Genomic DNA, 54,363 nt, shown 5'->3' on the forward strand with positions numbered 1-54,363 from the left:
GAAGGGCAGCGCTGGTGCGCGACCGGGCCACGATGAGCCAGCACTGGGTGAAGGACCTGGAGCGATGGTTCGAACAGGGCGTGGATACACCGGGACTGGTGCTGATTCACGTGCGCGCCAGCCGCATCCACTACTGGGATGGCGAGGACGAGGGCGAAATCGTTATCTGAGCGGAACCGTGCAGGGCCCGGCGCATCGTGTTCCAGGGTCAGCAGTTCGCAGGGTGTGCTGCCGGATCCCCAACATTGGCCAGCTCCGGTGCCAAGGCGTGTTCCACCGCACGCCGCAGCAGTGCCGGCGCGACATAGTGCCGGTGCCCGGCGTCGATCAGTGCCATGTACATGCCGCCGAACGCATTGAAGGTCTGCACGCGGAAGGTCTGCACGCGAGAGCCCAGGCTGATCTCGACATGTCCATCGCTACGCCGCTGCACGCGCACGCTGCTGCGGAAACGCAGGTGCCGATCGTCGGCGCCGAGCAGGACTTCGGCGTCGTTGTCCTGCGTATCGATGTGCGAATCCAGCACCGGAAATCGACCAGCGAACAACCGGCTGTGATCGGTCGACAGCAGTGACGACACCGGGCATCCCAGCGGCGACGTGCGCAACCGCAACGGCGCCACCAGTCGGTTTCGCAGCGCCATCAGATGGCCTACGCCACTGGGCGGATTGCGCAGGAAGCCGTCCAGTACATCGGCCAGCAGTGCCGACGCGGAGCGGTGGACCACCTGCGAGGGTTCCAGGCACAGGGTGGTCAGGTCCTGGTAGTGGCTGTGCGGCAGCGCTGTGGGCAGCAGGCCTTCGGTGGCGGCGGGCCGCGAACGGATGGGATAGGCCGGTGTGGCACGTTCGACGAACCCGTGCAGCGGCCGCATGGGGATGCGGCGCAGCGGGCCGAGCAGGGCACGGGTACGCGCGCAGAGGTGTGCGCACAGGCTGGGAGGCGCCGCCTGCAGCGACAGTTGCAACAGCGGTGCCGCCGCAAGCGAAGTGCCCGAAGGCCAGTGCGATTCCGGAAGCACCTCGGTCAGGCTGGGGATATCGGCGGCATTGCGTTGCACCTGTGCACGCGCCTGCTCGCTCATCGCGCCGGCCAGTTCATTGCTGTGGCAGGACAACGCGAACAGCGCGGGATGTGCAGGATGGTTCGACGCGAACTGGTGCCAGGTGCCGCCGCCGAAGCGCACGGTAAACAGGCAGTCCGGTGGGATGCGGATGCGCCGAAGCGTGCGCGCGAAGGCACCGGGATCTGCTGCCAGCTGCGTGTCGGAGGCGGTGGCGAAACGCAGCTCGGCTCCCGCGCTGCCGGCGATGGCGGTGAACATGCGCGGGCCTGCATGGCGATGAAACGGGTGGCCACCGGCACCGACGGTGAAGCTGTACAGCGAGGAGGCATCCCCGTTCTGCAGGTGCATTCCACCCAGTCGCGCCGAAGGTTCATCCAACGCATCGATGAACGCCGGGTGGTGGCGCTGACGCTGGCCGGCGTCACTCACCAGCGCGTCACCGGCACCGATGCCGAGCTGCGCGATCAGGGTGACTTCGGTCGGACTGCCGCCGTCCTGTGCCGGAAGCTGCACTGCTGGAAACGAACGGCGATCGCGGGTCGAACCAGGCATCGTCATGCTCCTTGGCGGGGCGGATCAGCGGGCGGGGGCCTTGCGACGGGCGCGGGCTTCACGCTTGAGCGGGCCGCCGACCGGGCAGACTTCGGCCGCCCACGAGAACAACGTGTTGGCCAAACGGTCGGGTACCTGCCTGAAGTACACGAACTGGCCGCGTTTCTCGCGTTCGATCAGTCCGGCTTCCTTTAGGATGCGCAGGTGGCTGGACAACGCCGGCTTGCTGAAGTCGAAGCGCTCGGCCAGCTCGCCCGCGCTGAGTTCGCCGGCACTGAGATAGGCCAGGATCTGCCGGCGGGCGGTGGAGGCAAGGGCTTCGAAGATGCGGTCCATGGCGAGCTAATTAACTAATTCGTTAACTGATACTCCTCCCGCCGGTGGCGGCTGTCAAGCCATGACCCATTGCGCGGCACGCCCGGGCTTTGCCATCCTCCCTGCTGTTTTCCGTAGCGTGGAATCCCGATGCGTCCTGCGTTCTGGCTGGCTTTGGCCCTGCTGCCCACCCTGGCGGCGGCGCAACCCGCGCGCACGCCCAAGGCCAAGGCTCCGGCGCAGGATCCCTTCAGCGAGTTGTTCGATACCGCCTGCATGCAGCACATCGGGGCCCCGGCGCGGTTGCAGTCGCTGATGGAATCGAATGGGCTGTCGCCGCTGCAGCCCGCCGAAGCCGCCACGCTGTTGCAGGGGCAATCGGGTGTGGCCTGGATGGTGCCCCTGGCCAGTGGCCGTTATGCGGTGAGCTGGGCTGACGATGGCACGTGCACGGTCTACGCCGAGAAGGCCGACGCGGCGGTCGTGCAGAAGGGATTCGCCCGGTTGGTGCAGGCCGCGCCGATGCCGTTGCAGGTGCGCTCGCTGCCGGGACGTGGGCCGCTGTCGGCCGATCAGGTGGCCATCCAGTACGGCTGGGCCACCCCGGGGCAGGGCAAGCTGCAGGTGCGCTTCCGCCTGGTCACGCGGCAGGCCGCCGATGCCGGCGTGCAGGCGATGGCCTCTGCGACGCCGGGTGAGGCAATGCTGGAGCGGGGCGCGCCCGGGCCCTGACAGGAGCCACGCCTGCGGTTCAGCCTTTCACGCAGCGTGTGATATATCGTTTATCGATAAATCCATCCCGGGGGCGGCGCGTCCACCCCAACACCGGAGGCCGCTTGACCGCTCGTCCCGCCCGCGCCAGACCCGCGCGAGGCCTGTTTGCCCTGGCCCAGGCCGCCGTACAGGCCGTCCGGGCGATGTGCTGGCTGGGCATCCTGGCCGCACTGCTGGCGGTGCCGCTGGTCGCCCACGACCGCCGCTGGCTGCTCGACAGCGTGCATGACGCCGAGGCCGCTGCCGCGCACGGCAATGATCTGTTCCTGCACTTCTGCCTGGGCCTGGGCGCGATCATCGCGCTGCTGGTGCTGTGCCTGCTGTTCCTGCGCCATCTGCTGAGGCTGCTGAAGTCGGCGGCGCGCGAGCGGCCGTTCACCCACGCCAATGCACGGCGCCTGCAGCGCATGGCCTGGCTGATGCTGGCAATGGAACTGCTGTCGATCCTGATCGGTGCCTATTCGGCCTGGATGGGCCCGGATTTCACCTGGATGGAGGTCGGCGGTGGCATGTCGATCACTGGCCTGGTGGCCGTGCTGATGCTGTTCGTGTTGGCGCGCGTCTTCGCCGTGGGCGCAGCGATGCGCGACGACCTCGACGGTGTCATCTGATGGCGATCGTCATCACCCTGGACCGCATGCTGCAGGAACGCGGCATGACCCTGTCCGAGCTGGCCGGGCGCATCGACATCACCCTGGCCAATCTGTCGATCCTGAAGACCGGCAAGGCGCGCGCCATCCGCTTTTCCACCCTTGATGCGATCTGCCGCGAGCTGCAGTGCACGCCCGGCGACCTGCTCGGGCACGACCCGGCGCAGGCACAGGACGCTGACTGAGCGGTCGCTCTTTTCCCTTACCTACTGACGAAACGGACCTGAAATGGAATGGTTGGCTGACCCCTCGATCTGGATGGGCCTTGCAACCCTGGTCGTGCTGGAGATCGTTCTCGGCATCGACAACCTGGTGTTCATCGCGATCCTTGCCGACAAGCTACCGCCGCACCAGCGTGACCGCGCGCGGGTGATCGGCCTGGCGCTGGCCTTGCTGATGCGGCTGGTGCTGCTGGCGGCGTTGGCGTGGATCATGAAACTGACCGAGCCGCTGCTGACGCTGTTCGACCACAGCTTCTCCGGGCGTGACCTGATCCTGTTGGGCGGTGGCCTGTTCCTGCTGTTCAAGGGCACCATGGAGCTGCACGAACGGCTGGAAGGCCGCGAACACCACGAGGATGGCAAGAAGGTCTACGCCAGCTTCGCAATGGTGGTGGCACAGATCGTGGTGCTCGACGCGGTGTTCTCGCTGGACTCGGTGATCACCGCGGTGGGCATGGTCGACAACCTGGGCGTGATGTATGCCGCCGTGACCATCGCGATGGCGCTGATGCTGTTGGCCAGCAAGCCCCTGACGCGCTTCGTCAACAAGCATCCCACGGTGGTGGTGCTGTGCCTGGGCTTCCTGCTGATGATCGGTTTCAGCCTGGTGGCCGAGGGCCTGGGCTACAAGATTCCGAAGGGGTACCTGTACGCGGCGATTGCCTTCTCGATCCTGGTCGAGGCGTTCAACCAGTGGGTGCGTTTCAACCGTGAGCGCAACGAGCGCCGCCAGCCGTTCCGCCAGCGCACCGCCGACGCCGTGCTGCGCATGCTGGGCGCGCGCCCGGCCAATGGCCACGACGACGAAAGCGCGGACGAACACGTCGATGCCGAAGAGCGCCTGCAGCCGGCGGAGCACGAGATGATCCGCAGCGTGCTGGGGCTGGCCGATCGCCCGGTGTCGAGCGTGATGACGGTGCGTGCCGACGTGCAGTGGATCGACCTGGCCCGTGGGCAGGAGGATGTGGTGGCACGCCTGGTGGCGTCGCCGCACACCCGCCTGCTGGTGGGTGATGGCGACCTGGACAGCCTGCGTGGCGTGGTGCAGAGCCGCGACCTGCTGGCCGACCTGCTGCAGGGCAGGCCGCTGCAGCTGGAAGGCAACCTGCGCGAGCCGCAGTACGTGCTGTCCAGTGCCAGCGCGCTGCAGGCGCTGGAACTGATCCGCCAGCACCCGGTGCCGTTGGCGGTGGCGGTGGACGAGTACGGCAGCGTGGAAGGCCTGGTGACCGCCAACGACCTGCTGGCGGCCATTGCCGGTGACCTGGTCGATACCCAGGACGAGCGCTATGGCGTGGTCGCGCAGGGCGAGGACCAATGGGAGGCCGACGGTGCCCTCACCCTGGACGACCTGCAGCGGCTGGCCGGCGTATCGCTGCCGCGCAGTGCCGACTACATGACCATCTCCGGCCTGGTGCTGGAGCGTCTGGGGCGCCTGCCGGACATCGGTGACGCGGTGGAGATTGCGGATGTTCGCATCACCGTACTGGCGATGGAGAAGCGTCGCATCGCCCGCCTGCGGGTGGAGCGCTTGGGGCATCCGTAGCGTCGAGCCATGCGCGATCGGGGTTCTGTAGCGTCGAGGCATGCTCGACGGCTTCCTGGGCAGCCGAGCATGGGCCCGGCTCTACACAACACGACCCGTAGCCGTCACCATGGCGGGCCCGCTTTCTGTCATGGATGGTTGCAGTGCTGAGTACGATCGGTTTGTTGATGGGCCTGTATGTGGCCTGGCGCCTGTTCTGGCCACTGCGCATGCCCATCTGGATGAAGGTCGTGCTGTCGTTGCTGCTGGTGGGCGTTGCCGTGCAGCTGCGCATCGTCGCCATGTTCTGGGGCACGATGGCCTCGCCGGAGATCCCGAAGCTGACCATCGCCGTTCTGGCCACCGGCTCCACGGCGGTACTGCTGCTGGCCTTGATGATGCTGCTACTGGATGCCGGCCTGCTGCTTTCGCGCCTGCTGCGTTGGCCGCGCATCGTATCGGTCCTGCGCGCCTTGAAGCTGCGGCCGTTGGCCGGCCTGCTGGCGCTGCTTGTGAGTGGCTATGGCATCAGCCAGGGCATGGCCGTGCCCCAGCCTCGGCAGATCGAGGTGGCGATCAAGGATCTGCCCGCTGCGTTCGACGGCTATCGCGTGCTGCAGCTGACCGACATCCATGCCAGCCGCCTGCTGGCCGGCGACTGGGTGCGCAGGGTTGTGGACGAGAGCAACGCACTGACACCGGACCTGATCGTGATCACTGGCGATCTGATCGACGGCAGTGTCGAGGCCCGCCGTGACGACGCGCGCCCGCTCGCGGACCTGCGGGCGCCGGACGGCGTCGTCGCCATCACCGGCAACCACGAGTACTACGCGCAGTACCAGGCGTGGATGCAGGCGTTCCGCGCGCTGCACATGCAGGTGCTGGAGAACAGCCACCTGCAGGTGCGGCGCGGCGATGCTGCGCTGACCATCGCCGGCGTCACCGATCCGGTGGCGGCACGCTATGGCCTGCCGCTGCCGGATCTGGAGACCGCGCTGGCCGGTGCCGATCCCTCTGCACCGGTGATCCTGCTCGATCACCGCCCGCGCAATGCGCGCGAGGCGGCCGCGCGCGGCGTGAAGCTGCAATTGTCCGGGCATACCCACGGCGGGCAGATCTTTGGTATGGACCAGCTGGTGAAACGAGCCAACGGTGGATATGTCTCCGGCCGCTACGACGTGGACGGGATGACACTGTACGTGAGCAACGGTGCCGGTCTATGGGCAGGTTTCCCGGCGCGCATCGGCGTGCCGTCGGAGATCACCCTGATCACGCTGCGCCGCGCGCCTTGACCTGAAGTGGGGGGCAGATCCCATTCCCGCAGGTAAAGGCATCTGGCCCCAGCCCCTCAGGCCGCCCGCAGCGGCGGCCGCACATGCGCACTTCGGCGCAGCGCTTGCGCCCGCTTGGCAATCCAGCGCACCACGAAGGCGGTGAACAGCAGCGCCGACGGCACCGCATACCAGAAGTTGCCCGGAACGCGCTTGAAGTACGAGTAGGTAAACACCGCCGCGATGATCCACATGCCGGTGACGTGCAGGCGACGCCAGGCTGTGGGTCCCATGCGCCGGGCGAGCCCCCGGTGCGAGGTGATGGCCAGCGCCAGGATGGCAATGTAGCCCACCGTGCCCGGGAGGTTGGCCAGCGCGGATCGTGCTGGCCAGAACGCCGGGTTGAGGATGCCGAAACTGGTGATCGCGACTGCATGCAACAGGTGCGAGAACGCGAAGGACAGGCCGATGATGCGCCGTTCGCGCAGCAGGAAGCGGGTGAACGGGCCGGGCAGAAGGCTAGCGAACGACGATGCCGTGAACGCTGCCAGGAACAGCAGGAACGATGTGCGGGCAGTGACCCGGATCGCGGCTCGGCTGCCTTCGGCTGCATCGGGATACAGGGCGAAGGCCGCCAGCGCGAAGGCGATCAGGACCACCGCTACGGCCACGAACAGGCGCCAGCCGTGCAGGAAGGACGTGTTGGAAGGAGCCATGATGAGACCTCGAAGTAGGGGGACGGTAGTGCCGGCCGCTGGCCGGTCAGGGAAGGGGTAGTGCCGGCCGCTGGCCTGCCAAGGAACGGGTAGTGCCGGCCGCTGGCCGGCCAAGGAACGGGTAGTGCCGGCCGCTGGCCGGCAACCTCAGAAAGCAGGCAACGCAACCAGCACGCCCGCCGCGCACAGCTCGCCCAGAACAGGCACGCAGGCCATGCGCAATGCGTCCGCTGCCACGCCATGTGTTTCGGACAGCAGCTGCAGTGCTTCATCTACCGACGCGCTGTCGTCACCGAACACCGACAGCAGCGCGTAGGCCAGCGGTGACAGTTCCTCGGTCTGCAGGCTGAAATCGGCGAGGCGCTGGATCACCAGCAGCGTGGGAGCCGTGCTCAACACCGGCTCCAGCGTCCCGTCCTCATGTACTGGCCACTGGTAGCCAAGCACCCGCACCAATGGCGAAACCGCCAGCACATCATTGCCTACGGGAGCGCGCTGCAGCGGCCGCCCGCCGTCACGCGCTTCAATGTGCAGCGACTGTTGCGTGCTCTCGTAGTGCGCCAGTTCCGCTGCCCAGCCCGGCAGCGCCAGCGTGTCCTGCACCGCCAGCCAGGCCGCGAACTCGCCCGCGATCTGCGGGAACAACGGCGTGCGGCAGGCGTGCCTCGCGTAGTAGTGCTCGACGGTGTTGCGCCAGCAGGCATCGCCCAGCTGCGACTTCAGCCGCGGCAGGCTGCCCGCCAGCAGGCTGTCCAGACTGTCAATGCACAGGCGGCGGTAGACCGCCATCCGCCGCGCCTCGATGCCATCGGCTGCGGTCTTTGCAGGGTCGCGCACATGATCGGCCCAGCGCCGTTGCAGGGTCGCCAGCGACTCAGCCATGGGCCACCTCGGGCCAACGTGCCTCGGCCTGCGCCTGGCGGATCTGCCCGACCTCGGCCAGCAATTCGGCAAGCGGTGGGAAGTTGAAATCGCGTTCGAGCAGCGTGGGGCGCACACCCACCCGCGCATAGGCCTCGCGCAACAGTGCCCAGACCACGCCTTTCACCGGCGCACCATGGGTATCGATCTTGAAGCCATCGTCTTCATCGAAGTGGCCCGCTACGTGCAGCGAGGCGACGCGGTGGGCCGGCACGCGGGCCAGGAATTCGAAGGCGTCGTAGCCGTTGTTGCAGGCGTTGACGAAAACGTTGTTGACGTCCAGCAGCAGGTCGCAGTCGGCTTCGGCGAGCACGGCGTTGATGAAGTCGGTCTCGCTCATGTCCGCGCCGGCAACGGCGTAGTAGGAGATGTTCTCCACGGCGATGCGTCGGCCCAGCATGTCCTGCACCTGGGCGATGCGACCGGCGACATGGTGAACGGCCTCGGCGGTGAACGGCAGCGGCAGCAGGTCGTAGACATGGCCGCCGGCGGCGCAGTAGCTCAGGTGTTCGCTGTACAGCTGCACCTGGTGCAGGTCGAGGAAGGCACGGGTCTGTGCCAGCAGGGTGCGGTCCAGCGGATCAGGACCTCCCAGCGACAGCGACAGGCCGTGGCAGGTCAGGGGATGGCGCTCGCTGAGCTGGCGCAGCGCGGCGCCGTGTGCACCGCCGACGCCGATCCAGTTGTCAGGGGAGACTTCGAGGAAGTCGATGGCACCGGCCGGCATTGCCAGCAGTTCGTCGATCAGCCCACGGCGCAGGCCAAAGCCGGCGGCATTGAAGGGCAGGGGCAGGGACATGGCGGATGCTCCAGAGAAAGGGCGCCGCCTTGAAGGCGGCGCCGGTTGGACGTCGATCAATCGGCAACGCGGGAGAACAGGCCCTTCGGCATCGGCTTGCCGTTGGCGGTGTAGACGCTGCGCAGGTAGTCGTGCGCTTCCTGCTCGCTGATGTAACCGTCGTGGTCGGTGTCGATGCGGTCGAACTCGGCGGCGCGCTTGGCGGCCACAGCGTTGAACTCGGCACGCGAGACCTTGCCGTCGTGGTCGCAGTCAGTGCGGGCAAACGAGGCGTCGCCGCACTTGCCTTCGCCACACTGGCCCTCGGCCACCTTGGCCTTGCCGGCGGGCTTGCCGGTGGTGGCCTTGTTGGCCCCGCACTTGCCTTCACCGCACTTGCCTTCGGCGGTGGCGCTCATGGCCACCGCGCTGATCGCCAGCGGTTGGATCGCGGCGGCCTGGCCGGCCATCAGCAGGCCACCGGCCAAGGCAATGCCGATGGCACCGATGCGCGGCAGGCGGGAGGAGGGGGTGTTCCTGGTCGAGATGGACATGGTGATGACTCCTTGGGAAAGCACGCGGGGCGTGCGGGATGGACGCCGCCGAGGAGGCGACGGAAAGCGAAAGGCGCGGGAACAGGGGAATCAGCTCAGGCGGCGTGGCGACGGCGCAGCAGATAGCCCAGCAGCAGCACGCCGCCGAGCAGGGCACCGCCGAAGCCGATGCCGGGCAGCAGCGCGGCAACCGGCAGCAGCAGGGCGATCAGGCTGACGCCCCAGCCCAGGCCGTCATTGCCGACAGCGGCATGCTGTGAGCCGGCCAACAGCCGGTCTACGCTGAGCGCGCCACCGCCGTTGAGGATCAGTGGCAGCAGCATGGTCAGGAACAGCAGCGGCAGCTTGAAGTTGCCGTAGCCCTGGTCGGTGATCGCATAGCCCTGCCAGAGCTCACCCAGGTCGTTCCATTGGTCGGGCCAGTGCACGGCGGCGATGGCAACGATGGTGAGGATCCAGAAGACGTAGGCCACCGAGCGCGTGGCCAGGCCGAGCAGCAGCATCACCGCGCCCACCAGTTCCAGCCAGGTCGCCAGCTGCCAGTTCAGCGATGCGGGCAGGGCGGAGAACGGGAACGGGAAGCGGCCTTCCAGGTCGTCGAACCAGTTCTGGCCGCCCAGCTTCTCGCGGCCGGATTCGAAGAACTCCCAGGCCAGCAGGGTGCGCAACGCTAATGGCGAGAGCCAGCGGCCGACGGCGTCCAGGCGGGGGGTATACACGGAAGAGGCGGTGCTGATCATGGTGGTGTCCTGCGGGCCAGTGGTCGATGGAAGCCATTCCAGGCGGCGCAGGTATCGGCAACGTGTGCCGTTGCCCGGGATTTTGTCAGCGACTGTGGCCGCGGCCGGGGTTTCGTACAGTCAGATACAAAGACGATGCGTTGACGCACATCGGGGCGTTCCGCGCCCGCGTGCGGGGAGCGATATCCACCCGGTAGCGCCCAGCCAGGACCGGCGCCCGAATGTATCCCACTGTAGAAACCCGCCTGCGCCCTACAGTCCGGTACAACTCCGCGCAGCGGAGAAACAGCGGTGATACACCGGCAGGCGGAAATGGCCACTCCCAACACCGGAGTGCCCCCCATGATCCGTACCTCGTTGCTTGCCGCTGCTCTCGCCCTTGCCGCCGCCGCCCCTGCCTTCGCTGCCCAGGCCGATACCGCTGCACCGCCCACCGTCATCCTGGTGCACGGCGCCTTCGCCGATGGCTCCAGCTGGAGCAAGGTCATCAGTACCCTGCATGACTGGAAGCTGCCGGCGGTGGCCGTACAGAATCCGCTCACCTCGTTGGCCGACGACGTCGCCGCCACCCGTCGTGCGATTGCCGCTGCGCCTGGCAAGGTGGTGCTGGTCGGCCACAGCTGGGGTGGCACGGTCATCACCGAAGCGGGCAATGACCCGAAGGTGCAGGCGCTGGTGTACGTGGCGGCGTTCGCACCGGATGCAGGGCAATCTTCGGCGCAACAGGGCGAAGGTTTCCCGGTCGGTCCGGGTCTGGCCCGACTGCAGGAAAGGGACGGCTACCTGACCTTGCCGGCTGATGCCATCGCCCAGGACTTCGCGCCGGACGTGATGAAAAAATCGGCCGCACTGCTGTACAGCACGCAGGTCCCGTTGAAGGCCAGCGCGCTGGGCGAAGTAGTGAACGTTGCGGCGTGGCGCAGCAAGCCGAGCTGGTACGTGCTCAGCCGTGACGATCGCATGCTGTCGCCGCAGCTGCAGGCCGCCACCGCAAAGCGCATTGGCGCGCAGCTGCAATCGATCGGTAGCAGCCATGTGTCGCTGCTTTCGCATCCGGCGCAGGTGGCCGACAGCATCCTGGAAGCGGCGGGGGTGAAGCCGGCGGAACTGCCACTGGCCGAGCAGGGGGGCTGAGCGATGGCCGGCCTGCGTGCGTACGTGCTGCCGTTGCTGATGGGCGTGCTGGGTGGGGCTGCGCTGTTGATGGCCTGGCCCAGCCCGGAGGCCGATGCGCAGCCGGCACAGGCCGTTCCCGCCGCCGGGTTCGACGGTGGCGGGCCCTGGCACAACAGCCCACCGCTCACACTGAAGCAGTTGCGGGGGCAGGTGGTGCTGGTCGAGTTCTGGACCTACACCTGCCGCAACTGCCTCAACGTGGCGCCGCATGTCCACCAGTGGCATGCACGCTACGCGTCGCAGGGCCTGAGGGTGATCGGCGTGCATACGCCGGAGTTCGCCTATGAAGGGTTGCCCGGCAACGTGCGCAAGGCCATCGCACGGTTGGACATCACCTGGCCGGTGGTGCAGGACAACCAGTACCGGATCTGGAACGCCTGGCGCAACCGCTTCTGGCCCGCGCTGTACCTGCTCGACCGTCAGGGGCGGGTGGTCTACCGCCATTACGGCGAGGGCGACTACGCACGTACCGAAAGCGAGATCCAGCGCCTGCTGGCCAACCCCTGAGCCGCGCTACCATGGCCGCGCAGCGCGGCCCTGACCTCCGTCTTCATCGAGAACGCAATGAACCACGTACCGCATATCCTGGTCGTCGACGATGACAGCGAGATCCGCCAGATGCTGGCCGATTACCTGCAGCGCAACGGCCTGCGCGTGAGCCAGGCCGACGGTGGCCGGGCCATGCGCGCGCTGATGGATACCCATGCCGTGGATCTGGTGGTGCTGGACGTGATGATGCCGGGCGAGGACGGCCTGAGCCTGTGCCGCAACCTGCGCGCCGGCAAGCATCGCGCGGTGCCGGTGGTGCTGCTGACCGCCCGCGACGACGAGACCGACCGCATCATCGGCCTGGAAATGGGCGCTGATGACTATGTGACCAAGCCCTTCTCTTCGCGCGAACTGCTGGCACGCATCAATGCGGTGATCCGCCGCACGCAGATGCTGCCGCCGAATCTGCAGGTGAGCGAAGCAGGTCGCCAGCTTGCCTTCGGCGAGTGGCGCCTGGACACCACCGCACGCCATCTGCTGGATGCGCAGGACACCGCGCATCCGCTCAGTGGCGCCGAGTTCCGCCTGTTGCGCGTGTTCCTCGATCACGCCAATCGGGTGCTCAGCCGTGACCAGCTGCTCAGCCTCACCCAGGGCCGCGATGCCGAACTGTTCGACCGCTCGATCGATCTGCTGGTCAGCCGCGTGCGGCAGCGCCTGGGTGACGACGCACGCGAGCCGACCTACATCAAGACCGTGCGCAGCGAAGGCTATGTGTTCAGCGTGCCGGTGCAGTTGCTGGGGCCGGACGAATGAACACCACCGCACACCGCCCACGCTGGCCGCGCACGCTGTCGGCACGGGTGCTGCTGGTGCTGCTGGGTGGATTGGCGCTGGCCCACGCGCTGTCTTTCGGTTTGCTGTTCTTCGAACGCTACCAGTCCACGCGCAGCATGATGCTGCGCAACCTGGACGAAGACGTGGCCGTGAGTGTCGCGCTGCTGGAACACCTGCCCGCAGGCCAGCGCGCAGCCTGGGTGCCGCGGCTGGAGCGGCGCACCTACCGTTACCTGCTGCGCCCGGCCGCCGCAGGACCCGGGCTGCAGACCGATCGTGCACGCCAGGTCACGGCGATCATCGACGACAGCCTGCAGCACCGCTATCCGTTGCAGGCACGCCAGGTGGCTCGCCTGCCGGAGCGGTTCGAGGTGGAACTGCGCCTGCACGACGGCACCCCCTTGACCATCGAAGTCACCCCGTCGGGCCTGCCGCTGGCGCGCTGGCTGCCCGCCGTGTTGCTGGTGCAGCTGGCGCTGCTGCTGGTGTGCGCGTGGCTGGCGGTGCGCCTGGCCATGCGCCCGCTGCAGCAGCTGTCGCATGCGGTGGAGCATCTGCAGCCGGGCAAGGACGGGCCCGAACTGCCTGAAGATGGCCCGGCGGAAGTGGGCGGCGCGGCGGCCGCGCTCAACGCACTGCAGGCACGCATTCGTGGCCATGTCACTGAGCGTCTGCAGATCCTGGCCGCGATCTCGCATGACCTGCAGACCCCCATCACGCGCATGAAGCTTCGGGTGGAGACCCTGCCTGAAGACAGCATCCAGCAGCGGTTGCTGGACGACCTCGACCACCTGGGTCAACTGGTGCGTGAGGGCGTGGCCTATGCGCGCAGCAGCCACGTCGCCAGTGGCGCGCCGGTGTCGATGGACCTGGGCGCGTTCCTGGCCAGTGTGGTCGGCGATTACGAGGACATGGGCAAGCCGGTCAGTGGCGGCGCGCCCGCTGGACTGGTCGTGCAGACCTGGCCGCAGCCGCTGCGCCGGGTGGTCGGCAATCTGGTCGACAACGCGTTGCGTTACGCGGGTGCCGCCGAGGTCGAGGCGGGCCGTGATGACGCCGGCAGAGTGTGGATCAGCATTTCCGACCGTGGCCCTGGCATTCCCGAGGGCCAGCTGCAGGCAGTGCTGGCGCCGTTCCATCGGCTGGAAAGCTCGCGCAACCGCGATACAGGCGGCACTGGCCTGGGCCTGGCCATCGCGGTGCAGCTGGCACAGTCGCTGGGCGGCTCGCTGAGGTTGCACAACCGCGAGGGCGGCGGCCTGCGGGCGGAACTGCAGCTGCCGGGGTAACGGGCGGGGTCGGATCCCTTTGCGGGAGCGAAGGGCGCTGACCCCGATGTGGGATCTGCGACGTTCCTGCACGGCTTCGGGATCGGCGATCATCTGCAGGGAGTGTCGAAACCAGGAAACACGCAATGCAGGGAACGCAGCATTCAATCCGGCGCCCGCGCCACGTCGCGCTGCTGGTCGGTCTACTCGCGCTGGCGGCCTGCCAGCGCACAACGGATGCGCCGACCGGGGCACTCGCAGCGGGCGCACCACTTGCCGCCCCGGCCACCGCAACAGACCTCTCTCCGCTGCTCGATGCCCTGCCGACCTGCGCGCTGGACGGCTGGTACATCGATCAGCAGACCAGGCGCCCGGCCCATCCCTGGTTGGCGACGAACGCGCCGAAGCCCTGCAAGGAGGACGGGGAGAACGAGATCGCCACGTTCTGCGTGCAGGGGCAATGGAAGGGGCTGCCGGTGGAGGAGGTGATCCTGCCGACGATGACCCTCGTCTCGTTCCGTGGCGCGAAGATCGGCCTGCCGCTGGAGAAGGCACGTCCCATCGTCCGCCAGCGCTTCGGGCAGGAATTCCCGGGTGGCGCGGCGTACGAGGCAGGCCGTGAGCCGAAGCTGCTGGCCGATCCCGAGGATGCGCAGCGCTCATGGCTGCTGTGCAGCACGCCGGAACCGGGAGACGATCTGGGCAGCCAGGCAGGCGTCAGCTATTCGGGCATGAACCTGCCCTACGACCACGACGGTTGCAGCTACCGCTACAGCCCGGTGGACTTCTGCGATGCGCGGCACCGCGGAGCCATCGAAGATGCTCTCCAGCACCAGGCGCCCAATTTCAACAAGCACTACCTGCTGGTGCAGGTCGATGATCGACCCGAGTACTTCCAGCGCACGCTGGTGCTGGTCGATACCCGCACGGGCAGGGCGACGCCACTGCCGTTCGATGCCTTCACCGGGCCGGCGGGGAAGGGCGGTGATGCTACCGGCTACGGGACACTGGAAACGGGCGTGGACCAGCCGCAGTTCTGCCTCGATGGTGCGCTGCTGGTCTACCGCGTGTTCGAGGAAGGCCGCTTCTGCTTCGGCTTTGACGGCGAGCGTTTCACCGGCCATGAAACCCAGTACATGCAGGCAGAGGACAGCCGATGACCGGTATTTCACCCCGTCCATGCCACGCTGCGCGGAACCTGCGCAACCGGGATCGAGGCTGTTGAAGGCGAATACGCAATGACCGCGGCGCGGCAGCGCTCGATGTGGGTGGCGGGCCTGTCCACGGTGGTGGAGTGGTACGACTTCACCCTGTACCTGTACTTCGCCACGGTGTTGTCGCGGGTGTTCTTCGGCGGCGGCGAACAGGCGCTGCTGGCCACCCTGGCCGGCTTCGCGGTGTCCTACCTGATGCGTCCGCTGGGCGCGCTGTGCTTTGGTCACCTGGGCGACCGCCTGGGCCGGCGCTGGATGCTGCTGGCATCGATGGCCTTGATGGCGGCGGCGATGCTGGCCACCGCGCTGCTGCCGACAGCGGCCATGGCCGGAACGACGGCGGGCGTGCTGCTGCTGGTACTGCGCTGCGTGATGGCGTTTTCGGTAGGCGGTGAATACACCGGGGTGGTGGCGTACCTGCTGGAAAGCGCACCGGCGCAGCGACGTGGCCTGGTGACCTCGCTGGCGTCCGCAGCCAGCGAGGTGGGTGCGTTGCTGGCGGTGGCGATCTCCGCGGTTACCGTGGCGCTGCTCGCGCCCGCGCAGCTGGACAGTTGGGGCTGGCGTATTCCGTTCTTCGTTGGCGCGGCGCTGGCACTGGTGATCCTGGTCGCACGCTCGGGCATGCACGAGTCGCCGGAGTTCGAGCGGCAGCGCCGCGAGGGCAGCATTCCCGCGACGCCGCTGAAGCATGTGCTGCGCAACCATCCGCTGGCGGTGGCGCGCACCTTCGCGATCTCGGCGCTGGGCTCGATTACTTACTATGTCGGCATTACCTATGTGCCCGCATTTCTGCATGCGCGGGGCCACGATGAGGGCGATGCGCTGTGGCTGTCGACGATTGCGGCCGTGGCGGTGATCGCGATCACGCCCCTGTGCGGCGCATTGTCCGACCGCGTCGGACGACGGCCGGTGCTGTTGGGCCTGACCGTGCTGGCAGCGCTGCTGCCGCTGTCCTTGTTCGCGTGGATGGCGCAGGCGACGCCGCTGGGCATCGCGCTGGCCGCGGTGTTGCTGGCCTGCGTGGCCGGTGGTGTAAGCGCGGTGGCCGCCCCGGCCACGGCCGAGCAGTTCCCCGGCGAAGGCCGGGTCAGCGGGCTGGCACTGGGGGTGACCATGGCCACGGCCGTGTTCGGCGGTGCAACGCCCTGGCTGGCGCAATGGTGGGTGGAACGCAGCGGCTGGGCAGCAGCGCCAGGCGCGATGATCGCGCTGGTGGCGGTGCTGGTGCTGCCGGTGCTGTGGACCCTGCCCGAGACGGTCCCGGGCAGGGCCAAGCGCTAGCGGGTCAGACCTTCAGGGTCTGCTCGATGTCGGCCAGCACGGCGGCCGCATCGACGCCGATGGCAATCGACTGCACCACGTGGCCGTCCCACACGCTGGGGCCGAACGCCAGGCCTTCCGGCTTGGGAATGGTCATGCCGCGGGCGACGCCGTCGGTGGCCACGCGCACGCTGGCGCGCTCGAACCGGAACAGCTCCGGACGGGTCAGCGCGATGCAGGCGCAGCAGTCGTGCACGACCATGCCCTTGTGGCCGGCCTGCAGGTAGAAGTCCACGTAATCCTGCGACAGCGCACGCACCAGTTCGGCATCGGCACCACCGATCGCAGCCAGCTTGTCCAGGCCGTCACGGTCCATTTCCACGCGGGTGGTCACGTCCAGGCCGATGGCGGTGACCGGCCAGCTGGCGGTGAACACCACGTCGGCCGCTTCGGCGTCGCCCCAGATGTTGGCCTCGGCGGCCGGGGTGATGTTGCCGTTGACGTGGAAGGCGCCGCCCATGATCACCACGCCGCGCACCAGGCCGGCGATGTCCGGCGCCTGCTGCAGGGCCAGGGCCAGGTTGGTCATGCGGCCGACCGCGACCAGGGTCACCTCGCCCGGATGGGCGCGGACCAGGTCGATGATCAGCTGGTGGGCCGGGCGCGCATCGGCCGCCACGTCCAGGCTGGCCGGCACCGGGTGGTTGCCCAGGCCGTTGTGGCCATGGATGTGCACCGGCCAGGCTTCCGGGGTGGCTTCCGGCTGCAGCGGGCCGCCGGCACCGCGTGCGACCGGGGCGGCAAAGCCCCAGGCCTGCTTCAGGTACAGCGCATTGTGCGTGGTCGACTCCACCGAGGCATTGCCGAAGGTGGTGGTGACGCCGATCAGGTCGATCTGGGCGTGCTTGTGCAGGTACAGCAGGGCCAGGGCGTCGTCGACGCCCGGGTCGGTATCGAAAATGACTTTCAGCATGTTGTTGTTCTTCTTCTTCCGTGTGGTGCGGGGGGCGCCGGCGGCCCGGAAGCAGGCCGGCGCGCCCTACATTGTCCCATCTTCATGACAGGCAGGGCCATTGCCGGGGAGGCAGGCCATAATGCCCCCAGTCCAGGCACGGAACCGCCGAATGCTGATCGTTGCCCTTCTGCTGGTCCTGCTGGTGCTGGGCCTGAACGTGGTGGCTACCGTGGTGATCGTCAGGCGCGATGGCCTCTCGGCAGGCGGCCGGACGGTGCAGCTGCTGCTGGTCTGGCTGCTGCCGCTGGTCGGCGCCATCCTGTGCATGGCGGTGGCCACGGCCGATGGCTCGGGCAGCCGGGGGGATGGCGGCGGAAGCCATGACACCTCCGTTGGCTATTCCAGTGACAACCACAGCCATCACAGCTACAGCAGCTCCGACTGCGGAAGCGGCGACAGCGGTGGGGGTGGTGACGGCGGCAGCTGCGGTGGCGGCGATTGATGAGACGTTCCAGGGTGCCGGCCAAGGTCACGTCCTGGTAGTGCCGGCCGCTGGCCGGCAACCTCATCCGCTCAACCGCCGCCTTCGGTCGGCAAGGGCGCCGGCACGTTCAACAGCCCGCCTGCTGCCACATAGGCGGCCAGAGCCTGGCCCTGGCTCAGCAGATGGCGCTCCATGGTGCGTTCGGCAGCCTGCGCGTCGCGGCGTCGGAAGCACTCCATCAGCTCGCGATGTTCGGCCAGCGACTGCGCGGTGCGCCCCGGTGTCAGCAGCTGGCGGCCGCGATGCATCTTCAGGATGCGATGCAGATCGTGGGTGATGCGGATCAGCCACGGGTTGCCGGCGTAGTGCTGCACGGTTTCGTGGATCAGGTAGTTGTTGCGGTAGTACTCGGCGATGTTGCCCTCGGCTGCCGCGGTTTCCATCGCGGCATGCAGGTCCTCCAGCTGCTGCACGCCGGCATCGTCGATGTGCCTGACCGCCTCGTGCGCGCAGCGGCCTTCCAGCATCGCCATTACCGGAAACAGCTGGTTGAGGTCTTCCAGCGTCAGTCGGGTGACCCTGCTGCCACGACCCGCGTCAATCTGCACCAGACCTTCGGCGGCCAGCAGCTTCAGCGCTTCGCGCAGCGGTGTGCGGCTGATGCCCAGTTCTTCGCACAGCGCGGGCTCGTCGATCCACTCACCCGGCGGCAGGCGGTAATCGTAGATGCGTTCGCGCACGTGTTCGGCAACCTCTTCATACAGAGGCGCGCGCTTCTTCGGTGACCGCGGGGCAGGGGCAATAGCCATGCGCAGAGTGTAACGCCAGGTCGTGCCGACCAGTGGCCGGCACGACCGTTCGGCGGTTACATCCAGCCCGGCACCACGAACACCAGCCAGGCCAGCAGCGGCCCCAGGGCCACCACCAGGCCGCTGTAGACCAGGAAGCGGCGGAACAGGGTTTCGCGCTCTTCCTTCGCGGCCGAAGCCACCACCAGCGCGCCATTGGTTGAGAACGGGCTGACATCGACGATGGTGGACGACACCGCCAGCGCACAGATCACGCCGGCCGCACTGAGGTGGCCCTGCATCAAGAACGGTACCGCCAGCGGAATCGTGGCGCCCAGCACCGCAGCCGACGAGGCGAATGCGGAGACAATGCCGCCGACGTAGCAGACCAGCAGCGCGCCGAGCAGCGGAATGCCGATGTCGGGCACGCCATTGCCGATGAAGTCCACCGCGCCGGCATGTTCCAGCACGCCGATGTAGGTCACCACACCGCAGATCAGCAGCACGGTGGACCAGCTGATGCCATCCACCGCGCCCTTCTGGCTTTGTGGCGACAGCAGTGCCAGCGCGACAGCCACGGTGATCGAGACCAGGCCGACGTTGAGGTTGTAGATCAGCGCGGCCACGCCCAAGCCGAGCAGGCCGATCAGGGTGAACAGGCGCTCGCGGGTCAGGCTCACCGCATCCAGTGCTGCCGGATCATTGCTGAGCGTGCCGCCGCCGGCTGCGACCAGCGCGCCATGGCCTTCGATGGCGAACTGGCGCGACGAGGCCTGCGGGCCACCGGCCATCGCCAGCTCGGCATTGCCGAGCGTTCCGGCCGCGGTGATCGAGCCACGCCGCAGCAGGGCGATGCCGCCGAACGCGAAGAAGCAGATCGTCGCCATCATGAAGTTGAAGCCCAGGCTGGTCAGGAACACCGCCATCTCGGTCACTTCCAGCCCGGCTTTCTGCACCACGCCGTTGGTGATGCTGCCGTACACGCTGATCGGCGAGAAGCCACCGGCCTGCGCGCCATGGATGACCAGCAGGCCCATCATCAGTGGATTGATGTTGTACTGCTTGGCAAAGCGCAGCGCGACCGGACCGATGATCGCGACCGCCGCCGGGCCCAGCGCGCCGAAGGCGGTCAGCACCGCGGTGATCACGAACATCACCCACGGAATGGCCACGATATGGCCGCGCACGGCTTTTACTGCCCAGTGCACCAGCAGGTCGATGGTGCCGTTCTTCTGCGCGATGGCGAACAGGTAGGTGATGCCGACCAGGGTCAGGAACAGATCGCCGGGAAAGCCGGCCAGGACCTCCTTGCCGCCCATGTCGACCCACAGCCCGCCGATGATGAAGGCCAGCGCGAAGGCGACGGCACCCATGTTGATCGGCATCGCCGTGGCGACGATGAACATGATCACCAGACCGATGATCGTTGCGATTTGTGGACTCATGCGCCCTCCCAGACACGTGACTCACGTACAGCGCGGATGGAGACCCGCCATCCCGGGGTAAGGCGACGTACGGCGTGTTGCGTGATACGTACTGCTCGAACCCGTTACTGCAGCCGCTCCAGCGCGCTGCGGACCCAGGCCGCCGCGCCTTCAAGGCTCTGGAACTCTCCCACCGCGCGCACCTCGCAGCACGGATAGGCCGGCGCGACCATGCGCGCCAGCGCGTTGCCCGGGCCCAGCTGCAGGAACACGCGCGCGCCGCGCTCGAAGGCCTGGCGCATCACCTGCGCCCATTCGATGGTCTGCGCCAGTTGCAACGACAGCGTGTGGACTGCCGTTGCGCGGTCCCGCACCGGTCGCGCATCGATGCCGGCCAGCAGCGGCAGGCGTGGGGCCTGCAGTGGCGATGCATCGAGTGCGGCAGCGAACGGTGCGACCGCCGTCGCCAGCAATGGTGTGTGTGCGGGCACGCGCACCGGCAGCAGACGGATGTCCGCGCCCTGCGCCCGCGCTGCATCGTCCAGCCGCTGCAACGAGGCGTGCGTGCCGCCCACGATGAAATGGTCCTGCCCGTTGGCGATGGCCACGTGCGCGCCGTGCAGATCGCACAGCGGCTGCAGTACATGGCGTTCCAGCCCGAGCACCGCCTGCAGGCCTGCATCGGCGGGGCTGGCGCTGTCCATCAACTGCGCACGTTGCGCAGCCAGCGCCAGGCAGGTGGCCGCATCAAAGCTGCCGGCGATGGCATGCGCGGCGAGCTCGCCGATGCTGTAGCCGGCCACCAGCACCGGTGCAGGCACCGCTTCGCGAAGTCCCTGCCAGTGCGCAAGGCTGGCTGCACACAGCAAGGGCTGCGCCAGAACATTGTCGAAGCGCGATTCGTCAGCAGCTGCCGCAAATACGTCGCGTCCAAGCACTGCGCTGGCGGTCTCCAGTACGTCGCGCACGGCAGGCAGATCGCGCACGCGGTCGAACATCGCGGCATGCTGCGCACCTTGGCCGGGGCAGAGCAGGGCAAGACTCATGCGACCTCCTGCTGCAGCAGGAACCAGGCACAGGCCAGCAGGTCGGCACTGCCGCCGGGGCTCAACCGGCGTGCGACGAATCCATCACCGATGCTGTGCAGGCGTGCCTGCCAGCCGGGCACGAAGGCGCCGCCGGCATCGAGGAACCCTCGCGCCTGTTGCTGGGCCCAGCGCAGGCCGTCGACGCCGCCACGGTGCAGCAGGTTGAGGTCATCCACGCACGCGATCAGCTGCATCAGGGTCTGGCACATCGCGGCCTCGCGTGGCAGGTCGCTGGCCAGCGCGTGGCGCAGGGCAGGCAGTGCCACCTCGCGCAGCAGCGGGTAGCCGGCGGTCGCTTGTTCGCGCACACCCTGCACGCCGTGCCGTGCGCGCGCGCGCTGGCCAGGGCTGTTCGCATCAAGTGGTGCGCCGGCGAGCTCGGCAGCCCAGCGGCGCACTTCCTGGCAGACCTGCTCGGCTGCGATGGCGCCGCCCGCGCGGCCCCGACAGGCAGCGGAAGCCGCCACCAGCAGGCCAAGGCTGAAGATCGCACCGCGATGGGTGTTGATGCCCGCAGTGGCGTGCAGCATCGATATCTCCGCAGCGATGCCGTGCCGGCGCAACGTCTGGAACGGTGCCGCGCTGGCACCGGCGTCGGCCACGGCGACGAAGTAGTGGCGCAGCGTGAACAGGCTGCGCAGGAACGTGCCGGCGTCCATGTCGTGATGGCTGCCGCTGTCGAATGGCGTGACCAACCCTGGCTTGGGTGCAAGGGCCAGTTCGGCGTGCAGGCTGGCGATGGCGAGGCGCCCCAGACGCGCGCTGTCCACGGCAGCTGGCCTGGCCGCCGGCTGCACGAGGGCGTTCACGCGCTCACCCCGGTGGAGGCGAACAACGCATCACGTAGTTCCAGTGCGGCACCATCGAGGCGCTTGACCAGTACCTCGCGGCTGCGCCCGGCGTATTCGCGCCAGTTCACCGCGCCACCATCCACCAGGCACAGTTCGCCATCGACCCGATGCCCGTAGGCGCTTTCCCAGTGCTGCAGGCGCTCGACCAGCAGGTCGGCCTGCCGCGCGTCATCCGCCTGCCACAGCAGGTCGATGTCCGAGCGTGCGTGCACATAGGGCAGGCCGCTGAGGTGCTGCCAGGCGAAGGCACCGAACACGCGGGCCGGTGCAAGCCGCAGCATTGCCTGCAGTGCCGCCTGCCAATCAGCCGGAACGCCGCCGGCGAGAATCTCATCCAGGGCAGGGGGAGGCTGCAGGTGCTGGATGTCCTGCAGGGCCACGCGCAGCGCCAGCCGTTGCTTGCCTTCGCCTGGCGGCAGCGGCACCCCCAGGCGCAGCCGCGGGTCGGGATCATCCGCCGCACTGCGTGCCACCATGGCTGGCAGGCCCTGTGCGAACCATGCTGCCAGGCGCGGTTCGTGTGCAGTCACGTCAGCCCGCCAGTCGGCATCGGCCGACAGCCAGGCCAGCGTGTGGCGGGCGGGCCGCTCAGGCATCGCCGTGGGCCACCGCAGTCGAAACCCCTGCCGCCAGGGCGCGACCGCCACGCTGTGCGCCGCGTGCGGCACGCAGGTCGCCTTCGGCGGGCGTGCGCAGGGCCTGCAGCAGGTGCTGGGCAAGATCGCCCTCCCACAACGAGTCCACCGCACCCATCGCCACGTAGTTGGCGACGCCAGGCGCGAATACCGGCGAGCTCTGGCTGAGCGCCTGCAGCTTCTCCAGCGGTTGCTTGGTCACCCGCGCCATTGCGCGCAGGTCCATCACCCGCACCTGTGCATCGGGCAGGGCGTGGATGTGGTCGGCCATCAGGCCGAATGAGAGGAAGCCGCCACTGACGGATTCGCCGTAGACCAGGGTGATCAGGCGCGCACCACGGCGGCGTGCCAGATCGAGCGTCTGCGCGAGATGCGCAAAGTAACCATTGATGCCCAACAGTTCGTCGCGCCGCGCCAGGCGCTGGCCGGCGGTATCCACCAGCATCACGATCGGTCGCTGTGGATGTGCGCCGGTGCTGGCAAGCACGGTTTCGGCCAGTGCCAGTGCGTGGTCCACGCCTACTTCAAGCTTGTCGGCGGTACCGATCACGGTCACCTCGCCATCCTCGGTGGCAGCGCTGCCGGTCAGCACCGAATCATTCACCGCAATGGCATGCCCATGCGGGAACAACGCATCGAGCAGGGTCTGCAGCGGCATGCTCATGGCAGGCTCCGGTCGGCGGTGGCGATGAGGAACTCATCGGTGTCGAGCAGCGGTAGTCGCTCGGGGGCTGCGATGCCTTGGCGGGCCCAGATCTCCAGGCCATCGCGGCAATCGCCCCAGGCCTGCACGCGCGCCTTCAATACCGCATGGCGTTCCTGCAGCGCAGCCAGTGCAGTATCCGGATCGGTGCTGCTGGTATCAGGCTGCAGCGCGTTACTGGCCGCCTGCGCGAAGGCCTCGATGGCATCGGGCACCAGCACCTGTGCCTGGTCGATCAGGTAGCGGTGCTTGCCTCCCGTTACGCGCCAGACCAGCGCGCGATCGCGGGAATCGAACTCTTCCACGCCGCGCACGGTCTCGATCACTTCCGGGCCGGACAGCGACAGGCGACCCTCTTCGGACATGATGACCGTAGTGCAGCAGCGGGCGACGATGCCCATGCCGCCGAAGGCGCCGTTGCCGCTGCCGATCAGCGCGATCACCGGCACACCCGCTGCACGCGCGTCCAGGGTGGCGCGCATGATTTCGGAAATGGCGATCAGCCCGGCATTGGCTTCATGCAGGCGCACGCCGCCGGTGTCCAGCAGCAGAAGCACGCCTTCGGGATGTGTTTCGGCTGCACGACGCAGCAGCCCGGTCAGCTTGGCGCCGTGCACCTCGCCCACCCCGCCGCCCATGAATTCACCCTGCTGTGCGGCCAGCAGCACGCGCTTGCCCTGCAGCGTGGCTTCGCCAACCACGATGCCATCGTCGAATGCGGCCGGCTGATCGAGCTGGGCCAGGTGCGGGCTCATCACCCTCCGCGCCGGGCCGAGGAATTCGCGGAACGAACCGGCGTCGACCAGCCCGGCAATGCGCTCGCGTGCATCGGCTTCGTAATAGCTGTGGCGTCGAGCGTGGCTCATGGCGTGCCTCCGGCCAGCATTGTTTCCACGGCCTGGTCCAGGCGCAGGCTGACTACCGCCGGGGTCGCACCGGCATCGTTGATCGAGATGCGTACATCGCGCAGCGGATGACGCTGTGCGAAGTCGCTGATCACCGCTTGCCACACGCTGCCGAAGCCCTTCGCGGCGGTGATGATGCGCACCGTCATCGCGCCGTCCAGTGCGGCCGGCTCCAGCAGGATTTCCAGGTTGCCCGAGGCCAGCACGCCGACCAGCACCGCATCGCGCGGAAACTGCACCGCAGTGTGTCCTTCGAATCGATAGTCGAGGGTTTCCATGCTCAGCCCCTTACCAGTTGCGGAAGCGCTTGGGCGGGTCGTACAGGCCGCCGGACCAGCGCACCAGGTCTTTCACCGAACGCGCCGCCAGCAGGTCACGGCTGGCATCGCGCACGGAGATGCCGAGGTCATCGGGACGGCGGATCACGCCGCGGTCGCGCAGGTTCTCCACCATCGCGCGGTCGCGCCCCATGCCCACGGCGGTATAGCCGGCCACGCCACGGATCGCCTGTTCGCGCTCCTCAGGGGTGCGGCACAGCAGCAGGTTGGCAATGCCTTCCTCGGTCAGCACATGGCTGACGTCGTCGCCGTAGATCATCACCGGCGGCAGCGGCATGTTCGCGCGTTCGGCCAGGTCCCAGGCATCGAGGCGCTCGACGAAGGCCGGCGCCATGTGCTCGCGGAAGGTTTCCACCATCTGCACCACCAGCTTGCGCCCACGCGGCATCTCACCCGGGCGCGCGGCCTGCTGGCCGGCCTTGATCCAGGCCTCGCTGGCATGGCGCCGGCCGCGTGCGTCCGAGCCCATGTTCGGTGCGCCACCGAAGCCGGCAATGCGGTCGCGGGTGGCGGTGGAGCTGTTGCCCTGCAGGTCGATCTGCAATGTGGAACCGATGAACATGTCGCAGGCATACAGGCCGGCGGTCTGCGAGAAGGCGCGGTTGGAACGCATCGAGCCATCGGCGCCGGTGAAGAACACATCGCCTCGCGCGGCGATGTACTTCTCCATGCCTAGTTCCGAACCGAACGAATGCACCGATCTGACGAAGCCCGATTCGATTGCCGGAATCAGTGCCGGGTGGGGGTTCAACGCCCAGTGCTGGCAGATCTTTCCCTTCAGGCCGAGCGATTCGGCGTAGGTGGGGAGCAGCAGTTCGATGGCCGCCGTATCGAAGCCGATGCCATGGTTGAGGCGGTTCACGCCGTACTCGGCGTAGATGCCCTTGATCGCCATCATCGCCATCAACACCTGGATCTCGGAGATCTGCGCCGGGTCACGGGTGAACAGCGGTTCGATATGGTTCGGCTTCGGCGCCTGCACCACGAAGTTGACCCAGTCAGCGGGAATGTCGAGGCGGGGGAGGGTGTCGACGATCTCGTTGACCTGGGCGATGACGATGCCGCCACCGAAGGCGGTGGCTTCGACGATCACCGGCGTGTCTTCGGTGTTCGGCCCGGTGTACAGGTTGCCGTGCCGGTCTGCGGCCTGCGCGGCGACCAGGGCCACGCGCGGGGTCAGGTCGATGAAGTAGCGGCCGAACAGTTCCAGGTAGGTGTGGATGGCACCGATCTGGATGCGCCCTTCAGCCACCAGGTTGGCCAACCGCACCGACTGCGGGCCGGAGAACGAGAAGTCCAGTTTCGACGCGATGCCACGCTCGAATACATCCAGATGCGAGGGCAGCGACAGCACCGATTGCACCATGTGCAGGTCGTGCATGCGGGCCGGATCAAGATCGGCCAGGGCCTGGGCGAGGAAATCGGCCTGCTTCTGGTTGTTGCCCTCCAGGCAGACCTTGTCGCCTGGCTCCAGCAGTGCGTGCAGCAGCTCGCCTACGTCGCCGGCGGCGACCTCGCGTCCCCGGGCCCACGGCGCGGCACGTTCCAGGCGGGCCTGGCGGCTGCGTTCCAACGTATCCCAGCTCGGGTTCATCGACCGGCTTCCGATTGGTGTCGATGTAATTACGACATAATTACGAAGGACGCCGCAACCTGCAGTGCAGCAAAAGGAAGGGCCCGCGCGGAGGCGGGCCCATTCAGGTAGGCCACGACCGTCGGTCGTAGCGGAGGGCGTGCCGACCAACGGTCGGCACCCAGCAGGCACCCAACCGGTTCGCGGCTTGCTCAGAACTTCCAGCGCAGGCTGGCCGACACGAAGCGCGGTTCGCCGTAGTTGTTGTAGTCCAGATTCGCCCAGTAGGTCTTGTCCAGTGCGTTGCGCACGCTCAGCGTTGCGGTCCAGCTGTCGCTGATGCGGTAGTTGGCATTGAACTGCACCAGCATGTAGGCCGGCTGGTTCACCGTCACCGTGCCGCCCAGCGGATAGGCGATGTTGTAGCCCTGCACCTTGCTCTGCCACTGCACGCCACCGCCAACGCTCAGGCGTTCCAGCGCACCGCGCAGCTGCAGCTGCGTGTTGAGCTGCAACAGATCCTTCGGCGGGTTGGCGTACAGCAGGTCGGTGGCCGCGCGGGTGACCTTGACGTGGGTGTAGCCGGCATTGACCGTCCAGCCCGGCAGGATCTCGCCGTTGACGTCCACTTCCCAGCCGCGTGCCTTGGTGCCGTTGACGCCGATGTAGGCGGAGGTGCCATCGCTCAGCGAACCTTCCGGCACGCCCATGTCGCGCACGGCGTAGTTGTCCTGCTTGGCCTCGAACACGGCGGCGTTGGCGGTCAGGCGGCCGTCCAGCCACTGGGTCTTGATGCCCGCTTCCAGGTTCGAACCCTGCACCGGTGCCAGCAGGTTCTCGTTGCAGTCCTTGAAGTTCTGCGGGTTGAAGATCTCGGTGTAACTGGCATAGGCCGACACGTTCGGGGTGATGTCGTAGACCAGGCCCACGTAGGGAGTGACTTCATCGCTCACCTTGTACGCGCCGCTGGTGCCGGTGTAGGCGCCAGCGGCGTTGTAGGAGCGGGTGAGGGTTTCCCAGCGGCTCAGGCGTGCGCCGGCAATCAGCGACAGCGGATCGGCCAGGCGCAGGCGGGTGGCCAGGTAGACGCCACTCTGCGTGGTCTTGGCCACGCGGCGCGCGCCGGTGCGGCGGTAGGTCACCTCGGAGATGTCGCCGTTCCAGTTGTACACGTTGGGAATGTAGTAGCAGCGCTCGCCGCCGCAGCGCGCCCAGTCGCTCGGGAAGTTCAGTGCCAGGGTATTCGTCGTGCCTTCCAGGTCCGACCACTGTGCGCCGAGGGTCACGTCGTGGTCGCGGCCGAACAGATCGAAACTGCCGGTCAGGTAGGCATCGACATTGCGGCGGGTGTCCTTCGAATCACCGGCGGCCGCGCGCAGGTAGATGCCCGCGCCGGTCACCGGGTCCGGGTTGCCGGTGCCGTACAGGCGCACGTTCTGCACGTTGCCACGGGTATAGGCGGTGTTGATCTTCAACAGCCAGTTGTCGCCGAAACGCTGTTCCAGGTTGGCGAAGGCGGTGTTGCTCTCGCGCTTCCAGTAGCTCCATTTCGGCGACAGGTTGGTCGAGCGCGGCAAGTGCGCGAAATGGCCCTGGTTGTCGAAGAACGGCACGGTGCCCCAGGTCGAGCCGGTGGGGTTGTTGTCCTGGCTCTGGTAACCGAGGGTGATCGTGGTGCTGTCGGTGACGTCGCCTTCCAGCACCGCCATGCCGGCCATCTTGTTCTCGTCGTAGCGGTCGTAATACAGGCCACGATCGGTGTAGGCGGCGACCACGCGGCTGCGGAAGCGGCCGTCGGCGGTCAGCGGCGCGGTCACGTCGGCCTCCATGCGACGGTAGTCCCAGCTGCCGGCGCTGACCGCGAACGACGCATCGAATTCCTTGCCCGGGCGCTTGCGCAGCAGGTTGACCGTGGCCGACGGCACGCCGGCGCCGCTGAGCAGGCCGTTGGCGCCGCGGATCACTTCGATACGGTCGTAGAAGGCGGTGTCGTACTCCTGGTTGGTGGAGCCGCTGTAGGTGGGAATGCCATCGACCTGGAAGTCGGTGATGGCGAAGCCGCGCGCGTAGTACAGCGGGCGCTGCGTGTCATAGAAGGACACGCTCACGCCGGTCACATTGCGCATCACATCGTTGATGCTGAACAGTGATTCGTCCTGCAGGCGCTGCAGGCTGATGGCCGTGGCGGACTGCGGGGTCTCCTGCAGGGTGATCGGCAGGCGCGTGGTGCTCGACGGTGGTGCGGACTGTTCGGCGCGGACGCTGACCCGGTCCAGGGTCTTGGCATCGGCAGTGCCATCGGCGGCGGCGAACGCGCTGGGCGCGGCCAGCAGGGTCAGCGACGTAAGCAGGGCAGCCGGCAGCAACGCGCGGCGGGGCAGGCGGTTACGGAGGATCAGGGACATGGTGGGCTCGAGGCTCGGAAGCGGGGAAGGGCGGCAACAGTCGTCCAGCACCCGGGGCGGCGGCTTCGGGCACGGTCAGGTCCATCTGGGGAGGTGCGATCACTGCACAGGACGCAAATGTAAATAATTCGTAACAACATTACAATTCGCGTCATTCGCAGGGGCTTTCCGGCGCAGAGCAGTGGCGGGCCGGGGTCAGAGCCCGTTGCCGCAGGCAATGGGCTCTGACCCCATCATCGGCGCCCAGGTGCAGGTCAGAGCCCTCCCGTGCGGGAGGGATCCGACCCACCTCGCACAAAAACAAACGGCCACCCGAAGGTGGCCGTCCGTCTGCATCGAAAGCAAACTGCGGGCTTACAGCGCCTGCAGTTCCTCGTTGGCGTTGCGCTTTTCCTTGGCCGCTGCCGGCACTGCAGCCGCAGCGGGCGATGCCGCGTTCGCATCCACCGGCACCTCCAGATACGGCAGATGCAGGGTCTGGCTGGTCAGCGTACGGATCTCGTTGACCAGCGCGGCGCTGTCGTTGAGCTTGCGCCCGTACGACGGCACGATCTCGCGCAGGCGGGCTTCCCAGCCGGCCTTCATCTGGTCCGGGAAGGCCTTGGCCATCAGGTCCAGCATGATCGGCGGCGAGGTCGACGCACCCGGCGAAGCGCCGAGCAGGGCGGCGAGGGTGTGGTCCTTGTCGGTCACGATCTCGGTACCGAACTGCAGCACCGGGCCCTTCAGCGGATCACGCTTGATGATCTGCACGCGCTGGCCGGCGGTGACCAGCTTCCAGTCACCCGGCTTGGCAGTGGGGAAGTACTTGACCAGCTCGGCCTGGCGGTCGGCATCGTTCAGGCGCGCCTGGCCCATCAGGTACTGCACCAGGTCCAGGTTGTCCTTGCCCACTTCCAGCATCGGGCCGACGTTGTTGTGGTTCACCGACGAGTACAGGTCCCACCACGAGCCGTGCTTGAGGAACTTGGTGCTGTACAGCGCGAACGGCCCGAACAGGACCACCGGCTTGCCGTCCAGCTTGCGCGCATCCAGGTGCGGCACCGACATCGGCGGCGAGCCGGTCTCGGCCATGCCGTAGGCCTTCACGCCGTGGCGCGAGGTCACGTCCTGGCCCTGGAAGGCGAGGAACTGGCCACCGACCGGGAAGCCGGCGTAGTCCTTCGATTCCGGAATGCCGGACATCTGCAGCAGCTTCAGTGCAGCGCCACCGGCACCGATGAACACGAAGCGGGCGTGGGTGGTGGACTCGGTGCCGGCCTTGAGGTCCTTCACCGTCACGTTCCAGCTCTTGTCGGCGTTCTGCCGCAGCGCGCTCACTTCGTGGTTGAGGTGCAGGCTGAAGTTCGGGCTGCGCTGCAGGCCGGCGGTCAGCTGGCGGGTGATCACGCCGAAATTGACGTCGGTGCCCAGCGGCATCCAGGTCGCGGCAACCTTCTGCTTCGGGTCACGGCCTTCCATCAGCAGCGGGGCCCACTGCTTGATCTGAGCCGGATCCTCCGAGTACTGCATGCCGTAGAACAGCGGATTCTTCACCAGGGCCTGCTGGCGCTTGTGCAGGTAGGCGATGTTGTCATCGCCCCAGACGAAGCTCATGTGCGGGGTCGGGTTGATGAAGTCGCTGGGCTGGCTCAGCCGGCCTTCCTTCACCTGGTGCGACCAGAACTGGCGCGAGACCTCGAACGATTCGGCGATGCCGACTGCGCGCTTGGTTTCGATGCTGCCGTCGGGCAGTTCCGGGGTGTAGTTCAGTTCGGCGAAGGCCGAGTGGCCGGTGCCGGCGTTGTTCCAGCCGTCGGAGCTTTCACCGGCGACGCCGTCGAGGCGTTCGTAGACCTGGATGTTCCAGTCCGGCTGCAGTTCCTGCAGGTAGGTGGCCAGGGTGATGCTCATGATGCCGGCGCCGACCAGCACAACGTCGACGGGCTTGTCGTTGCTGGCGGCGGGCACCGAGCGCTGGGTCAGCGGCCAGTACAGGAACAGCGCGGCGGCCAGCAACAGCAGCACGAGCAGGGCGAGAAGAGCCTTGCCAAATTTCTTCATGGGGGCGGGATCGTTGGCGGAGGGGAAGGGGTCAGGATGCGCGTGGGACAGGGAAAGGGCGTGAAGAAACAACGCCTTGCAGCATCCACATGCGATTCTAACCGGATCCGGTCTGTTTTTGATGCAACGCAGCATCCGGCGTTTCGCGCCATCCTCACCCGCTAGCGCCGGGTGATACCCGGCGAACGAAGCCTTGCCAGCGTCAGGCCATCCCTGGCGACAGCTTCACTCAGACCAGCTCAAGAATCTCGTCACCGGCCTCGTCGACCTGCCCGGTCGGGCGCCAGCCCAGGCGCCGGTAGAAGCCATGCGAGCGCGAGCGTGGGTCGGCCGAACAGGCCAGGAACAGGCGTTGGTGGCCGGCATCGCGGGTCAGGCTGACCACCTCCTGCAGCAGCTGCCGACCGATGCCGCGGCCTTCATACTCGGGCAGCAGGGCCAGCACCAGCACCTCGCCGCTGTCGCGGTCGGCGAAGCAGTAGCCGGCCATGCGCTCGCCCTCCCAGGCGACGCGGCCGATCGAATCGCCCTGGGCGATGCCGGCTGCCCAGCTGTCCTCGGTGATGCCCAGCTCTGCCAACTGCGCGGCGCTGAAGGCGTTCTCGCGGGTGCGCCCGCGCAGGTCGATGCAGGCGGCGGCATCTTCGGGGCGCGCATCGCGGACGAATACAGGCATGCAGGGCATCCTTGCGGTGATCGGCCGACCAGTATCCGCATCACGCATGGACCCGGTGTGTAGGGTTGATGGAGATCCGATGGAGCAAAAAGGGGACGGAGGGGATTAAGTCGTCTTTGCCCGATGTGTCGCTTGGGCCTTATACGACTTAATCCCCTCCGTCCCCTTTTCAGCGCTTGCGCCGGATCAGTGCCGAGGAGGCCTCCAGCACCGCGCGGGTCAGCAAGGCCATGGTCTGCACGTCGCCCTTCCAATGCTGCCAGTACAGCGGCACGTCTTCCCACGCGCGCTGGCGCACGTAGACCAGGCGGCCCGCGTCCAGGTGCCGCTTGACCAGCGGCAACGGATTCATCGTCCAGCCCATGCCGCCGAGGTTGGCCTGCACGAAGGCGCGCGTGGACGGAATCCACCAGGTCGGCGCGGTGCTGGGCAGGTCGTCGCCGGCCATGCGCCGGGCGAAGCGCGACTGCATGTCGTCCTTGCGGTTGAACACCAGCACCGGGGCCTGCGCCAGCGCCTGCGCGGTCACGCCCTTGGCGAAATGACGCTCGCGGAACTCGGGGGTACAGGTGGCGGCGTAGCGGATGCTGCCCAGTGCATGGATCTGGCAGCCCTGCACCGGCTCGTCCAGGGTGGTCACCGCGCCCAGCACCGTGCCCTGGCGCAGCAGCTCCACGGTGTGGTCCTGGTCCTCCACGCGCAGGTCCAGCGTAGTGCCGGTGGTCTGCGCGAACTGGTAGGCCGCCTGCGGGAACCAGGTTTCCAGGCTGTCGTGGTTCACCGCCACCGGGATGCTGGCCTGTGGCAGGTCCTCGTCGGCCAGGCCCATCCGGTGCAGCGCATCGTGCTCGAGCAGGGCGGTCTGCTCGGCCAGCTGCACCAGCAACTGCCCCTCGGCGGTGGCGGTGGCCGGGGTGCCGCGCTTGACCAGCAGCCGGCCGATCCGGTCCTCCAGCGCCTTGACCCGCTGCGAGATGGCGGACGGGGTGACATTCAGCGACTGCGCGGCGCGGTCGAAGCTGCCTTCGCGGATCACTGCGGCCAGGGCGCGCAGCTGGGCATGGTCGATACGCATCGAATTAAGTTTCGCTAATGTTGGTTTAGGAAGTTTAGCTCGTCTTTTTCATGTTGCGGCGCGACAATGGCGCCCGTTCCGGTGCTGTCCGCCTTCGCGAGGCACCGTCCCCCCAAGCAAGTAAAGGCAGTGAATCCATGTTCTCGGTCATCTCCGCCAGCACCGGCCTCGGTGCCTGGTTCTCTGGTGCAGCTACCGGCATCGGCCTGTTCGCCGTGGTCGGCGCCCAGAGCGCCTTCATCCTGCGCCAGGGCATCCTGCGCAAGCACATCGTGCCGGTGGTCGCCACCTGTGCGGCCATCGATGCGATCTTCATCTTTGCCAGCGTGGCCGGCCTGCGCACGCTCACTTCGGCGCTGCCGTGGCTGACCACCGCCGTGCTGTGGACCGGCGTGGCGTTCCTGGCCTGGTACGCGATGAAGTCGGCGCGCCGCGCGATCGCCGGTGGCGGCGGCATGGGCGAGGCTGACAGCGACGACGGCAGCCGCCGCGCGGTGCTGATGGCGGCGGTCGGTTTCTCGCTGATCAACCCGCACTTCTGGCTGGACATGATGGTGATCGGTTCGATCGCCGAGAACTTCGGCAACGCCCGCATGGCCTTCGCTGCCGGTGTGGTCACCGCCAGTTGCCTGTGGCTGACCGCGCAGGGCCTGGGCGCGCGCCTGCTGGCGCCGCTGTTCACCAAGCCCAGCACCTGGCGCGTGCTCGACGGCACCATCGCGGTGATCCTCAGCATCCTGGCCCTCACGTTGGCGGTGCGCGGGGTCCACTGACCCGGCGCACGCCCCCCGAACCCACGTCCTGACTCTCTCTCCAAGGTAGTGGTAACGACGGCACCGGCAACGGTGCCGTCGTTTTTTGTACGCCACTGGCGGGCCGGGCACTGGCCTGCCTAGAATCGGCCAGCCGGGACAAGGGGTCCAGGCAGGGGGAGAGAAGGATGCACAAGCGCTGGCTGGCCGCCATCATCGTGGCGGGATTGTGGTGTGGAACCGCTGCTGCGATCGATCTGGGCGCCTATGTGCGAGCGGACAAGTTCGGCGATGTCATGCTGTCTCCCGGGGGCGATTATCTGGCCGCGACCGTGCCTGCGGACGGCTTCACCGCTGTGATCATCCTTCGTACGGACGACAACACGCCGGTGGGCAACCTGCGCCCACCACTCAATTCGCATGTCTTCGGCCTGCACTGGGTCAACAACGATCAGGTGATGTTCGGTCTGGCGCAGAAGTTCGGTACCCGCGACGCGCCGTGGGCCACCGGCGAGCTGCTGACACTGGATGCACGCACCGGACGACCGGAACTACTGGTGGGCTACCGCGACCTTGGCCTGCGCGTGCGGCCCAAGTACCGGACGTCGGCCGCGGCGTTCCTCAGTGACGCCCTGCCTGGCGATGATGCGCACGTGGTCATCGCGGTAGGCGGATCGCGGCTGGATGCCAACGGTTATGCGGCCCAGCTGGAACTGGCAAGCGGCAAGCAGCGGCTGCTGGCCCGCGCGCCGATGCCGGGTGCCTCCTATGTGGTGGATGCCCGCGGCGACGTACGTTTTGTACAGGGCGCCGGTATTGACAACGTCCATCGGCTCTACCACCGCAACGGTGGCGACTGGGCGCTGGTCAACGATGAGAAACGGAGTGGTCGCAGCGAGGCGGCGCTGGGCTTTTCCGCCGACGGCCAGCTGGCCTACCTGCTCAGCGAGCAGCCCAGCGGCCCCGATGCCATCGTCAGCTGGAACCCGGCCACGCAGGAGCGCAAGGTCGTGCTGCGCGATGAGGTTGTCGATCCGGCGCGACTGATCCGCAGCCCGGGTAGCACCGTGCCGGTCGGCGCGCTGTTCCTGGGAAACACGCCGCATACCCGGTTCTTCGACGAAAGCTCGGACGAGGCACGGTTGTACCGCAGCCTGGAGGCGGCCTTCCCCGGGCGTACAGTATTCATCACCTCCAGTACCCGCGACGGTCGCCGGCTGCTGGTGGAAACCGGGTCCGGTTCCAATCCGGGCGAGTTCTACCTCTACGACCGCGACCGCAACCAGGCGCGCTTCCTGATGGCGCGCAGCGAATGGATTGATCCGGAGAGCACTGCGTCGGTGCGGCCGGTCCTGCTGAAGGCGCGTGACGGGCTGGAGCTCCATGGATTCCTGACAGTCCCGCATGGCAGCACTGGCCGTGACCTGCCGATGGTGGTGGTGCCGCATGGTGGGCCGATCGGGATATTCGACAACGGCGGTTTCGACCACGAGAACCAGTTGCTGGCCGCTGCCGGCTACGCCGTGCTGCAGATCAATTTCCGCGGCTCGGGCAACTACGGCCGTGCCCACAGCCGGGCAGCACTGAAACAGTGGGGGCGCGCGATGCAGGACGACGTGACCGACGCCACGCGCTGGGCGATCAGCGAAGGCATCGCCGATGCCCGGCGCATCTGCATCTACGGTGCCAGCTACGGTGCCTACTCGGCGATGATGGGCGCCGCGCGCGAACCGGGGCTGTACCAGTGCGCGGCCGGCTATGTGGGCGTCTACGACCTGCCGCTGATGTTTACTGGCGGCGATATCCAGGACCGCGATTCCGGAATGAGCTACCTGCGCGAGTGGCTGGGTGATCCGGCCACGCTGGGCGCGGTCTCGCCGGTCAACCTGGCCGAGCGGATCAGGGTGCCGGTGTTCCTGGCGGCCGGTGGTCAGGACAAGCGCGCCCCGATCCAGCACACCGAGCGCATGGAAGCGGCGCTCAAGCGTGCCGGTACGCCGGTGGAAAGCCTGTACTACAAGACCGAAGGGCACGGCTTCTATACTCAGGCCCATCGCAGCGAGTACTACGGCAAGCTGCTGGCGTTCCTGTCGCGCAGCCTGGGTGGCAAGACCGCCACGACTGCGGCTGCGGACGGCAAGGGCAGGGCGCCGTAACGCAAGGGCGGCGGATGATCCAACCGCCGCCCCGGTTCCTGCCTGCGCGTGGGCTTACTTCACCCCGTGCATCATCTTCTTCAACAGTGGCGCGGCAATGAAAGCGGCCAGCGCACAGCCCAGGCCGATCCACATCAGCAGCCAGAACAGGTGCGCATAGGCACCGGCGGCGGCCACCATGTCCAGCGATTCGCCTTCCGGCACCTCGATCGCGGCCAGCTTGCCGAACAGCGCGGCCAGCGTCTCCGAGAAGGCGGTGGCCAGGAACCAGGTGCCCATCATCAGGCTCATCACCCGCGGCACGGCCAGTTGGGTCACCGCCGACAGGCCGACCGGCGACAGGCACATCTCGCCACTGGCCAGCAGGAAGTAGGCCAGCACCAGCCACCACACGCTGGCCATCTCGCCGGTGGCGCCCACCTGCTGCGCGGCCAGTGCCAGCGGCACGAACGACAGTGCGCCGATCACCAGGCCCCAGGCCGACTTCACCGGCTTGCCTGGTTCCCACCCGCGGCGGTCCATCCACGTCCACAGTGCGGCGAAGGCCGGTGCCAGCAGCACCAGGAACAGGCCGCCGAGATAGGTGAGCGAGCCGGCGGTCTGCGGAATCACCAGGCAGTCGCGCACCAGCAGCACCAGCATCAGCACGACGATGGCGGCGAAGAACGTGCGCGGCGCAGCCGAACCCGGACGACGCTCGGACAACCGCGCGCTGACCACGAAGCCCAGCGGTGCCAGCAGCAGTGAGAGGATCGACCACGGCAGCGGCGTACCGCCGGTGATCACCAGCGAGGGCACGATGTCCTTGGTCAGCAGCCGGTCGGTGAAGGTCACCCACGAGCCGTAGGACTGCTCGTACATGGTGAAGAACACCAGCGCCATGAAGATCAGCACCATCAGCGCGATCATCTGCTGGCGCTGTACCGGCGTGCACTTGCTGCCGGTGAACCAGGCGAACCAGACCAGCACGCCGCCCAGCACCACCACCATCAACATCAGTGCCAGGCTGATTTCACCGCCCAGCGCGAACGCGCCGTTGCCGGCCGCCCACATCAGCCACGCCACCGGCACCACACCGAGCACCGCGCACAGATAGATGAGCCATTCGCGCGGCAGGCCCAGCACCTTCTGCTTCAACGCCGCCGGTTGCGGCGGCTCGGCGTGGCCCTGCAGGTACTTCTGGCCCCACAGGAACATGGCCAGGCCGGCCAGCATGCCGATGCCGGCCGCACCGAAACCGTACTTCCAGCCGTAGGCCTCGCCGAGGAAGCCGCACACCAGCGATGAGAACAGCGCGCCCAGGTTGATGCCGGCGTAGAACAGCGAGAAACCCGAATCGCGGCGCGGATCGTCCTTGGCGTACAGCTTGCCGACAATGGTGGAGATGTTCGGCTTGAGGAAGCCGACGCCCATGATGATCAGCGCCAGCGACAGGTAGGTCACCGCCAGTGCCGAGGTGTCGCGCACCACTTCGCCGTTCACCCGGTACGCAGCGTGGCCTTCGAAGGCCATGCCGAGGTGGCCGAGTACCAGCAGGATGCCGCCGAACAGCACGGCCCGGCGCATGCCCAGCCAGCGGTCGGCCAGCATGCCGCCGAATACAGGGATGCAGTACACCAGGCCACCGTAGGCGCCGAGCAGGTCCAGGCCGGCCTTGTCGCCGAACAGGTGGTACTTGGTCAGGTACAGCAGCAACAGCGCCTTCATGCCGTAGAAGGAGAAGCGCTCCCACATTTCGGTGAAGAAGCAGACGTAGACGCCCTTGGGGTGACCCAGGAAGTCTTCGGAAGCGATAGCGGTGGAATTCATCGCGGAATTATAGGCCTGTGGCCCGATCCGCTTTCAGTAGATCCACGCCATGCGTGGATTGCCGGACTGGCCTGGGCGATCACAGGTACCGCAACCACGCCAGGTCACGCCTTCGCGCCTTGAACCGCGCGAATGCCCGGATCGGCGGGTACAGCACCACCGCCAGCGCGCAGGCCACCAGCAGCAGGCCGCTGACCGAATCCAGGGCATACAACTCGCCATGGGTCGGCCCCCAGGCCGCCAGCGCGCCCAGGTACAGCGCCTTCAGCACATACAGGTGCAGCAGGTAGAAGAACATCGGCGCGGCGCCGATATCGGCCAGCGGGCGCAGCGCACGCGCCAGTGGCGGCCATTCGTACAGGCGCAGCAGCAACAGCCCTACGCCCAGGGTCAACAGCAGGAACTGCAGCGACGGCGGGTACTTGGTGATGTTGAGCACGCTCATCCAGGTGCGCAGTGCTGTGGTCTGGTACTGCCAAGGGGCATCCCCGTACTCGTTGGCGAACCGCAGTAAGGCGAACAGCGCCAGCGCGCCGACGCCTGCCCACAGCAGCCAGTGATGACGCTGCGCCGGCGCGCGCTCGCGGGCGAACCAGGGCCCCATCAGATAACCCAGGGCGATCACCCCGATCCACGGCAGCACCGGATAGGAGGTGCGCAGGCGCAGCGCGCCGGCCTCGATCCAGTCGCGCTGGTGCAGCACTTTCCACAACAGCGCCAGCAGGCCATTGCCTTGCACCCGCAAGCCGTCGAACAGGTTGTGCCCGGCCACCACCGCGATTGCCAGCACCAGCAGGGCCGGGCGCGGCAGCCAAAGTAGCCCGGCCAGCGCGATCATGCTCAGCCCGATGGCCCAGATCACCTGCAGGTACAGGGTTTCCGGCGGCAGCTGGAAGGTCCAGGCGAAATTCACCAGGGTCAGTTCCAGCACGACCAGGAACAGCCCGCGCTTGAGCAGGAACGCGGCCGTGGCCCGGCGCGGATCCGCCTGGCGCTGGCCGTACAGCCAGGCCGACAGGCCGGTCAACAGGACGAACACGGGTGCGCACAGGTGGGCCAGCAGACGGCAGGCGAACAGCGCGGGGGAGACCGTCGCCGCGTCCATCGGGTCGCTCACCTGGTGCTGCAGGAAGAAGGTCTCGCGCACGTGGTCGAGCAACATCAACAGCATCACGGTGCCGCGCAGCTGGTCGATGGAGGCCAGGCGGGTAGTGGGGGAAGGGGCCACGTACGAGGTTCGGTCGGCGTGACAGGATATAACATTACAATTGCGTCTTTCCAGCGTGTGCTGGGCGGTTCCGACGAGCGCGCGCGTCGGCTCAGGGCAGGCAAACCGAGGGGCTCCAGCCCAGCGCCTCGTCGTAGTGGACCTGGATTGCTCGCAGGCTCCCGTCGGGGTTGGCCTTCAAGCAGAATCGGGCGCTGTGGTGTTGCGTGGCGCCGGTCCTGGTGGCCGACAGCGAAACGTCGTACAGGCGTCCGGGCTGCAGCGGCATCGCCGTCCGCCTTGAAATGGCGTTGGCTGGCAGTTCTCCGTAGACCACGCAGGCTCCGGGTGGAAGTGGGATTGATGCGGGATGGGCAAAGTAGAACGACCATTGCCGCCGCAGCGGTGGAGTAATTGCGTCATGCACCTCCACACCAAACACCTCCGGAGTTTTACCGATACGCTTGCGCTCCTTCCTGGGTAGTCCGAAACAAGGTTTGCCGGCGTGGTCGGTGATCTCGACTGCGCCAATGCGGCTCCAGGCAGATGCGTAATCGCAAAGCGGCATCAGGCAGGTCAGGGTCACGACAGCCACGACCGGTAATTTGATCAGGCGGATCCGCAGTGGGGTGTTCATCGGGCGGCTCAGCGTCATCGGTTCAGATCATGAACACGATGCACGGGGCGTCGAGGCACTTCAAACGATGATGGCTGGAATGCTGCAGTACTGGTTGGCCTGGCCCCTGCAGGACAAAGAGACCGCGAGGCCCGGCAGCCGTCCGGCATGTGCCCCATGCGCTTGATGCGTTGGCCGAGTTTGGCCAGAAGCGACTATCTCACTGCCGACCTGGCCGCAACCCTCCCGAACCGCACTGGACTTGCCGCCTCCTGAACGCTAGCGTGCAAGGGATTTTTTGCCAGCAGGGGCTTCCATGAACCACGACGCTGCGCCCAAGCAGCTCACCTTCCGCGCTGTGGCCCTGGCCATCGTGCTGGCGGTGGTGCTGTCGGCCGCAAACGCCTACCTCGGTCTGTTCGCAGGCCTGACCATCGCCACCGCCATTCCCGCCGCGGTGATTTCCATGGGCGTGCTGCGCCTGCTGGGCGGTGGCTCCATCCTTGAAAACAACATCGTGCAGACCGGTGCTTCGGCCGGTTCGTCGATCGCCGCCGGTGTGATCTTCACCATCCCGGCGCTGGTGATCATGGGCTACTGGCCGGACTTCAAGTACTGGTGGGTGCTGGGCATCGCCGGCCTCGGCGGCCTGCTGGGCGTGTTGTTCTCGGTGCCGCTGCGTCGTTCGATGATCGTCGAAGACCCGCTTCCGTTCCCGGAAGGCAAGGCTGCGGCCGAAGTGCTCAAGGCCGGTGAGAATCCGGGCCCGGGCCTGAAGATCCTCGGCCTGTCGGCGGTGATCGGTGCCTTCGTCAAGCTGGCCGCGGAAAGCGGCATGCGCCTGATCCCGGATGCCTGGGCCACCTCGGCCTACGTCGGCAGCTCCAAGGTCACCGCCTTCATCGGTACCAACCTGTCGCCGGCACTGCTGGGCGTGGGCTACATCGTCGGCCTCAACGTCGGCATCGTGGTGGTGTCCGGTTCGATCCTGACCTGGCACATCGCCATTCCGATCTACCAGGCGTTCTTCATGAACACCGATCCGGCACTGGCCGCGTCGGTTGCCGCGGCTTCGTCCACCGAGGCGGCGTTCGCCATCTGGGGCGCGAAGATGCGCTACCTGGGTGTCGGCGCGATGCTGATCGGTGGCATCTGGACCTTGATCTCGCTGCGCAAGTCGCTGCTCAACGGCGTCAAGAGCGGCTTTGCCGCCGCCCGCAAGAGCGGTGGCCCGGTGCTGGCGCACACCGAGCGCGACCTGCCGATGAAGTGGATGCTGGTGGCCCTGGTGGTCTTCGTGCTGCCGCTCCTGGCCCTGTACCAGGCCATCGTCGGCCAGTGGCACGTGTCGATCCCGATGACCCTCATCATGATCGTCGCCGGTTTCCTGTTCGTGTCGGTCTCGGCCTACCTGGCCGGCCTGATCGGTTCGTCCAACAACCCGGTCTCGGGCATCACCATCTCCACCATCCTGTTCGCCTCGGCCGTGCTGGTCGTGCTGCTGGGCGCCGACGGCCTGAAGCCGGTCGGTGCCGGCGGCGCGCCGCTGGGCGCCGTGGCCGCCATCATGATCGGCGCGGTGGTGTGCTGCGCCGCTGCGGTTGGTGGTGACAACCTGCAGGACCTCAAGGCCGGCTACATCGTCGGCGCCACCCCGTGGAAGCAGCAGCTGATGCTGGGCATCGGTGCCTTCTCGTGTGCGCTGATCATGGCGCCGGTGCTGAACCTGCTGGCCACCGCCTACGGCATCGGCGTGAAGTCCGAGCTGCACCCGAACGCGCTGGCCGCGCCGCAGGCCAACCTGATGGCCTCGGTGGCCAAGGGCCTGTTCGGTGGTGAACTGCCGTGGACCTTCATCGGCATCGGTGCCGTGGTCGGTGCTGCCATCATCGCCTTCGACAGCTGGCTGAAGTCGCGCAACGCCCGCTTCCGCGTGCCGGTGCTGGCCGCCGCCATCGGCATCTACCTGCCGCTGGAGCTGATGGTGCCGATCTTCCTCGGCGGCCTGATCGCCCACTTGGTCGAGCGCTTCCACAAGGTGCGCGCCGATGACGAAGAAGGCCGCGACCGCGTGCACAAGCCGGGCGTGCTGTTCGCCGCGGGCCTGATCACCGGCGAAGCGCTGATGGGCATCGCCATCGCGATTCCGATCGTGGTCAGCAGCCGCGCCGACGTGCTGGCCGTGCCGTTCCACCTGCCGGGCGCGCAGTGGATCGGCCTGGCCGTGCTGTTCCTGGTCGGCTGGCTGATCTACCGCACCGGCAAGTACGCCAAGGCGTAAGGGGCTCTGCCCCTGGGTTCAACGGGTAGTGCCGGCCGCTGGCCGGCAATCCCGTGATACCCCTGGTTGCCGGCCAGCGGCCGGCACTACCGCAGACCGCGCTACGGCGCGGTTTGCTGTTTCTGGCGACGGGGCCAACCCCGCAGGCAGCCATGACCGATGGCCTTGGCAGCCCCGGCTGTACGGGCCTACCATCGGTTTTTTGCCGTCCTGCGGAGACCCCGATGAAACTGCGTCATGCCCTGCTGCCACTGAGCCTGCTGGCCGCCCTGCCCAGCGTCGCCGCTGCCCGTGGCCTGGAAGTCCGCGACATGGTGGCCATGGACCGCGTCTCCGCGCCGGTGCTGACCGCTGACGGTGGCACCGTGGTGTTCGCCAAGCGCAGCGTCGATGCCAACCTGAAGGCCTCCACCGCGCTGTTCGCGCGCAACCTGCGCACCCGCGATGCAGCGCCGCCGAAGCAGATCACCCCGGCCGGCTGGAACGTCAATTCCGCTTCGCTGTCGGCCGATGGCCAGACCGTGTATTTCCTCAGTGCCAGGAACGGCAGCCAGCAGCTGTACGCGCAGCCGATCAGCGGCGGTGCTCCGCGCCAGCTGACCGATTTCCCGGTCGACGTGGACAGCTACCACGTGTCGCCGCAGGACGACCGCGTGCTGTTCAGCGCCGGCGTGTTCCAGGCCTGTGCCTCGGACCTGGCCTGCACCGAGAAGAAGCTGAAGGAAAAGAAGGACGCCAAGGCCAGCGGCCAGGTGTGGGATTCGCTGTTCGTGCGCCACTGGGACACCTGGAACGACGGTCGCCGCAACACCCTGTTCGTCGCTCCGCTGCCGACGGCCAAGGCCGGTGCGGTCAAGGGCGCGTCGGCGCTGAGCGCGACCATCGATGGTGATGCGCCGTCCAAGCCGTTCGGCGGCAATGATGACTTCGCGTGGTCGCCGGACGGCGCCAGCGTGGTGGCCAGCATCCGCGTGGCCGGCAAGCAGGAGCCGTGGTCGACCAACTTCGACCTGTACCGCTTCGACGCCGCCGGCAAGCAGGCACCGGTCAACCTGACCGCCTCCAACCCGGCCTGGGATGCCGGCCCGGTGTTCAGTGCGGACGGCAAGACGCTGTTCTACCGTGCGATGAAGCGCCCGGGCTTCGAGGCCGACCGCTTCGGCCTGATGGCGATGGACCTGGCCAGCGGCAAGACCCGCGAAATCGCGCCGCAGTGGGATCGCTCGGCGGGCGGCATCACCCTGTCCGCCGATGGTGCCAGCATCTACACCACGGCCGATGACCTTGGCGAACACCCGCTGTTCCAGATCGACGTGGCCAGCGGCAAGGCCACCAAGCTGATCGGCGACGGCAGCGTGACCTCGGTGGATGTGGCCGGCAACAGCGTGGCGATCACCCGCAACAGCCTGAAGAGCAACGACCAGGTGCTGGTCGGCCTGCTGCCGGCTGCGGGCGAGGCCATCGGCGAACTGCGCGCGCTGACCCCGGCCGCTGGTGAGGTGCTGAAGGACGTCAGCTTCGGCGACTACGAGCAGTTCGAGTTCAAGGGCTGGAACAACGACACCGTGCATGGCTATGTGGTCAAGCCGCACAACTACCAGGAAGGCAAGTCCTACCCGGTCGCGTTCCTGATCCACGGTGGCCCGCAGGGCAGCTTCGGCAATGGCTGGAGCTACCGTTGGAATCCGCAGACCTACGCGGGCCAGGGCTACGCCGTGGTGATGATCGACTTCCACGGTTCCACCGGCTACGGCCAGGCCTTCACCGATGCGATCAGCCAGCACTGGGGCGACCGCCCGCTGGAAGACCTGCAGAAGGGCTGGGACGCGGCGCTGAAGAAGTATTCCTTCCTCAACGGTGACAAGGCCTGTGCGCTGGGCGCCAGCTACGGCGGCTTCATGGTCAACTGGATCGCCGGCAACTGGAACAGCCCGTTCAAGTGCCTGGTCAACCACGACGGCGTGTTCGACCAGCGCATGATGGGCTACGCCACCGAAGAGCTGTGGTTCACCGAGTGGGAGCAGGGCGGCACGCCGTACCAGAAGGCCGCGAACTACGAGAAGTTCAACCCGGTCAACCACGTGGCGGACTGGAAGAAGCCGATCCTGGTCATCCACGGCCAGCAGGACTTCCGCATTCCGGTCGAGCAGGGCCTGGCCGCGTTCACCGCTGCCCAGCGCCAGGGCATCGAATCGAAGTTCCTGTACTTCCCGGATGAAAACCACTGGGTGCTGAAGCCGAACAACAGCATCCTGTGGCATGACACCGTCAATGCCTGGCTGAAGCAGCACATCGGCAACTGATGACTGCAGCGCCGCCCTTCGGGGCGGCGCTTTTGTTTCGCCATCTGCTTTACCGGTGGGGGCCGACCGTTGGTCGGCACACCCTCATGATCCGCCGCCAACAGCAGCCGGCCAGCGGCCGGCTCTACCCAGAGCACCTGCATGATCCAGAACGACATCGTCGTCTTCGGCTTGATCGCCGCCACCCTTGGCGCCGTTTTCTGGACCGCTTCGCGCGAGCAGGGCCTGTGGAAGCGCTTCTACACCTTCGTGCCGGCGCTGCTGCTGTGCTACCTGATTCCCGGCATCTACAACACCGTCGGCCTGATCGATGGGCAGAACACCAAGCTCTACAACCCGATCGCCCGCGACATCCTGCTGCCGGCAGCGTTGATCCTGCTGACCCTGGCGGTGGACATCAAGGGCATCCTGCGGCTGGGCCCGAAGCTGGTGCTGATGTACCTGGGCGCCTCGGCCAGCATCATGCTCGGTGCGGTGGTGGCGTTCCTGGCGATGCGCGCGCTGCATCCGGAAACCGTGGCCGGTGACACCTGGGCCGGCATGGCCGCATTGGCAGGCAGCTGGATCGGTGGCGGTGCCAACATGCTGGCAATGCGCGAAGTATTCGACGTCAATGCGACCACGTTCGGCCAGTTCGCGGTGGTCGATGTGGGTGTCGGCTACGTGTGGATGGCCGCACTGATCTTCCTGGCGGGGCGGGCAGCGAAGATCGACGCGCGCAGTGGCGCCGATACTTCGGCCATCGATGAACTGAAGGAGCGCATCGCGCGCTTCCAGGCCGAACACGAGCGCATTCCCAGCCTCACCGACCTGATGCTGATCGTGGCGGTGGCCTTCGGCGGCGTGGGCCTCTCGCACGCCATCGGCGCGCCGCTGGCAGCATGGTTCAAGGCCAACGTCAGCTGGGCCTCGCAGTTCAGCCTGGACGCGCCGTTCGTGTGGGTGGTGGTGCTGTCGACCACGCTGGGCCTGAGCCTGAGCTTCACCCGTGCGCGCACGCTGGAAGGCGCGGGCGCATCGCGCCTGGGCTCGCTGCTGCTGTACTTCCTGATTGCCTGCATCGGCATGCAGATGGATCTGCTGGCGCTGCTGGATCGCCCGTGGCTGTTCCTGCTCGGCCTGATCTGGATTGCCGTGCACATCGTGCTGCTGTGGTGCCTGGGCAAGCTGCTGAAGGTGCCGTTCTTCTATTTCGCCATCGGTTCGCAGTCGAACATCGGTGGACCGGCCTCTGCGCCGGTGGTGGCCGCGGCGTTCCATCCGGCACTGGCGCCGGTGGGCGTGCTGCTGGGCACGATGGGCTATGCCACCGGCACGTACCTGGCTTACATCGTCGGCATCACCCTGCGCGCGCTGGCCGGGCAGGGCTGATGGGGTAGTGCCGGCCGCTGGCCGGCAACCCGGTGATGCTTCACGGGTTCATGAGGTTGCCGGCCAGCGGCCGGCACTACCGATGCGTTACGCCACCGGCAACCCGCGTTCGACCAGCCACGCCTTCGCGTCTTCGGCGTCCTGCTCGAACCGCGCAGAGTGAAAAGAGGGGCGCCGCAAGGTCCGACGCGTCGCCACGCGCCCGTGGCCAACCACGCCCGCGGCTTTACGCAACCGGCAAGCCGCGTTCGACCAGCCACGCCTTCGCGTCTTCGGCGTCCTGCTCAAACCACGCCTGTGTCGACCCCAGCCGATACGTGTACCCCCAGGCATCCATATCGGCCATCAACCGCGCACTGCCGACACCAGGCAAACGCCCGGCCAGCACGATCTGCAGGTAGCAGGTGGCATCTTCCTCCGCCACCGAATCGGTGGCGTCGGTGTGCACCTGCGCGCGCCGCTCCGGCGGCAATACGATCAGGTGGCAGGCTTCATGCAGCATCGAATGCACCGGGGTGTCATCGCGCACATAGACATTGCTGGCGATGATGCCCGCCTCGGGCTCGCCCCAGTAGCTGCCGGGAATCGGTTCGCCTGCGGCCACGTGGTGCAGGCGAAGGCCATGCGCGGCGAGCAGGCATTGCGCGTCGGCGAAGGCGATGTCGCCCACGCAGGTGATGTCCACGGCGGTTGTCGTATCGGTCATGCAGGTCACGCGGCCCCGCCCATGCAGGCACGGGCGGGGCGGGGCATCAGGGTTTGTCCGGGCCTTCAGGCAGCGCCACGGAGATGTCCAGCACATCGTGCTGGCCATCCTTCACCAGGTCGACCTTCACCGCATCGACGTCGATGTTCACGTACTTCTTGATCACTTCCAGCAGCTCGCGCTGCAGCAGCGGCAGGTAGTCCGGGCCACCGCGGTGGCTGCGTTCCTGCGCGATGATGATCTGCAGGCGGTTCTTTGCGGTTTCGGCGGTGGTCTTCTTCGCTTTGAGGAAATCGAACAGGCCCATGCTTACCCTCCGAACAGCTTGCTGAAGAAGCCCTTCTTCTCGACGCTGGTGAAGCGCATCGGGCGATCTTCGCCGAGGATGCGCGCGACGGCGTCGTCATACGCCTGGCCGGCAGCGGATTCGACATCCAGGATCACCGGTTCGCCCTTGTTGGACGCATTGAGCACGTCGCCCGATTCGGGGATCACGCCGATGGCCTTCAGCCCCAGCACTTCCTCGACGTCGGCGATGCTGAGCATCTCGCCGGTTTCCACGCGCAGCGGGGTGTAGCGGGTCAGCAGCAGGAAGGCAGGCACGTTCTGGCCGGATTCGGCCTTGTGGGTCTTCGAGTCCAGCAGGCCGATGATGCGGTCGGAGTCGCGCACCGAGGACACTTCCGGGTTCACCACCACCACGGCGCGGTCGGCGAAGTACATCGCCAGGAACGCTCCCTTCTCGATGCCGGCCGGCGAGTCGCAGATGATGTAATCGAAGCCATCGGCGGCCAGGTCCTTCAGGACCTTGCCCACGCCTTCCTGGGTCAGTGCGTCCTTGTCGCGGGTCTGCGAGGCGGCCAACACATACAGGTTGTCGAAGCGCTTGTCCTTGATCAGGGCCTGCTTGAGGGTGGCTTCGCCATGCACGACGTTGACGAAGTCGTACACCACGCGGCGTTCGCACCCCATGATCAGGTCGAGGTTGCGCAGGCCGACGTCGAAGTCGATCACCGCCACCTTCTTGCCGCGCCGCGCCAGGCCACAGGCCAGGCTCGCGCTGGAAGTGGTCTTGCCCACGCCGCCCTTGCCGGAGGTGACTACGATGATTTCAGCCAAAGGACTTCTCCTGGTTCTGCATTAGTTTGGGGCTGCGTCAGTCCAGCGCAGCGATCTTGATCTGGTCCTGTTCCAGCCACACCTGCACGGCCTTGCCGCGCAGGTTGTCCGGAACATCGTCCAGTACCTTGTAGTGGCCTGCAATGGCCACCAGTTCCGCATGGAAATCACGGCAGAAGATGCGTGCCGCGGTGTTGCCCTGGGCCCCTGCCAGCGCGCGGCCGCGCAGGGTGCCGTAGATATGGATGCTGCCATCGGCGATGACCTCGGCGCCGGCGCCGACGGTGGCCATCACGGTCAGGTCGCAGTTCTCCGCGTACAGCTGCTGGCCCGAACGCACGTTGCCCAGCTGCATGCGGCCTGGCTGCGGCGCGGCTGCATCGGCGATCTTGGCCACCGGTGCGGCCGGGGCTGGCTTCGGTTCGGCGCGCGCGGCGCGGCGCGGTTCCGGTGCGGGCGGCGGCGGAGCCGCTTCGGCCTCGGCACGTTCGTACTGGGCGCGGAACTTGGCCAGCAGCGGCAGGCCAAGCTGCTGCGAGAGCAGGTCGACCGCGCTGGTGCCATAAGCCAGCGCCACCGGCAGCACGCCGGCGCTGCGCAGGCCATCGACCAGCGCCTGCGCGGTGGCCACGTCCGGAACCTGGCTCAGGCCGCCGAAATCGAGGATCACCGCCGCGCGGCCGAACAGCTTCGGCGCGCGGGTCACGCGCTCGCGCATTTCCTGCACGAGGCGTTCGACATCAAGGGTACGGATGCGAAGGTTGGCGATGCCCACCTGGCCGATCTTCAGTTCACCGGCCTGTTCGTAATCGAAATTCACCGCCACGCTCAGGTCCCCGTCGGCCGCTGTGCCTGCGCCGGCAGCTGCCGGGCGCGTGTCCATGCCACATCCGGCAGCTTGCCGCCGTAGGTCTCCTGGACCCACGGGTAGCTGCACAGTTCCTTGGCCAGCATGCTGGCACGCACATCGACCTGGGCCATGGTGTTCTGGCCCAGCTCGCGGAAGCCGAAGCTGCCGTGGAAGAGCAGGGCGGCATCGGCGCCGTGGTCGAGGAAGACTTCGCAGGTCATCTGCGGGTAGCGCAGCTCGGCAAAGCTCTGCGCGTCGGCATAGAACGCACGGCCGACGCCACCGCCGCGGCGGCGGCTGGCGACCACGATGCGGTCGATGTAGAAGAAGGGGGTGTCCAGCTGCTGCTTGAACCAGGCGAAGTTGCTGCTGTCGTGCTGGCTGTCGCTGCCGAAGCCGATCAGGAAGCCGGCCAGGTTGCCGTCGCGCTCGGCGACGCGGAAATACTCAGCGGTTTCATAGAACAGGCGCAGGCGGGCCGCATCCAGGGGAAGGATGGCCAGGCCAGCGTTGTTGTTCAAAGCCAGGACGGAATCGAGCTCGTGCTCGCGCACGTCGCGGATGACAATCGACATTGTGACTCCGTGGGGTAACGCGGTTGGTCCATCAAGGGACCCTGCGCACGATTATTGCATGCCCGGGGTGGGCTGCGGCATGAACAGGCGACCGGGCAGGCATGACTTCCGTGGGGTGCGGTGTGCAGGCCGGGCCCGTAGAGTGCTGGCATGTTGGGAGTCCTCAGCCATACCCGCGTCCTTCGCCTGGCCGGCCTGTTCACCTGGGTCATGGTCGGTCTGCCCTTGGCGTACTCGCAGTTCGAGAACCTGCACAGCCGCGGTGACATGGGCGGCTGGGCGGTCCTGCTGTTCGTCGCCTACCTGTCCTTCGGCACCTCCTATTACTGGCTGACCCGCATCCTGCGCAGCGACAGCCCCACCAGCTGGCTGGACCGCGGCCTGCTGCTGCTGCTGACGATTTCGGCGCTGGGCGTCAGCTTCCTCAGCGGCTCGGGCCTGGGCAGCATCCTGATGATGGTGGCCGCCGGGGTCATTCCGTGGATGCTGTCGGTGCGGCTGGGCGTGCTGTGGCTGCTGGTCAGCCAACTGGCGGTGGCCCCGGTCTACTACTTGCTGCTGCGCTTCCCGTTGTTCGAAGCGGTGATGCAGTCGCTGCTGTACGGCGGCTTTTCCATGTTCATCTTCGTGACCAGCCTGGTTGCCCGGCAGCAGACCGAGGCGCGCGACGAACAGCGCCGGCTCAATTCAGAGCTGCGTGCCACCCGCGCCTTGCTTGCCGAGAGTGCCCGCGTCAATGAGCGCACCCGCATCTCGCGCGAGCTGCATGACCTGCTGGGCCACCAGCTGACCGCGCTGACTCTGAACCTGGAAGTGGCCGGGCACCTGGCCGAAGGGCAGGCGCTGGAGCACGTGAAGCGCTCCCACACCTTGGCCAAACTGCTGCTGGGCAACGTGCGCGAGGTGGTCAGCCAGCTGCGCGAGACCGGCGCGATCGACCTGGCCGCGGCGCTGCGCCCGCTGACCGAGAACGTGCCCTCGCTGGACATCCAGCTGGAGATCGAGGATCCGCTGAACGTGGAGGACCCCCAGCGGGCCCACGTCCTGCTGCGCTGCACGCAGGAGATCATCACCAACGCAGTGCGCCACGCCGGTGCGCGCCACCTGTGGATCAAGGTGTACCGTGAAGCCCCGGACCGGGTGGTGGTGGAGGCCCGCGACGACGGTGTCGGCGCGGACATGGTCAATGTGGGCAATGGCTTGCGCGGCATGCGCGAGCGCCTGCAACAATGTGGTGGCCAGCTGCAGATCGAGACCCGTCCCGGTGAAGGCTTCCGCCTGCGGGCAACGGTGCCGGCAACGGTGCTGGTGGCCGCCCTTACCAAGGTTCCTGAAGGAGTACGTTGATGATTCGCGTCTGCCTGGTCGATGACCAAACCCTGGTGCGGCAGGGAATCCGCTCCCTGCTGGCGCTCGACGATGGCATCGAGGTGGTGGCCGAGGCCGGCGATGGCCGGCAGGCGGTCGAGCTGATCCCGCAGGTGCGCCCCGACGTGGTCCTGATGGACATGCGCATGCCGGTGATGTCCGGACTGGAAGCGCTGCAGGTGCTGTCGCGGCAGGAACAGCTGCCGCCGACCATCATCCTCACCACCTTCGATGACGATCAGCTGGTGCTGGCTGGCCTCAAGGCCGGGGCCAAGGGTTACCTGCTCAAGGATGTGACCCTGGCACAGCTGGTCGGTGCCATCCGTACCGTGGCCGAGGGTGGTTCGCTGGTACAGCCGGCGGTGACCCAGCGCCTGTTGTCGGGCCTGGAGCACATGCGCAACGAGTTCGTCAGCCTGGACCGCCCGGACCCGCTGACCGACCGCGAGACCGAGATCCTGCGGCTGATGGCCAGCGGCTTCTCCAACAAGGAGATCGCCAACTCGCTGGGCGTGGCCGAGGGCACCATCAAGAACCACGTGTCCAACATCCTCTCCAAGCTGGGTGTGCGCGACCGTACGCGCGCGGTACTGAAGGCGTTCGAACTCCAACTGGTCTGAGGAAAATCGTTTCGGTACAAAGACTTGGGTGGTGGCAGGGGGTTCCGGCCAAGGTGCCCCCCTACTTGCCGGGCAGCGGTATGCGTTACCCTTCGAATTCTTTGTCCATACAAATACGCAGCCGGCAGGGAAACCGGTGCGCCAATCCCGATAAACAATGCCCGCGAAGCCTGCTAGGATTGGCGCTTCGCTTCAATCAACCCGGCCGTGGGATCGGCCCCGGAGACTCTCTGAATGACCCGTATTATCGAGTTCCTGATCGCCTTGGGGATCGTGGCTGGCCTGTTCGTCATCATTGGCGTATGTCTGCCGGGCGAGCGTCACATCACCGAAAGCATCGAGACCAACCGCAAGATGACGATCGTGTACGACACGGTCAGCAGCCTGCGCCGCTTCAAGGACTGGAACCCGCTGGTACTGCGCGATCCCGCCGTTGAACTGAAGCTGTCCGGCCCGGCCTCCGGCAAGGGTGCCACCCTGGACTTCACCTCCAAGGACCTGGGCACCGGCTCCTGGAAGATCACCGACGCCGAAGAGAACAAGCGCGTTGCGATCGCCATCGAAGACGCCACCAAGGGTCACGACAAGGTCACCACCTTCACCCTGGAGCCGACCGGCAAGGGTGGCCGCAACGTGAAGATCACCCAGGACTACTCGGTGAAGTACGGCTTCGACCTGTTCGGCCGTTATGCAGGCCTGTATGTCAGCCGCCAGATCGGCGACGACATCAAGATGGGCCTGTCGCGCATGGCCAACATGCTGGCTACCGTCCCGAACGTCGACTACCGCACGCCGGAAGCCCCGCTGACCGATCTGGCCATCGTCGATGTGCCGGCTGAGGATCTGCTGGTCGTCAACGCCGGTAACGTGGACCGCGGTCAGGACACGATCACCAAGTCCATCAAGGACAACCAGGAGTGGATCAAGCGCGTGATGGAGGCCAATGGCCTTGAAGCCGCCGGTCCGTTCCGCATCATCACCACCGACTTCGGCCAGGAGAAGTACGCCTTCGACATCGCCCAGCCGGTGAAGAAGAAGGGTGCTGAAGGTGCCACCGCTGAAGCCCTGACCGTCAAGATCGACGGTGGCGCTCCGGTGAAGTACGTGCACGTGGCTCCGCACCGCTCGGCACATGCGGCCTACACCGGCCACATGGCGGGTCTGGACGTTGCCCGCAACGGCCTGCGCGCCTGGGCTGTGACCTCCGGCAACGAAGTGATCGACCGTCCGTACGAAACCTGGAAGGATGGCATCGACAAGTCGTTCACCCCGGAAGGTACCTACGACATTTACTGGGCCGTCAAGTAAGCCTCGGCTGACCCATGTAGAGTTGGACACGAAAACGCGCCGCTCATTGCGGCGCGTTTTTTTTCATCTGGCGCCCGGAAAGGGCGCTGTGCAAGGAGCCCCCATGTTCAACCTGGAACGTCGCGCACGTAAGCCTTCCCTGCTGGCCTGCCTTGGTGCGCTGCTGGCGGCGGCCTCGATCGGCCTGTCCGCCTACGCATCGCACGGTGTGGCTGACCCGCTGGCGCAGCAGCACCTGAACATGGCGGCACTGTATGCGTTCGCGCATGGCGCGGTGCTGGTGGCGCTTGGCCCGCGTGCGCAGGGGGCGACCGCGCACCTGGCGCTGTACGTGCTGCTGCTGGGCGTGTTGCTGTTTTCCGGCAGCCTGGTGGGCGGTGCCTTGTGGCAGTGGCCGACGCGGATGGCGCCGATCGGGGGCACCAGCATGATGGCCGGGTGGGTGTTGCTGGCGATCAATGCGTTGAGGCGGTGACTGAGTCGAGGTTGCTTCTTCGATCCATGCTGATGCGATCTGCACCGTCCATGGGCGTTACTTTTCTTTTCGCGCGAAAAGAAAAGTAACCAAAAGAAACGCGCCGCCGGCCGCGAGCCGGTGCTGCGCACCGGTCCCCTGCGCTCCTCGGCCCGTCGAGGGGCGGTGCGGGAACTCGCTGCGCTCAGACACCCGCACCTCTTCGCCCTCGCCGGACCTGCGGTGCTCGGCTCGCTTGAAGGCGGACCCAACAGCCGCGCGCTGATCCGTTGTAGAGGCTTCGAGCGAAGCGACCGGCTTTTGTCTTTGCTCTCTTGTTCCATCCCGCAGTCATGCGCTGACCGCTCCAGGCTTTCGCCACGAGGGGCTCAGCCGTTGGCCGGTCTCCAGCACCAGTGCCACGGTTCGTAGACGATGCCGTGCGGGTTGTCGCGCGGGTAACTCAGATGGAAGCCGTGCCCGCCGGCATGCGCCTGCAGCCACGCGAACGCGTCAGTGGCTTCGAATGATTCTTCGGCCGGGGCGTCGCCCGGTGTGCCGATGTCCAGCGCGTGGCCGCTGTGGTGTTCGCTGAAACCCGGTGCGGCATTCACCTTCAGGATCTCGGCCACGCTCAAGCCGCGCGCCAGCTTCCGTTCGAAGATGCCCAACTGGTAGGCATGGCTGCGGAAGCCGGAGATGGCGTCCAGCGCAATTCCATCCTGTGCCGCGTGCAGTCGCATCCGCCGCCAACCCTGCGCGGCGCCACGGCGCAGCCACAACGGGCGTGCGAAGCGGTCGCGACCGGCGAAGTGCAGCAGGCACGGCTCGGATTCCAGCGGCAGGCCGCTGTCGTCGGCGTAATGCTGTGGATCCAATCCCAACTGCTGAAGGCGCTGCTGTAGCCCCGCCAGCGGCAGCCACTGATCTTCCAGTCCGGCGCCGAAGGGCCGTGCAGCCGCGGCATCCAGCAGTGCCAATGCTTCCTCGACCCCGGGTTCGCGCGGCAGGCGCGGTATCAGCGAATGGACGCCGCTCGCCAGCACCGCGGCCAGATAGCGGCCATCACGCTTGCGCCGCAGCACCCAACGCGCCTGTGACAGCAGGCGTGCGTCCAGGTTGCTGCGCGCGCGCAGCAAGTCGGCGGGCCACAGCTCGATGGCCTCGGTATTGATCAGCAGGGGGGCGCGTCGTTGCATCGCCGCAGCTTACTGCCGTGGCGCCGACGCGGCCACCTTGCGCAGCGCATCGAGCAGCGCCTGCGGCCGGTCCACACTGAGCAGCAGCGTGCTGCCATCACTGACCGGCAGGGCGAGCACCCGCGCACGGTCGGTGACCAGGGCGAAGCCCTCGCCGCCTCCCTGCAGGCGAAAGTGGCCCGAGTAGAAGCCCGGCATTGAATAGCCATTGGTTTTGACACGGATGCCGTAGCGGCGGTCACGCTGCAGGTCGACCACCTCGGCCTGGTCCAGCCGCAACTGCGCCACCGGCACCCGCCGCCGGTACATCGTTGAACGGACGTCCAGCACATCGCCGGCCAGTTCCACCCGGCGGCGGAAGAAGGCCGTGCCCAGTCCAATGCCCAACAGGGCAATCACCAGCAGGCTCCATGCCGCACTGCCGCCCATCCGGAACCAGGGCGGCGACAGCGTTACTTCGATCCAGGGTGCGCTCGCCGGTGCCTTGTACAGCTGCGCATACAGGCAGGCCACGAAGGCAGCCAGCAGCGGCAGCACGATCCAGAGCACGCGCAGCGGCGAGCTCTCGGCCACGTCAAAGGGTTTCGGGTCGCTGCCGCCCATGGTTCAGGCCTCCTTCTTGAACACCAGCATCGCCGGGCGCATCGGCGCCGGGATGATGATGTTGACCAGTTCCCAGCCCAGTTGGCCCTGGCGGCTGAGTTCGGCCTGGATGTCCTCGGGCTTGAGTACACCCATCATGGACGTCTTGACCTCGATGGTCTGGTAGCTCCAGCGCTTGCTCATTCCTTGTCCTCCGGCGATGGCTTGGGTTTCGGCAGGCGTCCTGCCTTGCGCAGGGCGTCGCGCAGTACGTATTCGATCTGCGCGTTGAGGCTGCGCAGCTCGTCGTCAGCCCAGCGCTGTGCCGCGGCCAGGACCTCGGCATTGATGCGCAGCGGATAGGCTTTCTTCTCACTCATGAAAACTCCTGGCGGGGCGGTGGGGCGCCCCGTTGCGAGGATGGCTCAGTAAAGCGAACCGGCATTGACGATCGGTTGGGTGCCGCGGTCCGAGCACAGCACGGTCAGCAGGTTGCTGACCATGTGCGCCTTGCGTTCCTCGTCCAGTTCAACCACGCCATTCTTCTGCAGTTCGGCCAGGGCCATTTCGACCATGCCGACTGCACCGGCCACGATGCGCGTGCGAGCGGCGATCACCGCGTTGGCCTGCTGACGCTGCAGCATGGCCTGGGCAATTTCAGCGGCGTAGGCCAGGTGGCTGATGCGTGCGTCGATCACCTGCACGCCGGCGTCGGCCAGGCGCTCGGCCAGTTCGTTCTTCAGGTGCTGGGAGATCTCGCTGGCGTGGCTGCGCAGGGCCAGCTGGCCATCCTCGTGCTGGTCGTAGGGGTAGC

56 protein-coding genes (2 of these 56 only partly in view) are annotated in these 54,363 nt (G+C 67.0%); 22 read left to right on the plus strand and 34 right to left on the minus strand.

What is annotated here, in order from left to right; genetic code table 11:
* Positions 1–170, plus strand: the 3' portion of a protein-coding gene (locus AC5P7E_RS10155; protein WP_005412573.1) for a pyridoxamine 5'-phosphate oxidase family protein. It extends 262 nt beyond the left edge of the window; only the last 170 of its 432 coding nucleotides appear in the window; the start codon falls outside the window, past its left edge; the stop codon is at positions 168–170.
* Positions 171–208: 38 nt separating this feature from the next.
* On the opposite strand, the gene AC5P7E_RS10160 is transcribed toward AC5P7E_RS10155, so the two are convergent.
* Entirely contained in the window at positions 209–1,618 is a 1,410-nt protein-coding gene (locus AC5P7E_RS10160) for a DUF2867 domain-containing protein (RefSeq protein ID WP_114618533.1), read from the minus strand.
* Positions 1,619–1,642: 24 nt separating this feature from the next.
* Complete coding sequence (locus AC5P7E_RS10165) at positions 1,643–1,954, minus strand: metalloregulator ArsR/SmtB family transcription factor (protein ID WP_114618534.1); 312 nt, start codon at positions 1,952–1,954, stop codon at positions 1,643–1,645.
* Positions 1,955–2,083: 129 nt separating this feature from the next.
* Here AC5P7E_RS10165 and AC5P7E_RS10170 point away from each other — a divergent pair, with 129 nt between their 5' ends.
* The 5 genes from AC5P7E_RS10170 (at position 2,084) to AC5P7E_RS10190 (ending at position 6,395) form a co-directional block, all read left to right on the plus strand.
* A complete protein-coding gene (locus AC5P7E_RS10170; protein WP_005412577.1) occupies positions 2,084–2,665 on the plus strand; it encodes an NMCC_0638 family (lipo)protein in 582 nt (193 codons plus the stop codon).
* 185 nt (positions 2,666–2,850) lie between these two features.
* Positions 2,851–3,318 carry a DUF2975 domain-containing protein gene (locus AC5P7E_RS10175; RefSeq protein WP_005412578.1) on the plus strand — a complete coding sequence of 156 codons (468 nt, stop codon included), beginning with the start codon at positions 2,851–2,853 and terminating at the stop codon, positions 3,316–3,318.
* Positions 3,318–3,542 carry a helix-turn-helix domain-containing protein gene (locus tag AC5P7E_RS10180; RefSeq protein WP_005408494.1) on the plus strand — a complete coding sequence of 75 codons (225 nt, stop codon included), beginning with the start codon at positions 3,318–3,320 and terminating at the stop codon, positions 3,540–3,542. Before AC5P7E_RS10175 ends, AC5P7E_RS10180 begins: the two co-directional genes overlap by 1 nt.
* A 43-nt stretch (positions 3,543–3,585) precedes the next feature.
* Positions 3,586–5,124, plus strand: coding sequence for a TerC family protein (locus tag AC5P7E_RS10185; RefSeq protein ID WP_024956986.1), 1,539 nt, complete (start codon positions 3,586–3,588; stop codon positions 5,122–5,124).
* Positions 5,125–5,258: 134 nt separating this feature from the next.
* Positions 5,259–6,395: a metallophosphoesterase gene (locus AC5P7E_RS10190; protein WP_114618535.1), complete on the plus strand. Its 1,137-nt coding sequence runs from the start codon at positions 5,259–5,261 to the stop codon at positions 6,393–6,395.
* Between the two features lie 56 nt (positions 6,396–6,451).
* Here the strand turns inward: AC5P7E_RS10190 and AC5P7E_RS10195 are convergent, their stop codons facing one another.
* The 5 genes from AC5P7E_RS10195 to AC5P7E_RS10215 form a co-directional block, all read right to left on the minus strand.
* The gene (locus tag AC5P7E_RS10195) at positions 6,452–7,090 is read right to left on the minus strand and encodes a ferric reductase-like transmembrane domain-containing protein (protein ID WP_114618536.1); all 639 of its coding nucleotides are present in this window, start codon (positions 7,088–7,090) and stop codon (positions 6,452–6,454) included.
* 147 nt (positions 7,091–7,237) lie between these two features.
* Positions 7,238–7,972, minus strand: a complete 735-nt coding sequence (locus tag AC5P7E_RS10200) for an HvfC family RiPP maturation protein (protein ID WP_114618537.1) — start codon at positions 7,970–7,972, stop codon at positions 7,238–7,240.
* Positions 7,965–8,810 (minus strand): HvfB family MNIO-type RiPP peptide maturase, encoded by an 846-nt coding sequence (locus AC5P7E_RS10205; protein WP_495222841.1) that lies wholly within the window; start codon positions 8,808–8,810, stop codon positions 7,965–7,967. The genes AC5P7E_RS10200 and AC5P7E_RS10205 overlap by 8 nt, the downstream gene beginning before the upstream one ends.
* Positions 8,811–8,866: 56 nt before the next feature.
* Positions 8,867–9,343 (minus strand): HvfA family oxazolone/thioamide-modified RiPP metallophore, encoded by a 477-nt coding sequence (locus tag AC5P7E_RS10210; RefSeq protein ID WP_114618539.1) that lies wholly within the window; start codon positions 9,341–9,343, stop codon positions 8,867–8,869.
* Positions 9,344–9,438: 95 nt separating this feature from the next.
* On the minus strand, positions 9,439–10,083 hold the full coding sequence (locus tag AC5P7E_RS10215; RefSeq protein ID WP_114618540.1) for an HvfX family Cu-binding RiPP maturation protein: 645 nt from the start codon (positions 10,081–10,083) through the stop codon (positions 9,439–9,441).
* 342 nt (positions 10,084–10,425) lie between these two features.
* Between AC5P7E_RS10215 and AC5P7E_RS10220 the strand changes: the two genes are divergently transcribed.
* The 6 genes from AC5P7E_RS10220 to AC5P7E_RS10245 all read left to right on the plus strand — a co-directional run bounded on the left by AC5P7E_RS10220 (position 10,426) and on the right by AC5P7E_RS10245 (position 16,351).
* Positions 10,426–11,217 carry an alpha/beta fold hydrolase gene (locus AC5P7E_RS10220; protein ID WP_114618541.1) on the plus strand — a complete coding sequence of 264 codons (792 nt, stop codon included), beginning with the start codon at positions 10,426–10,428 and terminating at the stop codon, positions 11,215–11,217.
* Between the two features lie 3 nt (positions 11,218–11,220).
* Positions 11,221–11,766: a redoxin domain-containing protein gene (locus AC5P7E_RS10225; RefSeq protein WP_049430390.1), complete on the plus strand. Its 546-nt coding sequence runs from the start codon at positions 11,221–11,223 to the stop codon at positions 11,764–11,766.
* A gap of 57 nt (positions 11,767–11,823) precedes the next feature.
* On the plus strand, positions 11,824–12,564 hold the full coding sequence (locus tag AC5P7E_RS10230) for a response regulator (RefSeq protein ID WP_005408504.1): 741 nt from the start codon (positions 11,824–11,826) through the stop codon (positions 12,562–12,564).
* Positions 12,561–13,874: a sensor histidine kinase gene (locus AC5P7E_RS10235; RefSeq protein ID WP_005412587.1), complete on the plus strand. Its 1,314-nt coding sequence runs from the start codon at positions 12,561–12,563 to the stop codon at positions 13,872–13,874. Before AC5P7E_RS10230 ends, AC5P7E_RS10235 begins: the two co-directional genes overlap by 4 nt.
* 125 nt (positions 13,875–13,999) lie before the next feature.
* Positions 14,000–15,013 carry a hypothetical protein gene (locus tag AC5P7E_RS10240; RefSeq protein ID WP_114618542.1) on the plus strand — a complete coding sequence of 338 codons (1,014 nt, stop codon included), beginning with the start codon at positions 14,000–14,002 and terminating at the stop codon, positions 15,011–15,013.
* Between the two features lie 78 nt (positions 15,014–15,091).
* Positions 15,092–16,351 (plus strand): MFS transporter, encoded by a 1,260-nt coding sequence (locus tag AC5P7E_RS10245; RefSeq protein ID WP_114618543.1) that lies wholly within the window; start codon positions 15,092–15,094, stop codon positions 16,349–16,351.
* Between the two features lie 4 nt (positions 16,352–16,355).
* Here the strand turns inward: AC5P7E_RS10245 and AC5P7E_RS10250 are convergent, their stop codons facing one another.
* On the minus strand, positions 16,356–17,303 hold the full coding sequence (locus AC5P7E_RS10250) for a nucleoside hydrolase (protein ID WP_099529764.1): 948 nt from the start codon (positions 17,301–17,303) through the stop codon (positions 16,356–16,358).
* Between the two features lie 151 nt (positions 17,304–17,454).
* Here AC5P7E_RS10250 and AC5P7E_RS10255 point away from each other — a divergent pair, with 151 nt between their 5' ends.
* Positions 17,455–17,787 carry a hypothetical protein gene (locus tag AC5P7E_RS10255; RefSeq protein WP_043034145.1) on the plus strand — a complete coding sequence of 111 codons (333 nt, stop codon included), beginning with the start codon at positions 17,455–17,457 and terminating at the stop codon, positions 17,785–17,787.
* A 71-nt stretch (positions 17,788–17,858) separates the two neighbouring features.
* On the opposite strand, the gene AC5P7E_RS10260 is transcribed toward AC5P7E_RS10255, so the two are convergent.
* The 13 genes from AC5P7E_RS10260 to AC5P7E_RS10320 all read right to left on the minus strand — a co-directional run bounded on the left by AC5P7E_RS10260 (position 17,859) and on the right by AC5P7E_RS10320 (position 32,273).
* The gene (locus AC5P7E_RS10260; protein ID WP_005408509.1) at positions 17,859–18,578 is read right to left on the minus strand and encodes a GntR family transcriptional regulator; all 720 of its coding nucleotides are present in this window, start codon (positions 18,576–18,578) and stop codon (positions 17,859–17,861) included.
* A gap of 56 nt (positions 18,579–18,634) precedes the next feature.
* Complete coding sequence (locus tag AC5P7E_RS10265; protein WP_495222842.1) at positions 18,635–20,002, minus strand: SLC13 family permease; 1,368 nt, start codon at positions 20,000–20,002, stop codon at positions 18,635–18,637.
* 104 nt (positions 20,003–20,106) lie between these two features.
* On the minus strand, positions 20,107–21,027 hold the full coding sequence (gene mdcH / locus AC5P7E_RS10270; RefSeq protein WP_114618544.1) for a malonate decarboxylase subunit epsilon: 921 nt from the start codon (positions 21,025–21,027) through the stop codon (positions 20,107–20,109).
* On the minus strand, positions 21,024–21,878 hold the full coding sequence (gene mdcB, locus AC5P7E_RS10275; protein ID WP_197596119.1) for a triphosphoribosyl-dephospho-CoA synthase MdcB: 855 nt from the start codon (positions 21,876–21,878) through the stop codon (positions 21,024–21,026). Before mdcB ends, mdcH begins: the two co-directional genes overlap by 4 nt.
* On the minus strand, positions 21,875–22,516 hold the full coding sequence (gene mdcG, locus AC5P7E_RS10280) for a malonate decarboxylase holo-[acyl-carrier-protein] synthase (protein WP_099474329.1): 642 nt from the start codon (positions 22,514–22,516) through the stop codon (positions 21,875–21,877). Before mdcG ends, mdcB begins: the two co-directional genes overlap by 4 nt.
* Entirely contained in the window at positions 22,509–23,213 is a 705-nt protein-coding gene (mdcE, locus tag AC5P7E_RS10285; RefSeq protein ID WP_114618626.1) for a biotin-independent malonate decarboxylase subunit gamma, read from the minus strand. The genes mdcG and mdcE overlap by 8 nt, the downstream gene beginning before the upstream one ends.
* A gap of 2 nt (positions 23,214–23,215) precedes the next feature.
* Positions 23,216–24,124: a biotin-independent malonate decarboxylase subunit beta gene (locus AC5P7E_RS10290; protein ID WP_114618546.1), complete on the minus strand. Its 909-nt coding sequence runs from the start codon at positions 24,122–24,124 to the stop codon at positions 23,216–23,218.
* Positions 24,121–24,441 carry a malonate decarboxylase acyl carrier protein gene (gene mdcC / locus AC5P7E_RS10295; RefSeq protein ID WP_114618547.1) on the minus strand — a complete coding sequence of 107 codons (321 nt, stop codon included), beginning with the start codon at positions 24,439–24,441 and terminating at the stop codon, positions 24,121–24,123. Before mdcC ends, AC5P7E_RS10290 begins: the two co-directional genes overlap by 4 nt.
* A gap of 10 nt (positions 24,442–24,451) precedes the next feature.
* Positions 24,452–26,095: a malonate decarboxylase subunit alpha gene (mdcA, locus tag AC5P7E_RS10300; RefSeq protein WP_114618548.1), complete on the minus strand. Its 1,644-nt coding sequence runs from the start codon at positions 26,093–26,095 to the stop codon at positions 24,452–24,454.
* A 191-nt stretch (positions 26,096–26,286) separates the two neighbouring features.
* Positions 26,287–28,479 (minus strand): TonB-dependent siderophore receptor, encoded by a 2,193-nt coding sequence (locus AC5P7E_RS10305; RefSeq protein ID WP_329761697.1) that lies wholly within the window; start codon positions 28,477–28,479, stop codon positions 26,287–26,289.
* Positions 28,480–28,833: 354 nt separating this feature from the next.
* Positions 28,834–30,522 (minus strand): malate dehydrogenase (quinone), encoded by a 1,689-nt coding sequence (mqo, locus tag AC5P7E_RS10310; RefSeq protein WP_012479432.1) that lies wholly within the window; start codon positions 30,520–30,522, stop codon positions 28,834–28,836.
* A gap of 229 nt (positions 30,523–30,751) precedes the next feature.
* A complete protein-coding gene (locus AC5P7E_RS10315; protein ID WP_099527514.1) occupies positions 30,752–31,198 on the minus strand; it encodes a GNAT family N-acetyltransferase in 447 nt (148 codons plus the stop codon).
* Between the two features lie 169 nt (positions 31,199–31,367).
* Positions 31,368–32,273, minus strand: a complete 906-nt coding sequence (locus AC5P7E_RS10320) for a LysR family transcriptional regulator ArgP (protein ID WP_005408522.1) — start codon at positions 32,271–32,273, stop codon at positions 31,368–31,370.
* A 137-nt stretch (positions 32,274–32,410) separates the two neighbouring features.
* Here AC5P7E_RS10320 and AC5P7E_RS10325 point away from each other — a divergent pair, with 137 nt between their 5' ends.
* Entirely contained in the window at positions 32,411–33,046 is a 636-nt protein-coding gene (locus AC5P7E_RS10325) for a LysE/ArgO family amino acid transporter (protein WP_005408523.1), read from the plus strand.
* A gap of 167 nt (positions 33,047–33,213) precedes the next feature.
* Positions 33,214–35,181, plus strand: a complete 1,968-nt coding sequence (locus tag AC5P7E_RS10330; RefSeq protein WP_005408524.1) for an alpha/beta hydrolase family protein — start codon at positions 33,214–33,216, stop codon at positions 35,179–35,181.
* Between the two features lie 54 nt (positions 35,182–35,235).
* Here AC5P7E_RS10330 and AC5P7E_RS10335 read toward each other — a convergent pair whose 3' ends face one another.
* The 3 genes from AC5P7E_RS10335 to AC5P7E_RS10345 all read right to left on the minus strand — a co-directional run bounded on the left by AC5P7E_RS10335 (position 35,236) and on the right by AC5P7E_RS10345 (position 38,852).
* Positions 35,236–36,990, minus strand: coding sequence for a peptide MFS transporter (locus tag AC5P7E_RS10335; RefSeq protein ID WP_111118485.1), 1,755 nt, complete (start codon positions 36,988–36,990; stop codon positions 35,236–35,238).
* 79 nt (positions 36,991–37,069) lie between these two features.
* On the minus strand, positions 37,070–38,218 hold the full coding sequence (locus AC5P7E_RS10340) for an acetyltransferase domain-containing protein (protein WP_114618551.1): 1,149 nt from the start codon (positions 38,216–38,218) through the stop codon (positions 37,070–37,072).
* 91 nt (positions 38,219–38,309) lie between these two features.
* Positions 38,310–38,852, minus strand: coding sequence for a hypothetical protein (locus tag AC5P7E_RS10345; protein WP_227415319.1), 543 nt, complete (start codon positions 38,850–38,852; stop codon positions 38,310–38,312).
* A 277-nt stretch (positions 38,853–39,129) separates the two neighbouring features.
* On the opposite strand from AC5P7E_RS10345, the gene AC5P7E_RS10350 reads away from it, so the two are divergent.
* The 3 genes from AC5P7E_RS10350 (at position 39,130) to AC5P7E_RS10360 (ending at position 44,768) form a co-directional block, all read left to right on the plus strand.
* Positions 39,130–41,094 (plus strand): OPT family oligopeptide transporter, encoded by a 1,965-nt coding sequence (locus tag AC5P7E_RS10350; protein ID WP_114618552.1) that lies wholly within the window; start codon positions 39,130–39,132, stop codon positions 41,092–41,094.
* A 224-nt stretch (positions 41,095–41,318) separates the two neighbouring features.
* A complete protein-coding gene (locus AC5P7E_RS10355) occupies positions 41,319–43,397 on the plus strand; it encodes an alpha/beta hydrolase family protein (RefSeq protein ID WP_049403215.1) in 2,079 nt (692 codons plus the stop codon).
* A 141-nt stretch (positions 43,398–43,538) separates the two neighbouring features.
* Positions 43,539–44,768, plus strand: a complete 1,230-nt coding sequence (locus tag AC5P7E_RS10360; protein WP_005408530.1) for a DUF819 family protein — start codon at positions 43,539–43,541, stop codon at positions 44,766–44,768.
* 226 nt (positions 44,769–44,994) lie between these two features.
* Here AC5P7E_RS10360 and AC5P7E_RS10365 read toward each other — a convergent pair whose 3' ends face one another.
* The 5 genes from AC5P7E_RS10365 to AC5P7E_RS10385 are packed head-to-tail and all read right to left on the minus strand — an operon-like array spanning position 44,995 to position 48,018.
* Complete coding sequence (locus AC5P7E_RS10365; protein ID WP_044569652.1) at positions 44,995–45,474, minus strand: hypothetical protein; 480 nt, start codon at positions 45,472–45,474, stop codon at positions 44,995–44,997.
* Positions 45,475–45,520: 46 nt separating this feature from the next.
* Positions 45,521–45,781: a cell division topological specificity factor MinE gene (gene minE, locus AC5P7E_RS10370; protein ID WP_005408532.1), complete on the minus strand. Its 261-nt coding sequence runs from the start codon at positions 45,779–45,781 to the stop codon at positions 45,521–45,523.
* 2 nt (positions 45,782–45,783) lie between these two features.
* Positions 45,784–46,593: a septum site-determining protein MinD gene (gene minD / locus AC5P7E_RS10375; RefSeq protein ID WP_005408533.1), complete on the minus strand. Its 810-nt coding sequence runs from the start codon at positions 46,591–46,593 to the stop codon at positions 45,784–45,786.
* Positions 46,594–46,630: 37 nt separating this feature from the next.
* The gene (gene minC / locus AC5P7E_RS10380) at positions 46,631–47,476 is read right to left on the minus strand and encodes a septum site-determining protein MinC (protein ID WP_043034132.1); all 846 of its coding nucleotides are present in this window, start codon (positions 47,474–47,476) and stop codon (positions 46,631–46,633) included.
* Positions 47,422–48,018: a GNAT family N-acetyltransferase gene (locus AC5P7E_RS10385; protein WP_005408535.1), complete on the minus strand. Its 597-nt coding sequence runs from the start codon at positions 48,016–48,018 to the stop codon at positions 47,422–47,424. Before AC5P7E_RS10385 ends, minC begins: the two co-directional genes overlap by 55 nt.
* A 150-nt stretch (positions 48,019–48,168) precedes the next feature.
* On the opposite strand from AC5P7E_RS10385, the gene AC5P7E_RS10390 reads away from it, so the two are divergent.
* The 4 genes from AC5P7E_RS10390 (at position 48,169) to AC5P7E_RS10405 (ending at position 51,789) form a co-directional block, all read left to right on the plus strand.
* On the plus strand, positions 48,169–49,365 hold the full coding sequence (locus AC5P7E_RS10390; protein WP_005408536.1) for a sensor histidine kinase: 1,197 nt from the start codon (positions 48,169–48,171) through the stop codon (positions 49,363–49,365).
* On the plus strand, positions 49,365–50,006 hold the full coding sequence (locus tag AC5P7E_RS10395; protein WP_005408537.1) for a response regulator: 642 nt from the start codon (positions 49,365–49,367) through the stop codon (positions 50,004–50,006). Before AC5P7E_RS10390 ends, AC5P7E_RS10395 begins: the two co-directional genes overlap by 1 nt.
* 234 nt (positions 50,007–50,240) lie before the next feature.
* Positions 50,241–51,314: a polyketide cyclase gene (locus AC5P7E_RS10400; RefSeq protein ID WP_005408538.1), complete on the plus strand. Its 1,074-nt coding sequence runs from the start codon at positions 50,241–50,243 to the stop codon at positions 51,312–51,314.
* A 103-nt stretch (positions 51,315–51,417) separates the two neighbouring features.
* On the plus strand, positions 51,418–51,789 hold the full coding sequence (locus AC5P7E_RS10405; protein ID WP_005408539.1) for a DUF423 domain-containing protein: 372 nt from the start codon (positions 51,418–51,420) through the stop codon (positions 51,787–51,789).
* A 368-nt stretch (positions 51,790–52,157) separates the two neighbouring features.
* Here the strand turns inward: AC5P7E_RS10405 and AC5P7E_RS10410 are convergent, their stop codons facing one another.
* The 5 genes in view from AC5P7E_RS10410 to AC5P7E_RS10430 are tightly spaced (at most 45 nt apart) and all read right to left on the minus strand, a layout consistent with a single transcriptional unit that may run on beyond the window.
* Complete coding sequence (locus tag AC5P7E_RS10410) at positions 52,158–52,967, minus strand: M15 family metallopeptidase (RefSeq protein WP_076738848.1); 810 nt, start codon at positions 52,965–52,967, stop codon at positions 52,158–52,160.
* 9 nt (positions 52,968–52,976) lie between these two features.
* Positions 52,977–53,570, minus strand: a complete 594-nt coding sequence (locus AC5P7E_RS10415; RefSeq protein ID WP_088430571.1) for a PH domain-containing protein — start codon at positions 53,568–53,570, stop codon at positions 52,977–52,979.
* A 3-nt stretch (positions 53,571–53,573) separates the two neighbouring features.
* Entirely contained in the window at positions 53,574–53,753 is a 180-nt protein-coding gene (locus AC5P7E_RS10420; protein WP_005412614.1) for a DUF4177 domain-containing protein, read from the minus strand.
* Positions 53,750–53,929: a type II toxin-antitoxin system antitoxin gene (locus tag AC5P7E_RS10425; protein ID WP_005412615.1), complete on the minus strand. Its 180-nt coding sequence runs from the start codon at positions 53,927–53,929 to the stop codon at positions 53,750–53,752. The genes AC5P7E_RS10420 and AC5P7E_RS10425 overlap by 4 nt, the downstream gene beginning before the upstream one ends.
* Before the next feature lie 45 nt (positions 53,930–53,974).
* On the minus strand, positions 53,975–54,363 hold the end of the coding sequence (locus AC5P7E_RS10430; RefSeq protein ID WP_114618553.1) for an SPFH domain-containing protein. It continues 493 nt past the right edge of the window; the window shows 389 of its 882 coding nt (coding positions 494–882); its start codon lies beyond the right edge, outside the window — the gene reads right to left on this strand; it ends in the stop codon at positions 53,975–53,977.

The sequence above is a fragment of the Stenotrophomonas sp. YJH_SMC_25 genome (genome assembly GCF_059369595.1).

Excerpts from the sequence above, each read along its gene's own strand:
- AC5P7E_RS10160 (WP_114618533.1), bottom strand. The coding sequence starts at position 1,618 with ATGCCTGGTTCGACCCGCGATCGCCGTTCGTTTCCAGCAGTGCAGCTT.
- AC5P7E_RS10165 (WP_114618534.1), bottom strand. The coding sequence starts at position 1,954 with ATGGACCGCATCTTCGAAGCCCTTGCCTCCACCGCCCGCCGGCAGATC.
- AC5P7E_RS10170 (WP_005412577.1), top strand. The coding sequence starts at position 2,084 with ATGCGTCCTGCGTTCTGGCTGGCTTTGGCCCTGCTGCCCACCCTGGCG.
- AC5P7E_RS10175 (WP_005412578.1), top strand. The coding sequence starts at position 2,851 with ATGTGCTGGCTGGGCATCCTGGCCGCACTGCTGGCGGTGCCGCTGGTC.
- AC5P7E_RS10180 (WP_005408494.1), top strand. The coding sequence starts at position 3,318 with ATGGCGATCGTCATCACCCTGGACCGCATGCTGCAGGAACGCGGCATG.
- AC5P7E_RS10185 (WP_024956986.1), top strand. The coding sequence starts at position 3,586 with ATGGAATGGTTGGCTGACCCCTCGATCTGGATGGGCCTTGCAACCCTG.
- AC5P7E_RS10190 (WP_114618535.1), top strand. The coding sequence starts at position 5,259 with ATGGTTGCAGTGCTGAGTACGATCGGTTTGTTGATGGGCCTGTATGTG.
- AC5P7E_RS10195 (WP_114618536.1), bottom strand. The coding sequence starts at position 7,090 with ATGGCTCCTTCCAACACGTCCTTCCTGCACGGCTGGCGCCTGTTCGTG.
- AC5P7E_RS10200 (WP_114618537.1), bottom strand. The coding sequence starts at position 7,972 with ATGGCTGAGTCGCTGGCGACCCTGCAACGGCGCTGGGCCGATCATGTG.
- AC5P7E_RS10205 (WP_495222841.1), bottom strand. The coding sequence starts at position 8,810 with ATGTCCCTGCCCCTGCCCTTCAATGCCGCCGGCTTTGGCCTGCGCCGT.
- AC5P7E_RS10210 (WP_114618539.1), bottom strand. The coding sequence starts at position 9,343 with ATGTCCATCTCGACCAGGAACACCCCCTCCTCCCGCCTGCCGCGCATC.
- AC5P7E_RS10215 (WP_114618540.1), bottom strand. The coding sequence starts at position 10,083 with ATGATCAGCACCGCCTCTTCCGTGTATACCCCCCGCCTGGACGCCGTC.
- AC5P7E_RS10220 (WP_114618541.1), top strand. The coding sequence starts at position 10,426 with ATGATCCGTACCTCGTTGCTTGCCGCTGCTCTCGCCCTTGCCGCCGCC.
- AC5P7E_RS10225 (WP_049430390.1), top strand. The coding sequence starts at position 11,221 with ATGGCCGGCCTGCGTGCGTACGTGCTGCCGTTGCTGATGGGCGTGCTG.
- AC5P7E_RS10230 (WP_005408504.1), top strand. The coding sequence starts at position 11,824 with ATGAACCACGTACCGCATATCCTGGTCGTCGACGATGACAGCGAGATC.
- AC5P7E_RS10235 (WP_005412587.1), top strand. The coding sequence starts at position 12,561 with ATGAACACCACCGCACACCGCCCACGCTGGCCGCGCACGCTGTCGGCA.
- AC5P7E_RS10240 (WP_114618542.1), top strand. The coding sequence starts at position 14,000 with ATGCAGGGAACGCAGCATTCAATCCGGCGCCCGCGCCACGTCGCGCTG.
- AC5P7E_RS10245 (WP_114618543.1), top strand. The coding sequence starts at position 15,092 with ATGACCGCGGCGCGGCAGCGCTCGATGTGGGTGGCGGGCCTGTCCACG.
- AC5P7E_RS10250 (WP_099529764.1), bottom strand. The coding sequence starts at position 17,303 with ATGCTGAAAGTCATTTTCGATACCGACCCGGGCGTCGACGACGCCCTG.
- AC5P7E_RS10255 (WP_043034145.1), top strand. The coding sequence starts at position 17,455 with ATGCTGATCGTTGCCCTTCTGCTGGTCCTGCTGGTGCTGGGCCTGAAC.
- AC5P7E_RS10260 (WP_005408509.1), bottom strand. The coding sequence starts at position 18,578 with ATGGCTATTGCCCCTGCCCCGCGGTCACCGAAGAAGCGCGCGCCTCTG.
- AC5P7E_RS10265 (WP_495222842.1), bottom strand. The coding sequence starts at position 20,002 with ATGAGTCCACAAATCGCAACGATCATCGGTCTGGTGATCATGTTCATC.
- mdcH (WP_114618544.1), bottom strand. The coding sequence starts at position 21,027 with ATGAGTCTTGCCCTGCTCTGCCCCGGCCAAGGTGCGCAGCATGCCGCG.
- mdcG (WP_099474329.1), bottom strand. The coding sequence starts at position 22,516 with ATGCCTGAGCGGCCCGCCCGCCACACGCTGGCCTGGCTGTCGGCCGAT.
- mdcE (WP_114618626.1), bottom strand. The coding sequence starts at position 23,213 with ATGCCGCTGCAGACCCTGCTCGATGCGTTGTTCCCGCATGGGCATGCC.
- AC5P7E_RS10290 (WP_114618546.1), bottom strand. The coding sequence starts at position 24,124 with ATGAGCCACGCTCGACGCCACAGCTATTACGAAGCCGATGCACGCGAG.
- mdcC (WP_114618547.1), bottom strand. The coding sequence starts at position 24,441 with ATGGAAACCCTCGACTATCGATTCGAAGGACACACTGCGGTGCAGTTT.
- mdcA (WP_114618548.1), bottom strand. The coding sequence starts at position 26,095 with ATGAACCCGAGCTGGGATACGTTGGAACGCAGCCGCCAGGCCCGCCTG.
- AC5P7E_RS10305 (WP_329761697.1), bottom strand. The coding sequence starts at position 28,479 with ATGTCCCTGATCCTCCGTAACCGCCTGCCCCGCCGCGCGTTGCTGCCG.
- mqo (WP_012479432.1), bottom strand. The coding sequence starts at position 30,522 with ATGAAGAAATTTGGCAAGGCTCTTCTCGCCCTGCTCGTGCTGCTGTTG.
- AC5P7E_RS10315 (WP_099527514.1), bottom strand. The coding sequence starts at position 31,198 with ATGCCTGTATTCGTCCGCGATGCGCGCCCCGAAGATGCCGCCGCCTGC.
- AC5P7E_RS10320 (WP_005408522.1), bottom strand. The coding sequence starts at position 32,273 with ATGCGTATCGACCATGCCCAGCTGCGCGCCCTGGCCGCAGTGATCCGC.
- AC5P7E_RS10325 (WP_005408523.1), top strand. The coding sequence starts at position 32,411 with ATGTTCTCGGTCATCTCCGCCAGCACCGGCCTCGGTGCCTGGTTCTCT.
- AC5P7E_RS10330 (WP_005408524.1), top strand. The coding sequence starts at position 33,214 with ATGCACAAGCGCTGGCTGGCCGCCATCATCGTGGCGGGATTGTGGTGT.
- AC5P7E_RS10335 (WP_111118485.1), bottom strand. The coding sequence starts at position 36,990 with ATGAATTCCACCGCTATCGCTTCCGAAGACTTCCTGGGTCACCCCAAG.
- AC5P7E_RS10345 (WP_227415319.1), bottom strand. The coding sequence starts at position 38,852 with ATGACGCTGAGCCGCCCGATGAACACCCCACTGCGGATCCGCCTGATC.
- AC5P7E_RS10350 (WP_114618552.1), top strand. The coding sequence starts at position 39,130 with ATGAACCACGACGCTGCGCCCAAGCAGCTCACCTTCCGCGCTGTGGCC.
- AC5P7E_RS10355 (WP_049403215.1), top strand. The coding sequence starts at position 41,319 with ATGAAACTGCGTCATGCCCTGCTGCCACTGAGCCTGCTGGCCGCCCTG.
- AC5P7E_RS10360 (WP_005408530.1), top strand. The coding sequence starts at position 43,539 with ATGATCCAGAACGACATCGTCGTCTTCGGCTTGATCGCCGCCACCCTT.
- AC5P7E_RS10365 (WP_044569652.1), bottom strand. The coding sequence starts at position 45,474 with ATGACCGATACGACAACCGCCGTGGACATCACCTGCGTGGGCGACATC.
- minE (WP_005408532.1), bottom strand. The coding sequence starts at position 45,781 with ATGGGCCTGTTCGATTTCCTCAAAGCGAAGAAGACCACCGCCGAAACC.
- minC (WP_043034132.1), bottom strand. The coding sequence starts at position 47,476 with ATGGACACGCGCCCGGCAGCTGCCGGCGCAGGCACAGCGGCCGACGGG.
- AC5P7E_RS10385 (WP_005408535.1), bottom strand. The coding sequence starts at position 48,018 with ATGTCGATTGTCATCCGCGACGTGCGCGAGCACGAGCTCGATTCCGTC.
- AC5P7E_RS10390 (WP_005408536.1), top strand. The coding sequence starts at position 48,169 with ATGTTGGGAGTCCTCAGCCATACCCGCGTCCTTCGCCTGGCCGGCCTG.
- AC5P7E_RS10395 (WP_005408537.1), top strand. The coding sequence starts at position 49,365 with ATGATTCGCGTCTGCCTGGTCGATGACCAAACCCTGGTGCGGCAGGGA.
- AC5P7E_RS10400 (WP_005408538.1), top strand. The coding sequence starts at position 50,241 with ATGACCCGTATTATCGAGTTCCTGATCGCCTTGGGGATCGTGGCTGGC.
- AC5P7E_RS10405 (WP_005408539.1), top strand. The coding sequence starts at position 51,418 with ATGTTCAACCTGGAACGTCGCGCACGTAAGCCTTCCCTGCTGGCCTGC.
- AC5P7E_RS10410 (WP_076738848.1), bottom strand. The coding sequence starts at position 52,967 with ATGCAACGACGCGCCCCCCTGCTGATCAATACCGAGGCCATCGAGCTG.
- AC5P7E_RS10415 (WP_088430571.1), bottom strand. The coding sequence starts at position 53,570 with ATGGGCGGCAGCGACCCGAAACCCTTTGACGTGGCCGAGAGCTCGCCG.
- AC5P7E_RS10420 (WP_005412614.1), bottom strand. The coding sequence starts at position 53,753 with ATGAGCAAGCGCTGGAGCTACCAGACCATCGAGGTCAAGACGTCCATG.
- AC5P7E_RS10425 (WP_005412615.1), bottom strand. The coding sequence starts at position 53,929 with ATGAGTGAGAAGAAAGCCTATCCGCTGCGCATCAATGCCGAGGTCCTG.